The sequence below is a fragment of the Arcicella aurantiaca genome (assembly GCF_003148625.1).
GTDB classification, from domain to species: domain Bacteria; phylum Bacteroidota; class Bacteroidia; order Cytophagales; family Spirosomataceae; genus Arcicella; species Arcicella aurantiaca.
This window is the reverse complement of the sequence record NZ_QGGO01000023.1, coordinates 1-57,671: the sequence shown is the minus strand read 5'-3', so window position 1 is coordinate 57,671 and position 57,671 is coordinate 1. Positions and strand designations below refer to the sequence as shown.

41 protein-coding genes and 1 pseudogene (1 of these 42 running past the window's edge) are annotated in these 57,671 nt (G+C 34.6%); 24 read left to right on the top strand and 18 right to left on the bottom strand.

The window, feature by feature from the left end:
- Positions 1–213: the start of a carbohydrate-binding domain-containing protein gene (locus LV89_RS18195; RefSeq protein ID WP_109744349.1), read on the bottom strand. Its footprint begins 4,437 nt before the window's first position; 213 of the gene's 4,650 nt are visible here — the first part of the coding sequence; its start codon is at positions 211–213; its stop codon lies beyond the left edge, outside the window.
- 486 nt (positions 214–699) lie between these two features.
- Here LV89_RS18195 and LV89_RS18190 point away from each other — a divergent pair, with 486 nt between their 5' ends.
- Both LV89_RS18190 and LV89_RS18185 read left to right on the top strand, forming a co-directional pair.
- Positions 700–1,644, top strand: coding sequence for a ParA family protein (locus tag LV89_RS18190; RefSeq protein WP_109744348.1), 945 nt, complete (start codon positions 700–702; stop codon positions 1,642–1,644).
- A gap of 12 nt (positions 1,645–1,656) precedes the next feature.
- A complete protein-coding gene (locus LV89_RS18185) occupies positions 1,657–2,700 on the top strand; it encodes a ParB N-terminal domain-containing protein (RefSeq protein ID WP_109744347.1) in 1,044 nt (347 codons plus the stop codon).
- A gap of 129 nt (positions 2,701–2,829) precedes the next feature.
- Here the strand turns inward: LV89_RS18185 and LV89_RS18180 are convergent, their stop codons facing one another.
- The gene (locus LV89_RS18180) at positions 2,830–3,846 is read right to left on the bottom strand and encodes a replication initiation protein (protein ID WP_109744346.1); all 1,017 of its coding nucleotides are present in this window, start codon (positions 3,844–3,846) and stop codon (positions 2,830–2,832) included.
- Between the two features lie 1,102 nt (positions 3,847–4,948).
- Here LV89_RS18180 and LV89_RS18175 point away from each other — a divergent pair.
- From LV89_RS18175 to LV89_RS18165, 3 genes are all read left to right on the top strand, one after another.
- Entirely contained in the window at positions 4,949–5,623 is a 675-nt protein-coding gene (locus LV89_RS18175) for a response regulator transcription factor (protein WP_109744345.1), read from the top strand.
- The gene (locus LV89_RS18170) at positions 5,611–6,900 is read left to right on the top strand and encodes a sensor histidine kinase (RefSeq protein ID WP_109744344.1); all 1,290 of its coding nucleotides are present in this window, start codon (positions 5,611–5,613) and stop codon (positions 6,898–6,900) included. The genes LV89_RS18175 and LV89_RS18170 overlap by 13 nt, the downstream gene beginning before the upstream one ends.
- Before the next feature lie 62 nt (positions 6,901–6,962).
- Positions 6,963–9,353 carry a TonB-dependent receptor gene (locus LV89_RS18165; protein ID WP_109744343.1) on the top strand — a complete coding sequence of 797 codons (2,391 nt, stop codon included), beginning with the start codon at positions 6,963–6,965 and terminating at the stop codon, positions 9,351–9,353.
- 530 nt (positions 9,354–9,883) lie between these two features.
- On the opposite strand, the gene LV89_RS25850 is transcribed toward LV89_RS18165, so the two are convergent.
- Positions 9,884–10,006 (bottom strand): hypothetical protein, encoded by a 123-nt coding sequence (locus tag LV89_RS25850; protein ID WP_262509869.1) that lies wholly within the window; start codon positions 10,004–10,006, stop codon positions 9,884–9,886.
- A 554-nt stretch (positions 10,007–10,560) separates the two neighbouring features.
- Between LV89_RS25850 and LV89_RS25845 the strand changes: the two genes are divergently transcribed.
- From LV89_RS25845 to LV89_RS18125, 8 genes are all read left to right on the top strand, one after another.
- The gene (locus LV89_RS25845) at positions 10,561–13,011 is read left to right on the top strand and encodes a TonB-dependent receptor (RefSeq protein ID WP_109744342.1); all 2,451 of its coding nucleotides are present in this window, start codon (positions 10,561–10,563) and stop codon (positions 13,009–13,011) included.
- Positions 13,012–13,062: 51 nt separating this feature from the next.
- On the top strand, positions 13,063–14,232 hold the full coding sequence (locus tag LV89_RS18155) for an MFS transporter (protein ID WP_109744341.1): 1,170 nt from the start codon (positions 13,063–13,065) through the stop codon (positions 14,230–14,232).
- A 42-nt stretch (positions 14,233–14,274) separates the two neighbouring features.
- A complete protein-coding gene (locus LV89_RS18150) occupies positions 14,275–15,252 on the top strand; it encodes a sugar phosphate isomerase/epimerase family protein (protein WP_109744340.1) in 978 nt (325 codons plus the stop codon).
- A gap of 115 nt (positions 15,253–15,367) precedes the next feature.
- Positions 15,368–15,742 carry a C-glycoside deglycosidase beta subunit domain-containing protein gene (locus LV89_RS18145; RefSeq protein ID WP_109744339.1) on the top strand — a complete coding sequence of 125 codons (375 nt, stop codon included), beginning with the start codon at positions 15,368–15,370 and terminating at the stop codon, positions 15,740–15,742.
- A 229-nt stretch (positions 15,743–15,971) separates the two neighbouring features.
- The gene (locus LV89_RS18140) at positions 15,972–16,925 is read left to right on the top strand and encodes a sugar phosphate isomerase/epimerase family protein (RefSeq protein WP_109744338.1); all 954 of its coding nucleotides are present in this window, start codon (positions 15,972–15,974) and stop codon (positions 16,923–16,925) included.
- A gap of 588 nt (positions 16,926–17,513) precedes the next feature.
- The gene (locus LV89_RS18135) at positions 17,514–18,437 is read left to right on the top strand and encodes a sugar phosphate isomerase/epimerase family protein (RefSeq protein WP_109744337.1); all 924 of its coding nucleotides are present in this window, start codon (positions 17,514–17,516) and stop codon (positions 18,435–18,437) included.
- A gap of 110 nt (positions 18,438–18,547) precedes the next feature.
- Complete coding sequence (locus tag LV89_RS18130; protein ID WP_109744336.1) at positions 18,548–18,943, top strand: C-glycoside deglycosidase beta subunit domain-containing protein; 396 nt, start codon at positions 18,548–18,550, stop codon at positions 18,941–18,943.
- Between the two features lie 423 nt (positions 18,944–19,366).
- The gene (locus LV89_RS18125; protein WP_109744335.1) at positions 19,367–20,353 is read left to right on the top strand and encodes a sugar phosphate isomerase/epimerase family protein; all 987 of its coding nucleotides are present in this window, start codon (positions 19,367–19,369) and stop codon (positions 20,351–20,353) included.
- Positions 20,354–20,919: 566 nt separating this feature from the next.
- On the opposite strand, the gene LV89_RS18120 is transcribed toward LV89_RS18125, so the two are convergent.
- The gene (locus LV89_RS18120; protein ID WP_109744334.1) at positions 20,920–21,282 is read right to left on the bottom strand and encodes a four helix bundle protein; all 363 of its coding nucleotides are present in this window, start codon (positions 21,280–21,282) and stop codon (positions 20,920–20,922) included.
- A 169-nt stretch (positions 21,283–21,451) separates the two neighbouring features.
- Here LV89_RS18120 and LV89_RS18115 point away from each other — a divergent pair, with 169 nt between their 5' ends.
- From LV89_RS18115 to LV89_RS18090, 6 genes are all read left to right on the top strand, one after another.
- Positions 21,452–22,321 carry a hydroxypyruvate isomerase family protein gene (locus LV89_RS18115; protein WP_109744333.1) on the top strand — a complete coding sequence of 290 codons (870 nt, stop codon included), beginning with the start codon at positions 21,452–21,454 and terminating at the stop codon, positions 22,319–22,321.
- Positions 22,322–22,324: 3 nt separating this feature from the next.
- Complete coding sequence (locus LV89_RS18110; RefSeq protein WP_109744332.1) at positions 22,325–23,191, top strand: TIM barrel protein; 867 nt, start codon at positions 22,325–22,327, stop codon at positions 23,189–23,191.
- A gap of 3 nt (positions 23,192–23,194) precedes the next feature.
- Positions 23,195–23,698 (top strand): nuclear transport factor 2 family protein, encoded by a 504-nt coding sequence (locus tag LV89_RS18105; RefSeq protein WP_211321229.1) that lies wholly within the window; start codon positions 23,195–23,197, stop codon positions 23,696–23,698.
- Positions 23,699–23,741: 43 nt separating this feature from the next.
- Positions 23,742–25,334 (top strand): GMC oxidoreductase, encoded by a 1,593-nt coding sequence (locus LV89_RS18100; RefSeq protein ID WP_109744331.1) that lies wholly within the window; start codon positions 23,742–23,744, stop codon positions 25,332–25,334.
- A gap of 9 nt (positions 25,335–25,343) precedes the next feature.
- Positions 25,344–26,276 carry a helix-turn-helix domain-containing protein gene (locus LV89_RS18095; protein WP_109744330.1) on the top strand — a complete coding sequence of 311 codons (933 nt, stop codon included), beginning with the start codon at positions 25,344–25,346 and terminating at the stop codon, positions 26,274–26,276.
- Positions 26,277–26,563: 287 nt separating this feature from the next.
- On the top strand, positions 26,564–27,433 hold the full coding sequence (locus tag LV89_RS18090; RefSeq protein WP_109744329.1) for a sugar phosphate isomerase/epimerase family protein: 870 nt from the start codon (positions 26,564–26,566) through the stop codon (positions 27,431–27,433).
- 244 nt (positions 27,434–27,677) lie between these two features.
- On the opposite strand, the gene LV89_RS18085 is transcribed toward LV89_RS18090, so the two are convergent.
- Both LV89_RS18085 and LV89_RS18080 read right to left on the bottom strand, forming a co-directional pair.
- Positions 27,678–28,022: a TfoX/Sxy family protein gene (locus LV89_RS18085; RefSeq protein ID WP_109744328.1), complete on the bottom strand. Its 345-nt coding sequence runs from the start codon at positions 28,020–28,022 to the stop codon at positions 27,678–27,680.
- Positions 28,023–28,467: 445 nt separating this feature from the next.
- Entirely contained in the window at positions 28,468–29,199 is a 732-nt protein-coding gene (locus tag LV89_RS18080; protein ID WP_109744327.1) for an NUDIX hydrolase, read from the bottom strand.
- Between the two features lie 221 nt (positions 29,200–29,420).
- Between LV89_RS18080 and LV89_RS18075 the strand changes: the two genes are divergently transcribed.
- Both LV89_RS18075 and LV89_RS18070 read left to right on the top strand, forming a co-directional pair.
- Positions 29,421–29,798, top strand: a complete 378-nt coding sequence (locus tag LV89_RS18075; protein ID WP_109744326.1) for a hypothetical protein — start codon at positions 29,421–29,423, stop codon at positions 29,796–29,798.
- A gap of 184 nt (positions 29,799–29,982) precedes the next feature.
- Entirely contained in the window at positions 29,983–32,439 is a 2,457-nt protein-coding gene (locus LV89_RS18070; RefSeq protein ID WP_109744325.1) for a glycoside hydrolase family 2 TIM barrel-domain containing protein, read from the top strand.
- Positions 32,440–32,519: 80 nt separating this feature from the next.
- Here LV89_RS18070 and LV89_RS18065 read toward each other — a convergent pair whose 3' ends face one another.
- Positions 32,520–35,390: a triple tyrosine motif-containing protein gene (locus LV89_RS18065; protein WP_109744364.1), complete on the bottom strand. Its 2,871-nt coding sequence runs from the start codon at positions 35,388–35,390 to the stop codon at positions 32,520–32,522.
- Positions 35,391–35,700: 310 nt separating this feature from the next.
- Between LV89_RS18065 and LV89_RS18060 the strand changes: the two genes are divergently transcribed.
- The 3 genes from LV89_RS18060 (at position 35,701) to LV89_RS18050 (ending at position 42,877) form a co-directional block, all read left to right on the top strand.
- Positions 35,701–38,727 (top strand): SusC/RagA family TonB-linked outer membrane protein, encoded by a 3,027-nt coding sequence (locus LV89_RS18060; RefSeq protein WP_109744324.1) that lies wholly within the window; start codon positions 35,701–35,703, stop codon positions 38,725–38,727.
- Between the two features lie 11 nt (positions 38,728–38,738).
- Positions 38,739–40,214, top strand: coding sequence for a RagB/SusD family nutrient uptake outer membrane protein (locus LV89_RS18055; RefSeq protein WP_109744323.1), 1,476 nt, complete (start codon positions 38,739–38,741; stop codon positions 40,212–40,214).
- A 260-nt stretch (positions 40,215–40,474) separates the two neighbouring features.
- Positions 40,475–42,877, top strand: coding sequence for an alpha-L-rhamnosidase-related protein (locus LV89_RS18050; RefSeq protein ID WP_229201549.1), 2,403 nt, complete (start codon positions 40,475–40,477; stop codon positions 42,875–42,877).
- A gap of 388 nt (positions 42,878–43,265) precedes the next feature.
- On the opposite strand, the gene LV89_RS25840 is transcribed toward LV89_RS18050, so the two are convergent.
- The 11 genes and pseudogenes from LV89_RS25840 to LV89_RS17995 form a co-directional block, all read right to left on the bottom strand.
- On the bottom strand, positions 43,266–43,754 hold the full coding sequence (locus LV89_RS25840; protein WP_109744322.1) for an outer membrane beta-barrel protein: 489 nt from the start codon (positions 43,752–43,754) through the stop codon (positions 43,266–43,268).
- The gene (locus LV89_RS18040) at positions 43,688–44,629 is read right to left on the bottom strand and encodes a TonB-dependent receptor domain-containing protein (RefSeq protein WP_109744321.1); all 942 of its coding nucleotides are present in this window, start codon (positions 44,627–44,629) and stop codon (positions 43,688–43,690) included. The genes LV89_RS25840 and LV89_RS18040 overlap by 67 nt, the downstream gene beginning before the upstream one ends.
- A gap of 206 nt (positions 44,630–44,835) precedes the next feature.
- On the bottom strand, positions 44,836–45,726 hold the full coding sequence (locus LV89_RS18035) for a carboxypeptidase-like regulatory domain-containing protein (protein ID WP_109744320.1): 891 nt from the start codon (positions 45,724–45,726) through the stop codon (positions 44,836–44,838).
- 303 nt (positions 45,727–46,029) lie between these two features.
- Positions 46,030–47,133 carry a formylglycine-generating enzyme family protein gene (locus tag LV89_RS18030; protein ID WP_109744319.1) on the bottom strand — a complete coding sequence of 368 codons (1,104 nt, stop codon included), beginning with the start codon at positions 47,131–47,133 and terminating at the stop codon, positions 46,030–46,032.
- On the bottom strand, positions 47,124–48,773 hold the full coding sequence (locus LV89_RS18025) for a sulfatase family protein (protein ID WP_229201548.1): 1,650 nt from the start codon (positions 48,771–48,773) through the stop codon (positions 47,124–47,126). The genes LV89_RS18030 and LV89_RS18025 overlap by 10 nt, the downstream gene beginning before the upstream one ends.
- Positions 48,774–48,778: 5 nt before the next feature.
- Positions 48,779–48,973, bottom strand: a complete 195-nt coding sequence (locus LV89_RS18020; protein WP_109744318.1) for a hypothetical protein — start codon at positions 48,971–48,973, stop codon at positions 48,779–48,781.
- Between the two features lie 42 nt (positions 48,974–49,015).
- Complete coding sequence (locus tag LV89_RS18015; RefSeq protein WP_109744317.1) at positions 49,016–49,267, bottom strand: sulfatase-like hydrolase/transferase; 252 nt, start codon at positions 49,265–49,267, stop codon at positions 49,016–49,018.
- 50 nt (positions 49,268–49,317) lie between these two features.
- On the bottom strand, positions 49,318–50,220 hold the full coding sequence (locus tag LV89_RS18010; RefSeq protein WP_109744316.1) for a sulfatase-like hydrolase/transferase: 903 nt from the start codon (positions 50,218–50,220) through the stop codon (positions 49,318–49,320).
- Positions 50,210–51,607, bottom strand: a complete 1,398-nt coding sequence (locus LV89_RS18005; RefSeq protein WP_109744315.1) for a ligand-binding sensor domain-containing protein — start codon at positions 51,605–51,607, stop codon at positions 50,210–50,212. Before LV89_RS18005 ends, LV89_RS18010 begins: the two co-directional genes overlap by 11 nt.
- 500 nt (positions 51,608–52,107) lie before the next feature.
- Positions 52,108–53,070, bottom strand: coding sequence for a DUF6089 family protein (locus LV89_RS18000; protein ID WP_146199201.1), 963 nt, complete (start codon positions 53,068–53,070; stop codon positions 52,108–52,110).
- Between the two features lie 71 nt (positions 53,071–53,141).
- Positions 53,142–57,671, bottom strand: a pseudogene (locus tag LV89_RS17995) (DUF11 domain-containing protein); the annotation flags it as partial.

Genomic DNA, 57,671 nt, shown 5'->3' with positions numbered 1-57,671 from the left:
ATTATAACTTGCATATTGACTTGATGCCAAAGACAGATAAGAGGATTTCCAAGGTTCAATACCAGCAGCGACCATAGATTTCATTCGGTCGAGGTCAGATTTCTTATGAGAAATACCGGGGTGAATAAAGGTACTTTGTCCGTTTGACTGCCAACCTGTAAGAAAAAAAGCCGATAGCAATAACACACGTAAGAAAAGGAATATTTTTTTCATGGTTTATTTTTTAAGAGTATGGAGATGCTGAATGCGATTAATGTATTCGTAGCGAAAAATATTCTTCAGTCGAATTTTAAGGCATTTCGAGTTTAAGGATGTCAGAAAGGTTAGATTATACCCTTTTATTTTTGTATTTTATCTTGAATGAGTTGGAGAGAGTTCAAACAACATGGTAATCAATAAGCAGTGAGTCCAAAGAGTTTTATGATTAAATCGCTTGATAATTAAGGATTTACACAACCTGTACTTGACGAATTGGGTGCTTGTAACCTATCTAAGATTTGTTCTAAGCGAGAATAGATGTACAGACTAATTCACCTGATAATTAAACCTTGTGTATGAATTTGGGAGTTTTAGAAGAGAAAATAGAAGATAGAAATATTTATAATTCGATTTCAATCTTTTAGAACAAATTATGCAAAAAATGTACTTTATTTTAATTTTTAGATAAAATATTGCATATTTGTAAAAAAAGATATTGATATGATTACTCCAGAAAAAGTCTTAAAATTTTTAAAACACAAACCCGCTTTAAACTTAACGCAAGTGGAAAAAGAAGCAGGTTTACCTTCTCGAACGTTGCATAAAGTTGTGAGTGGCACGCTTCGTTTAAATGAAAAACATTGTCAATTTTTAGAGCCTGTTTTAAGAGAATATGGCTACGCTGATGAATTGTTTTCAAAGGCGAAAATCATTTCAATAGTCAATCACAAAGGAGGTGTCGGTAAAACTACAACGACTATAAATTTGGGGAAGGCTCTGGCTATTTCAGGTTTTAAAGTTTTGTTAGTTGATTTTGATTCGCAAGGAAATACGTCTCAATGTTGCGGGGTTCACGAAACAGAAAGTCAAGTTATAGACGCTTTATTGAGCAAAGAGGACTTGCCAATTATTCCTTTAGCTGAGAATTTGTCTTTATCGCCTTCTAATATCAAAATGGCTTATCGAGAATTGGAACTGATAAACTCAATTGGCAACGAAAAACGTTTAAAAAATAGACTTCAAAAAGTAAGTGAAGATTTTGATTTTATCTTGATTGACTGCCCTCCTGCTTTGAATATTTTTACAACAAATGCCTTGGTTGCGTCTGATTTGTGTATAATTCCGCTACAACCTGAAGCCTCAGCTTTGTATGGTGTTGATAGTTTGTTTAATCGTATTTATGAAGTTCGTGAGGAATCAAACCCTACGCTTATTGTCAAAGGAATTTTGTTTACAATGGTCACCGAAAATACTTTGGTGCATAAACAAATGATGGATTATGTGAAAACAGAGTATAAACACATTCCAATTTTTAATATTTTTATTGAACGAGCAACCATTATCCAACAGTCGCAAGTGGCACAACAAGATATATTTTCATATTCTCCAAAATCTCCCGTTGCACAACAATATGCGGAGTTAGCAAAGGAATTTTTCATTATCTAAATACTTATTTCAATGGCAAAAAACTTTATGTCTGCAATGGTTAATACAAAAGCATCTACGCCAGCAGCGATGTATTCTCAGACTGAAAAAATAAAAAAAGATATAATCATTTTAGAAGAGATAAAAAGATTTATTCCGCCTCTTTTACCCGACGAAAAAAAGCAGCTCGAACAAAATATTTTGGAGTTTGGCTGTAAAGATGCTTTAACCGTTTGGGAAACTACACTTAATATTGCTCAGCCTAATGCAGGTTTATCTGACGAGCCTTGTTTTGTTTTAATTGATGGACATAACCGTTATGAAATTTGTCAGAAATTTAATATCGATTTTAAAATTGTAGTGGTAGAATTTGCCAATTTCGATAAGGTTTTTGACTACATGATTGACCATCAATTAGGACGAAGAAACTTATCGGTAGAACAAATTTCTTATTTTCGTGGATTAAAATATAACTCTCTGAAAAATAGCCAAATACAAAGAGGAGATGGAGGAAAATTTACATCAAATCCACCGAGTGGACAAAATGTCCAGACGGTGGATAATACGGAAGAAACACCTCAAAACGATGACCAAAACCAACCGAGTGGACAAAATGTCCAGACGGTGAAAAATACAGAAGAAACATCTCCGTTTAATGAGCAAAATCAACCGAGTGGACAAAATGTCCAGACGGTGAAAAAAGCGAGTCTTTCAGAACAATTAGCGGAACAATTTAATGTAAATGAAAAGACGATTCGCCGTGATGCAGATTTTGCAAAAGGATTAGACCGACTTCCTGCTGAAATTAAAAATGATATATTACAAGGGAAATCGCCTGTCAATAAAAGTACAATTATTGAAATCGGGAAATTAAAAGAATCGGATACTCTTCTGACCCAAATTGATGATTTATTGACCTCTCCGAATGTTAGCGTTGAAGTAGCAAAATTGGAAGTTCAAACCAATAAAAATCAAGACAAACTTATTCAAATGGTCAAGACGATAAATCGGGCTGAAGACTGTGATAAATTGATTGAGGAAATCTTAAAGTATAAGAAAAAGTTAATGAAGAATTAACAAGAATAGGAGAGGGGTATTAATGTATTGTACATTGATGCCCCTCTTTTTTGTGTAAAGTTATCTTGAAATAGATTTTAATAAAAACTCGTCATTCATAATTCCATAAATCCTTTTTCCCGAAGCTGTTTAATCCTTGCTTACAGCATTTATTTTTGTATTAATTAAACCTAAGCAAGCCAACATCCATTTCGTTTTATTTCTGATTTGTGGGTGTATTCCTGAAATAATTTCAAGATGTAAATTGATAAAAATATTTAATAACTCCTGTGTATCAATGATTTGTTGTTGTTGTGCCTTTGAGAAAGTATATTCAGAACGAATAATATGCTCAATTTGAGCAAAAACAGCTTCTGGATTTTGTGCCACTGCGAACTTGAAATCTTCTTTCTCTTTTCGACTAATATCTAAAGTCGTTGTTATTTTAAAATCAAAATGGGTAACATTTCTAATTTTTCCGCCTGTATTGGTAATTTCTATTTCGATAGGAATTGGCATTTCTGCTAATTCTTTAATGGCAGGAGCTAATACATTTCTTTTTAAGTCCTTTAAATCATCATACTTTTTATCTACTTGTAAGAAGGCTTTCAGACCAATAACGGAATAAGTGAAATTTGTTTTGCGTTGCCCTAATTGCATTCTTACTAATTTGTACAATAAAGACGAATAGATTGATTTAAAACCCATAATTGTCTTATAGTCATACTTTGTGTATTCCGACCCTAAACTGGCAAGATATGGCGTAAAAAGGGAGTTTGTTCTAAACTCCAAGAAGCCAGAATTATCTTGATTATAAGCGACTAATGTAAAAATGGGAATGTGGGCGAATCGATGTTGTGGATTATTCATGTCGAATAATGTCATCACTTTACTTGCCATAGAGTGCGTGACTTCCAAAATTTGACTTGCTCTAACAAACTTTTTAACCTCGACAATCGGTATTCTCACAATTAGAGAATGATTTGCCTTAATCATGGCGTAATTTATTTGATTCACAAACATTTCAAATAGTTTCTGTTCCACTCTCGTGAACTTTGTACTACTGATAATTATTTGATTTGGCAAATAATTTAATTTTCGATTAGGTATGAATGGGTGCTCTTGATAAGTTTCTTCGGTACTTTCAATATGTATTAATTCTTCCATTTAGGTATTAACTTTTAGGTTAAACAAATATAAGCAATTTTACAAAAAACTCCGCTTAACGCTACAAAAAACTCCGCTTATTTTTGAAATTTTTACAAAAAACTCCGCTTCGCTTACAAAAAACTCCGCTTAATGCCAGTAATATATTGAAAATCAACAAGTTAGAACGCCCTAAATCAAACAAATTATTTTGATAAATTAAATAAAAATCAAGAGCCAATTACTAAAAATAATAGGTTTTAGCTTTTGTTTGGTAAAATATCCACAGTAGAACTTAATAAGAAAGATAATTGACTATTCAAATGCTTACAAAAATCTCCGTTTTATCGCTAAGTGATTGATTTTTAAATAAATAGAAATAATATTTTTTACAAAAAACTCCGCTTATGACATTTATGAGATAGAATAATTTGTTGTTTATTGAAAAAAAAGTATTGAATATTATCGACATGTATTTGTAAGTAGTTCATTTACAGTAGATTACGAATGATTGTTTTTGCAAAAATCTCCGCTTATTATAATTTAGAGCCTATGGGAAAAACTTAATTATAAATAGAAGAATTTTGTGTTTTTCCACAATTGATGTAAGTGGTTGATTTTTAGGTTGTTAAAGATATGTTTTGTGACAAAAAACTCCGCTTGAAGAAATGTATTTGCATACTTTAAATAGATTTTGCCTTGTTTTAATTAATTGTGATAAAATAAATAAAACGCAAGTGTTTGATTATTAGTTAATTAAGTATTATTTTCTTTTGCAAAAATCTCCGCTTAATGTATTTTTTAGGGAGGTTTTGCTCATTTGAAAAATTACAAAAACCTCCGTTTAAAGCTATCGGTGAGTATTGCAAATAGAAAAGGAATAGTAACTTCGTCGGGCAATAGAGCTTTAATAGACTTCCTGCGAAAGTGTTTTATGACTTAAAACACTTTCGCAGGAAGTCTATTAAGTACATTGTAATAGTATTGACCTCTTATTGAACAAAGACTTTTAAAGAAGTTCTTAGTTCTACTTTAGCAAAGTAAATAAATAGCCAAATTACCCTCTTTTAGAGACTAAAACCCTCTTTTTTACGTATTCATTTATAAAAACGGTTTCTTTCAAATGAAAATATTACTAATAGAAGACGAAAAAACTTTGGCATTGGATATTATCAATTACTTGAGTAATCAGGAAACTATCTGTGAATGGGTGGCAACTTTTAAAGATGCCAGCGATAAAATTCAGAGTTATGATTATGACTGTATTTTGCTTGACCTCAGTTTACCCGACGGAAATGGAATGGCTCTTCTCGAACAATTGAAAGAGGCTCAAAAACTGGATGGCATTATCATTATTTCTGCAAAAGATACTTTAGAAATCAGAATTGAAGGGCTAAATTTAGGAGCAGATGATTTTTTAATGAAACCGTTTCATTTAGCAGAATTGATGGCGAGAATACAAGCCGTTATTCGTCGGAAAAAGTTTGAAGGAAATAATACCCTTATTTTTAACGAAATTCGGGTTGAGATTTTGGCAAAAACCATTCATGTCAATGGACAATTAATTGATGTAACCAAAAAAGAATTTGACCTAATGGTTTATCTGATTGGCAATAAAAACCGTGTGCTTTCAAAAGCTGTTTTAGCAGAATACCTTTCTGGAGATATGGCTGATATGCTTGAAAACCACGATTTTATCTATGCACATATTAAAAATCTGAAGAAAAAAATATCAGCCGCAGGGGCAAACGACTATATAAAAACAGTTTACGGATTAGGATATAAATGGCAAAGCTAACTACCAAAAAAGAATCAAAATTGTTAAATCAAACGCTCAAAGGCTATTTGATTTTTGCATTTTTATTGTTGTTACTTTTTATCCCTATTATTTTCGTTTGGTTTCAAAAACTGTATCTCGATGATGTTGATGAAGGGCTGAAATTAGAGAAAAACGAATTTCAGAAATACATTTTACCAAAATTAAAGACAACAGATATTTATCAATGGAATCGTTTTAATCGTGATTTCAAAATAACTGATACTGCTCAAATTATCACCAAAGATTATATTCAACAGCAATTTTTTTACGATACCCTTGTAGATGAACATGAGCCTTATCGAGTTTTATATTCTTCGGTTTTAATAGAAAACAAGCCCTTTACCGTTCAAATTAAACAAAACCTCATCGAAGAAAGAGATTGGTTTGTGAAAATTATTCAATTTATCATCGTGTTATTGATTTTCATTTTATTGGGGACAATCTTGATAACTCGTTGGCTCAATAAAAGGATTTGGCAATCATTTTACCAAAATTTAGCAGTTTTAGAAACCTTTGAAATTGAGAAATCGGAAACATCTCCCCAATTTTTTACGTCAAATATTAATGAATTCAATCGTTTGATGTCGGTTTTAACTGATTTGGTAAATCGTGTCAGTAAATCGTATAAAATTCAACGTGAATTTGCCGAAAATGCTGCCCACGAACTCCAAACCCCCGTAGCCATATTAAAGTCGAAGATTGATACATTTTTACAAGTTCCAGAACTTACAAACCAACAAATGCAACTTTTGGAGCAGCTAAATGAAGCTACTTCTCGGCTTAGTCGGTTGAATAAAAATCTATTATTGCTCAGTCGGCTCGACCAACAAATATTCGATAAAAATGAAGTTAATTTGAATAGCCTATTAATCTCAAACTTAGATTTTTGGCAAGAACAATGTGATACTAAACAAATAAAATTAAACATAAAATCTGCCGAAAAATCTGTTCATTTTGCTAATTTTTCCCTTGCCGAAATATTGATAAATAATCTACTATTCAATGCAATCAGGCATAATGACGTTGGTGGTAGTATTGAAATATGTTTAAATCAAACGAGTTTGGAAGTAAAAAATACAGGCAAAAATGAGGCTATTCCACAAACTCAACTTTTTCATCGTTTTGCCAAAACCAATGTTTCTACGCAAGGAAATGGCTTAGGTTTAGCCATTGTGAAGAAAATAACCGACCTGCATACTTGGCAAATCAGCTATTCTTACGAAAATGATTTTCATATTTTTAGGATAATTTTCTAAAATTCAAAATTTCTTCAAAATTCAGTAAGTGATTTGTGCCATAATAATTTAAAATTCTAAAAATGAAGAAATTTCTGATAATCATTATTCTGTTCGTAACGAGCATAACCTCTTTTGCCCAAAAAAATATAAGCCTTTCTGGAAGAATCCTTGATAAACAACAACCTGTCGAATTTGCGAATGTTACCTTGTCTAAAATGATTGATACAACCAAAGTTCTGTATTTTGCTGTAACCGATTCGCTTGGAAAATACCATTTTCAATTGCCAGAACAGGGTGATTTTTTAATGAAAATATCGCTGATTGGTTATTTGTCACAAAGTAAGAAAATCAATAGTTCTGTGGTTAATTTAACTGATATTCAGCTTTTTACAGATACAAAATTGTTGAATGAAGTTGTGGTTACTACTCAAAAAAAGCTTATTGAAAAAACTAATGAAGGTTTTGTGGTAAATGCTGCTGCCAATATCGCACAAATAGGAGGGACAGCAACCGACCTATTAAAAAGTACACCAACCATTGCCGTCGATGCCGATGGAGCTATCACCTTGCGAGGAAAAACACCCTTGATTTTGATTAACGGGCGAAATTCTAAACTGGCAAATGCCGACCAAATACCCGCCAGTAGCATCGAAAGTATTGAAGTTATCAACAACGCATCTGCCAAATATGATGCCAACGCACAGAGTGGAATTATCAATATTAAACTCAAAAAAAATAATCAAAGTGGCACAAACGGAGCTATTGTGGTAGGAGCAGGCTTTGGTGCGAGGGGTAGAGCGAGTAGTTCTCTGATTTTAAATCATAAAACGGAGAAATGGAATATAGGTTTGGGATATGATAATCGTTTTGCGGGAAGAATAAAAAACATTACTTCACAACGTACTAACTTTAATTTGCCTGATACTTACCTGATTAATCAAAATAGAAAGGATGAAAGAATGGAGCGATTACAAAATCTAAAATTGAACCTTGATTTTTCGCCAAATGAAAAAAATAGTTTTGCTTTTGAAGCGATTGGGAATTTTAAAGCACAAGATAATGATGAAGATTTAGTAAGTATTATTCAGAAGTCGAATAATGGTTTTGTCTCTGGAAATGACCGTCATTCATGGGAATATCAAAAAGCTAAAGTGGGTGAATTTGCTTTAAATTATACCCGAAAATTCGATAATCCACAAAAAACTTTCTCGGCAAATATTACAACTTCCCTTGAAAAAAGTAACGAAAATACAGATATTGTCACCCAAAATTTAGCGGAAAGTTTAGCTTTGGCAGGAAGCCCTTTTTTACAAAGAACGCATAATAATGAAGATTCTAATATTTCAAATATCATCATTGATTATGGCGTGCCACTTACCACCAACGGTATTTTAGAAACAGGTTATAAAGCTACTTTTCGTAACATTACCACTGATTATGAGGCTGCCGACAAGAAAGATAATGTTTATGTAATTAATACAGCGACTACTAATATCTTTAAGTTCAACGAGCAAATTCATGCTTTTTATGCACTTTTTCATTCGTATATAGGTAATTCTGAGGCTGGAAAATTGAAATATGAGTTGGGTTTAAGAATGGAAAATGTAAACAATAATGGAGAGACAACGAATAAAAGCACTCAGTTTTCTAATCAATATTTAAAGTTTTTCCCAACGGCTAATATTAGTTATGCCATAAATGCGTCTGAATTTTGGAAATTGAGTTATGCCAAAAGAATCAACCGTCCAGAATTAGATGAATTGAACCCATTTGTTGATATTACTGACGTGCTAAATCCGCACAGTGGAAACCCTTTTTTAAAGCCTGAAATTATTCAAGCTCTTGAAATGGGCTATAATAAAGAATGGGATAATACAACGCTTTCTACAAACTTGTTTTATCGTCATTCTGAAAACACCATTAGAGCTTATTTACAATCAATGGGAAATGGAGTGGTTTTGCGTTTGCCTGTGAATATTGGTACTGCCAATAGTTATGGTTTAGAAAACATTTTTACCACAAAAATTGGGCAGTTTTACGACTTAAATGCCAGTTTAACCTTGTTTCAACAAGAACTAAACGGTAGTAATATTGCAACAGATGTTGTGCAAAGTTCTTTTAACTGGTTCGGAAAACTTATTAATAATTTTAATGTTTCTAAAAGGGGAAAATTACAGATTATCGGCAATTATAATTCTGCTCAAACAACGCCTCAGGGGCGTTTAATTCCACTTTATAATGTTGATTTGGGTTTTCAGCAAAAACTTGGAAAAGGAAATGCAAGATTGGGTTTAGTGCTTGTTGATGTTTTTAATACGCTTCAAAGTGGTACAAATGTTTATAGCACAGATTTTAATAGTGTTAGAAATCAAAAAGCCGATACCAGAGCAATTATGATTACTTATGCGTATTCCTTCAAATCTTTGTTGAAAGACAAATTGATGGAGAATAAGTTTTCTAAAGAATTTTAAACAACTAAAATTATGCTAATGGTAAAAGTAAGTAGCGTACAGTTTAAAATATAGTTCAAATTGCATAGTCCATAGAGTTGATAAAACACTTTCGCAAGAAGTCTAATATTAAAATGACACTTTAATTTGTCTCATTACTTATCGCCTAATTTCTATTGAAGGGGCTTTCTGAGTAAATTTCCCATAATTCATAACGTAATAAACCAATCATTTTGTGACTTCTATGTTCACAAAAATGATTGGTTTATTTTCGTTCAGACCAATCCCGTTTATACATATTATTGATGAGCGTTGCCATTCGCTTTTGCTCAATCATCTGCTTCGATAGCCTATTTTTATATTCTTCTTATTTTGAAAGGCTTGATTAAACTCTCATACTCATTATTACTTGAAACTAAACTTTTCATAAGTAATTTTTGCCGCATTCTATTTGATAAGGGTTGGTACTTATTTTCTAACAATTCAATAATAATACAATTTAAAAAAGGTATTGCGTAGCTGAGCCTCAACGGAAGTCGTCGTTTTGAAAGCTACGGTTTATACACAAATTTATAGAATAAAAAAGCCGTAGGCTTGACCGATTTTGTAGCGGTGGGTTTTAACCCACCGAAAATGAAAATGCCCATTTTTTGAGTTCCGTAGGAACGAGGCATTTAAAATGGGTCGAGCATCTGGCTCTAAAATGGCTTTTCGCATCATTTTCGGTAATTTAAAACCCACCGCTACAAAATTTAACCGAGCCTATGGCTCTAAATAGATATTCAAATACTTGTGTATAAACCGTAGCCTTTTGAAAGACGACTTCCATAAAGTACGCATCAACTCTTTAAAATGGGTATAAGATTGGTAATAACTGAGGGTAAATTTTTCTGAAAAGCAAAGGCAATTTAAAAGATAACGTCTCTTAATATAAATCACTAATCTTATAATTCCGTGATATTTTAGGAAGTGCGTCGATGCGAGTAATCAAAAAAAATCCATTTATGCCGAACATATTGTCTATTATGAGGGCTTGTTTTGTGAAATTGATTGATATTGTAGTGTATTGGAATAATATAGATAAATAATTATACTATTCTAATATTACTTTTGTCTAAGAAAATATTTCTATAATTCAATAAAAAAAGCCACCTCTGCTACGAACAGAAATGGCTTCAAATTGTAAAGTGGAATTTAAAATCTTAGAAAAATAAACCCCCACAAAAGTATGAAAAAAACTCTTTCAATTTACAGAAATCGGCATAGTATCATGCTGAATTTATTGTTTTTATTGCTTACCAGCAAATTACTTTATGCCCAAAACATTACGGGTACAGTTTCAGCCAATAGTGGCGAAAAATTATCAGGAGTTAGTGTCATTATTAAAGGCACAAACAAAGGGACAACCACGAATAGAGAAGGAGTTTTTACAATTGATGTTCGAAAAAATCAAATCTTGATTTTTTCATTTGTAGGATATGAATTACAAGAAAGTATAATTGGCGACCAAAAAACGATTAACATTTCGTTGAATGAAGCCTTAGCAAGTTTAGAAGAAGTAGTTGTAACGGCTGAAAATCGTTCGGTTTCTGCACAACGAGTACCTATTACGATGGATTTGGTACGTGGCAAAGACATTCAGAAACAAGGTATTACGGATTTACTTCAATTACAAAATATTGCTCCGAGTCTTAATATTATCACTAATACCGTTTTTAATCAAATAAATGTACGGGGTGTAGGTAGTAATCAAGGTGCGGCTGAACTTTCTGACCAAGCCGTAACAGTGGGAATTGATGGAGAATATTTAAACAGACCCATAGCATTGAATGCTTCGATGTTTGACCTTGACCGTGTGGAAGTTTTGAAAGGCCCTCAAGGAACATTGTATGGTAGAAATGCCACGGCTGGTGCAGTAAATATTGTTGCGAAAAAACCAACACAAACGCTCGAAGCTGATTTAGGAATGAGTTATGGAAACTACAACTCATTGAAATTAAATGGAATGGTCAATTTACCATTGGGTAAAATTGCCGCAATTCGTGCCGCAGGTATTTTATCAAAACATGATGGTTATCGTGATGGTGGTGCATTAGTTGGAAAAATAGATAACGGAAATATGTATGCAGCACGTTTGGGTTTGTCGCTCAATCCTGCCAAAGCATTATCAGTTTATATCGCTGGAGAAATAAATAAAACAGACCAACAGGCACCGTCTCAATATGGCGTAAATATGGGTACTGTTACAGATTTAAAGGGCAAAGAACCTACCAATTGGACTATCAGTTTGCCTAATGATTATCCAGTCGCTACAACAGGTTTTATGAAAATAGACCAGTCGGCACTAAGAGGTAAAATGGCTTATGATTTTGGGAAAGCAACGCTAACTTACTCAGGCGGAACTCGCAAAGTATCCATGACGGGTTATCAACCCCTAAACGGTTTTGTGCCAGAAACATTCAGTTTTTATAATGATATTGGTGTAAATACGCAAAGTCATGAACTTCGTTTGAATGGTGAGTCTTCTAAATTAATCTGGCAATTAGGTGGTTTTTATGGCAACGAAGACCAATTGACCAAACGTGGTTTGTTTTTACCATCTGCGGCAGGAGCTTTTGGCGGGCAAATTCCTTTTCTGAACTTTTTTATCAGAGATGTTAGCTCTAAAACATCGGCAGTTTTTGCACAGGCTACTTATAACGTTAGTGAAAAATTGGGTTTAACACTTGGTTTAAGAAATACAACTGATACAAAAAAATTGGGTGGGGGTAATCTTGCTTCGGCACCGTTTGGTCCTCCGTCAATTATCAGATTCTTTTATCCAAATGCACCTACTTCCGCTACCCAAGCTGGCATGAAGCCTTTTGAAGGAATCCCGACTGAAGGAAGCTGGAATAGAACTACTTGGCTTTTGGGACTTGAATATAAAATGGATGCTAATAAAATGTTATTTGCCAAAGTTAGCACAGGTTACAAAGCAGGTGGATTTGACAATTTAGGGCAGTACAATCCAGAAGACCTTACGGCTTATGAAATTGGTACTAAAAACAAATTTGCCAATAACAAACTTCGCTTGAATGCTTCGGCTTTCCATTATGACTACAAAAATCAACAAGTAAGTATTTTTATCTCAACGGCTATTGGTGGGGCAATTCAAAATGCGGGAGTTAGTAGCGTTAATGGTTTAGAAATTGACGGAGAATATGTGGCTTCAAAAGCAGATAGATTCAAGTTTTCAGTAAATTTATTAGATGCCACTTATTCAGAATTAAAAACAGTTGCCAATGTGGTAAATGGAGATGTCAGAAACGTAGATTTAACAGGAAAGGTAGCTCCAATGGCTCCAAAAGTAACTATTACGGCAGGCTATAACCATGATTTTAAAATAGGTAGTGGCGTGTTGAATGCAGGTATTCAGACCTTATTCAAATCTAATTATTATACCACAGCCTTTAATTATGAGATGGATAAACAACCGTCTTATACCAAAACAGACCTTAACATTACTTATACCGCCAAAGGAGGAAAATTTGATGTAGGCTTGTTTGCTCAAAATCTTGAAGATAATCGCATTATTACTTATTCATCATTTAATGGAGGTACTATTAATATCTATAACTGGATTTTTGGTACACCACGATTGATGGGTGCTCAATTGAATTACCATTTTCTCAAATAATTGTGTGGGGAACTAACAATTCCCCTACGGTTTTAACATTTTTCCAATAATATGACAAATACACAAACACGAACAGCCGGGATACCACAAGGAATTATCATTGTTTTGGTCAGTATATTGCCCATGATGGCGGTTATTACGCTAATGCCTGTTGTACCCACTTTGAGAAATCATTTTAAAGATGTGCCTTACATCGAAACATTAGCCCCTTTTGTGATTTCGGCACCGGGTTTGTGCGTAGCATTATTTGGCCCGTATGCGGGTTTTTTAGCGGATAAAATTGGTCGTAGAAAATTGTTAATCATTTTCTCAATTCTTTACGGAATTGGCGGTGTTATCCCATTTTTTGTAGAAAGTTTTAGTGCTTTAATCGTTGGGCGACTTATTTTAGGCATCGGCGAAGCCTTCATTCTTACCATTTCAAATATTCTTTTGGGTGATTATTTCGAGCAAAGCAAAAGAAATACTTGGTTGATGATTCAGAGTATTATCGGGCCTGTGTTTGGTTTTTTCGTAATAACAGGTAGCGGACAACTCGCTTCAATAGGTTGGCAATATCCATTTTTGCTTTATGCTGTCACGCTTGTTATTCCTATCGGTGCATATTTCTTTATTTTTGAACCAACGCAAAAAGCTCCATCGGTTGCCAACGTACAAAGTGGAAACTTCCAATTTTCCCAAAAAGCATTGGTAAAAGTATTCTTTACCACTTTTATAGCTTCTGTGCTTTATTACGTTTACACGCTTCATTTTTCGCTTGCCTTAGATAAAATTGGTATTTCCGACCCAAAAGAAGTAGGTAAAATCACGGCAGTTGCCAGTTTGATGCTTCCATTAGGAGCTGTGTTATTCAAATTATTAGGTACAAAAAGCAACCGAATTCAGTTTGGTTTAATGTTTTCAATGATTGGTATTGGACTTATTGGCGTAGGAATTTCCACCAATTTAAGTTCAGTAATGACAAGTGCTATTATTCAGCAAATAGGTTGCGGAATGGCAATTCCTGTACTCATAGCTTTCGGGTTGAGGTCAGTTCCTACCGAATATAGAGGACGTGGTATGGGTATCTGGAGTAGCGGTTTTTTTCTTGGTCTTTCGGTGTCGCCTTTTGTAGTGGGTTTTGTTAGAAATGTAACGGGCGATATTCTCAATGCCTTCGTAGTATTTGGCGTAATCTGTCTGGTGATGGTGGTTGTAAACTATATTTTTGACAAAGAATAAAAAACATTCTTTCAACTTCAAAACAACATTTAATAAAAATAAATGAGCAATTTAATAAAACGTGCTGTAAGTCTTTACAGCTATCAAGATGAATATTTTCAAAGAAAAATGACTCTTGAAGATTGTATTGCTGCTGCTGCTGCCACAGGAGCAACAGGAATTGAATTAATAGGCGAGCAGAGTGTTGCAAACTGTCCTAAATTACCTTCTGATGCTTTCGTTGACCAATGGTTTGGTTGGATGGATAAATACAAGGTTACGCCAGTGGCTCATGATATGTTCTTAGATTATACCAAGAAAAAAGGACATTATTGGTCTGATGATGAAGCGGTTGAGTCTTTCAAACAAGATATTCGTTTTGCTCATAAATTGGGTTTTAAGATAATTCGAGTTATCGTAAACACCACGCCCCAAATCATGGAAAAGGTAATTCCTTTTGCCGAAGACCACGATGTTAAATTGGGCATTGAAGTACACGCTCCTTGGAATATTAACTCTGCTTGGATGGCAAAACATTGGGAGGTAATGGAAAAAACGGGTACAAAGCATTTTGGTTTTATTCCAGATATGGGAGGTTTCACTCAGCGTTTGCCACGTGTACAAGTTGACCGATTGATTCGGCAAGGTGCTGACCCCGAAATTGCCAAATTTGTGTGCGAGCAACACGAAAAAGGAGTGATGGCAGAATACACCATTTACGAAGTTTCCCGCATGAGTAACAAACGTATAGATATGGCAGTTGCCGAACTTTCACGCCACAATACCTACGTGAATCCTATCAGTTTAGTGCCTCATATTGATAGAATCATTCACATTCACGGTAAATTCCTTGAAATGTTGGAAGACTATACCGAGTACAGTATTCCGTACAAAGAGGTGGTTGATGTGTTGAAAAAAGGTGGCTTCAATGGTTACATCGCCTCAGAATACGAAGGGAATCGTCATATTCAAGATATTTACGAAGTTGATAGTGTAGAGCAAGTGAGAAGACATCAGGAAATGCTTAAAAGACTTATTTAGTGATTGGTTGCTGGTTATTAGAGACTGGTTGACTCCTAAAAAAGGTCTAATACTAAACCAAATCTATTAATAATCAATAACCATTTTTCTAATAACCAATAACCAAATTAAAACGATGTACGAAAAATATATGATTGTGCCTGAAAAGGCTAAAAAAACTGAAGAAGGCTTTGAAATTGCAGCCAGACTTCCCTATTACAGAGGTGTTTCGCTTTCTATGATAGAAGAAATTGAAGTAAAAGTTGATGGCGAAACTTTGCCACACAACGATGTAATGATTATCGTAAACGGCAAAACCTATAACACAGAACAGCGAGAAAACGAACTCGAAGAACGTTGGGAAATGGTTGACGATGCTATACTTTCCGTAAAAAAAGAAGGCGGTTTTGCCTCAGGTGAGCATACCGTAGATTTGAAAATGGTACTTAGAATTGGCTATTTACCTTTTCCCGCTACACGCTTTGCCGTACCCAAAACTATATCGCTTTAAAAATAAACGGAACTATCAACTCTTTGTCGCAGACAAAATTAGACCACAGATTGAACAGATTTTACAGATTTACATTGGGACACACAGTCTGGGACACACAGTCTGGGTCAGTCAGATAAAATAAAGAAAAATCAGCGAAAATCAGTATAATCTGTTTTATCTGTGGTCTATCGTTTGTCTTGTGACAAACCATTTATACTTCCTAAAATAAATCAGCTCTCTAATAACAATGAAAATAGGAATAAGTCTTGACATGGTGAATATTCATCACCAAGAACCCAACCGTAACCGCTACGAAAGCAAATATTATTGGGACGAACTTTATCCAATGATTTCAGCGGCAGGTTTTAAAGCGGTTGAGATACCTTTCGACCCATTCTGGATATTCAGAGGTGGTTCTGGAGTGCCTTTTACCAAATATTGTGTGGATTTTAAATTTGAAACTGTTGCCAATTTCGTGAAGCATTTACAAGCAAACGGGATTGAAAAAGTGGCGGGAATTCATTTCAATCCAAGCATTTTTATGCGAAACGAAAACCTTGATTTTTATTTTGGAGCTTCGGGGTATTTTGGCGGTGAATCTATCCGATATGCGGCTGATTTGGGTTGTGACTATATTACCATTACCCCTACGCCACCTTATGGTTTAGTTCAACATTATCATCAAAAGAATCCAAATTGGGAAACTGAATTTACCAGAGGAACTATCGAACTATTGAATGGTTTTGCCAAAGTTGCTCAAGAAAAAGGCATTAAAATTTCGCTAAGAAATGAATATTGGTCTGTACTCAGAAATCAAGATTATCAAGGGTTTTTATCACAAATTGATGATTCTATTTTATTGAATTTTGATGCCGCCAATATTGATATTGCCAAGCAAAATACTGCTGAAATACTAAGAAAAAATGCCAATAAAATTGGGAGTGTATATTTGACAGATACCTCATTTTCAGATGATAACGAAACTTGGAAAACGCCTCTGCCCGAATATCCTCAACATTGTGCCACGCAAGTTTTCAAAGATTTAGGTTTTGGAAATACCAATTTGGAAGAATTCCACCAAACACTACAATCAGTTAATTACAATGGTTGGGCAATAGTAAGTTGTCGCCAAACCCGTGAACCGATGAGGGCTTTGTTGAGAAGCAGACATTTTTTAAATAAGGTGATAAAAGAACAGTAATGAGGAAGTGAAGATTTGAGTAGATGAAGATTTGGTTAGATGAAGATTTGGTTAGTTGAAGATTTGGTTAGATGAAGATTTGAGTAGATGAAGATTTGAGTAGATGAAGATTTGGTTAGATGAAGATTTGAGTAGATGAAGATTTGAGTAGATGAAGATTTGGTTAGATGAAGATTTGAGTAGATGAAGATTTGAGTAGATGAAGATTTGGTTAGATGAAGATTTGAGTAGATGAAGATTTGAGTAGATGAAGATTTGAGGATATTAGTAAAACCCTCAAATTCTCAAATTCTCCAATCCTCAAATCTTCCAATCCTCAAATCTTCCAATCCTCCAATCCTCAAATCCTCAAATTCTCCAATCCTCAAATCTTCCAATCCTCAAATCTTCCAATCCTCCAATCCTCAAATCCTCAAATCCTCAAATTCTCAAATCCTCAAATCTTCCAATCCTCAAATCTTCCAATCCTCAAATCCTCCAATCCTCAACTACTCAAATCCTCAAATTCTCCAATCCTCAAATTCTCCAATCCTCAAATTCTCAAATTCTCAAATCCTCAAATCCTCAAAACTTCAAACCCTCAACAGAATGAACAATATCAAATATTCACACATGAATCACTGGAAAAACATTCCTTACCAAAGGATTGATAATTTCAGAGAGTTCTATTATGAAGACAAAACCAATTCGGCATATTATACGGATTGGGACAGAATTTTACGCTATCAAAAAGCATTAGGTTTCAATGGTATTGAACTTGCTCCTTGGGATTTTCCAGAAATGTTACCCCTTTTTGGTTCGGCAAAAGCCTTCAAAGACTTTGCCAATGAGCGTGGTGTAGAAGTAAGCGGAGTTTTTCATTTGATAGATAAAGCTCACGACCGTACTCATCACAAGCAAACCTTTGAAGACGGCAAACAAGCCATAGATTTATTGGTAGAATTTGGCGGAACACAACTCAATGCAGCTCCTATCAATAACTATCATGGACTTGGTCCTTTGAGTCGTGACCAAATAAAAGCCGCTGCCGAAATCATAACAGAAGTAGGAAAATATGCTACTGATAAAGGCGTACAAATTGGTATTCACAATGAGTTTTTCTTAGCTATCAACAAAGAAAATCACAGAGAATATCTTGAATTGACAGACCCGAGATATGTACATTATTGCCTTGATACTGCCCAAGTGGCATTATTGGGCGAAGATATGGTTAAGTTTTATGACGATTATCACGACCGAATCTGTACTTTCCACCTGAAAGATACCGCAACGCCAAACTTACCCGATGAAATCAGATACAGTAAGGATATTGAAATTGTGGACGATGGCACACGTTGGTTTTGGGAACCCGGTGAAGGTGTTTTAGACTTCAAAGGCTTATATGAGTTAATGAAAAAACATCAGTTTAAAGGTTGGGTAACAGTAGAAACCGACGGCACGCCAGACCTACTTGCTTCAATGGCTCTGACAAGGTATTATATTGATAGTGAATTAAGTACAATTTATAGTTAAGAATATTAGGATGCGAGAATATGAAGATGTGATTTTATCTTCACATTCTCGAATCCTCATATCTCATATCCTCGAATCCTCAAATCCTCAAATACTCAAATACTCAAAAAATGGGTCCATTAGACAAATATATTTTAAAAGAAGATGCACTGGAAGCTACCGAAAATGGCTTTCAACTCAAATTTCAATCGCATTGGTATCGTGCATTACCGCTTTCTTGCATGGATTTTAGCTTAAAACTAAACGGGCAAGAAATTGAAAAAAGCCAATTCAAAATCAAAGCAAATGGCAATGAATATAGCTACGATGAATTACCAGAATTGGACAAAGAATGGCTATTTATTCTCGACAGAGGAATATTAGAAATACCACAACCATTGGAAAAAGGCAAAGCGTATGATATAGAATTTAAGTACGATTTACATATTCCCTACATTTTGGTTGGTCCACAAGCAATGCCTTTATTGGCGAGTAGTGTGGTACATAAAAATTTGATTTGTAAATAAATAATGAAGAAATGAGGATGTGAAGATATGAGGATGTGAGGATGTGAAGATATGATGATGTGAAGATATGATGATGCGAGGATATGAAGATGTGAAGATATGATGATGTGAAGATATGATGATGTGAAGATATGATGATGTGAAGATATGATGATGCGAGGATATGAAGATGCGAGGATATGAGGATGTGAAGAAATGAGGATTATTCAAATTTTCATCTACTCAAATCTTCAAATCTTCAAATCTTCAAATCTTCAAATCTTCAAATCTTCAAATCCTCAAATCCTCAAATCTTCAAATCTTCAAATCTTCAAATCCTCAAATCCTCAAATCCTCAAATCTTCAAATACCCAAATCTTCAAATCCTCAAATCCTCAAATCCTCAAATCCTCAAATCTTCAAATCCTCAAAAAATATTAAAATATGAAACTTGCAACTTCCCTGTTTTCTTACGCTTATGAATGGAACTCAGGAAAATATACATTAGAAGACGTAATTGCCGAAACTCGAAAAAGAGGTTTAGGTACAGGTTTGGAAATTATTGGTTTTCAAAGCCTTAGAGGCTTTCCGCATATTTCAAACGAAACAGAAAAAGAGGTAAAAAACCTACTTCAAAAATACGAATTTGAACCCGTTGCATTAGATGCCAATATTGATGTGGGTATCAAACGCCACGCAAAAATGAGTATTGATGAAACCGTAGAATACATCAAGCCGCAAATTTTAGCAGCTCAAAAGTTAGGTTTTCCAATTCTTCGTTGTCAGACAACTGCCCCTGCCGAAGTCTATCAAAAACTTGTTCCTTTTGCCGAAAAAGCCAATGTCGTCATGGGTATCGAATTGCATACACCATACAGTACAGACCACCCTTCGGTCATTAATATGGTGGAAATGTTCGGACAAATGCAAACAAACGTTTTGGGTTTTGTACCTGATATGGGTACTTGTATGCGTGCTATTCCAGAGGCACTATTGACCAGTTTTAAAGCTTCGGGCGTAACGGATGAAATGATTGCCGTAACCAAAGAAATTTGGCACAAAGATATTCCGACACCTGCCAAATTTGGAGAATTAGCTCAAACATTAATGCCTTTGGGAGCTACTCCACCACAAATTGGGCGTTTGAATATGGCATTTAGCATGAACGGTCGCCAACCTGTGGAAAATTGGAAAGAAATCATGCCTTATGTAGTTCACGTTCACGGCAAATTTTATGGTTTTGACGAAAACGGAGACGAACCTTCAATTGATTATCCTGCTATTTTCAAAGTTTTTACCGAAGGCGGATACAAAGGATATATTTCGTCAGAATATGAAGGTTCGGCATTTACGGATGAGTTTGATGCTTTCGACCAAGTGGAAAAACAGCATAAATTATGGAAGAGAATTATTGAGGATTTGATTTTTTGAGGATGTGAGGATTTGATTTCTTTTGAGGATGTGAGGATTTGATTTTTTTTGAGGATGTGAGGAGATGATTTCTTTTGAGGATGTGAGGATTTGATTTTTTGAAGATGTGAGGAGATGATTTTTTGAGGATGTGAGGAGATGATTTTTTGAGGATGTGAGGAGATGATTTTTTGAGGATGTGAGGAGATGAGGATTTGATTTTTTGAGGATGTGAAGAGATGAGGATTTGACTTTTTGAGGATTTTGGTAGATGACTTTTTGAGGATTTGGTAGGTTTGAACATTTAGTGAAATATTCAAATATTAAGTTTATTCATCTCCTCACATCTTCAAATCCTCACATCTTCAAATCCTCACATCTTCATCTCCTCAAATCCTCACATCTTCAAATCCTCACATCTTCATCTCCTCAAATCCTCACATCTTCAAATCCTCACATCTTCAAATCCTCATCTCCTCATCTCCTCACATTCTCAAATCCTCATCTCCTCACATCCTCAAAAAATCATCTCCTCAAATCCTCATCTCCTCACATCCTCAAAAAAATCAAATCCTCAATAAACACCCTTATCGCTTTAATTGCGTTTCACGAAGTGAATTGAGTTTATTGCTTATTTCTTCAATATTGAGTCTAAGATAAGCTAAATCTTCGTCAGAAATAAAAATTAGGTCGTTGGCTAAGATGAGTAAATTAAGCACTTCCATCAAACTGCCATAAGCTATTTCAGTGAAGCGGGCTTGTTCCTTTCCTGTTTGTCGGGAGACACCTTCCGCAACATTACAGTTAATGGAAATCACGGCACGTCTAATTTGTGAAGTTATGCCAAACTTTTCATCAGCAGGGAATTTGTGTGAGATTTGGTAGATAAGTTTTGTTAATGCACGTCCTTTTTGCCATACATCAAGTTTTTCAAAGTAGTAGATTCTCATAGTTAAAAGTAGTAGATTCTCATAGTTAATTAAATATTCCAAATAAAATAATTCAAATTATCTCAAATATCCAAATACTCAAAAAATCAAACAGTCAAATTCTCAAAATTAAACAGTCAAATACCCAAATTCTCAAAAAATCAAATACTCAAATTCTCAAAAAACCAAAATGTTCAATCTCAAATACGCCCCACATATAGGTTCATTTACGCATTCGGCAGGAAAAGACCCCATCGACCAAATTAATTATATGGCTGATTTGGGTTTTAAAGCACTCGAAGACAGTGGTTTTGTATCTCCTTTGGTAAGTTTTAATTCCACTCGCATGGGTATCGGAATGTGTAGCCAAACGCCCGAAATGTTGAATAAAATTGGCGAAACCTTAGCAAAAAGAGGCATGGAAATGGGAACTTTCGTAATTACCCCAACCAAATGGCCACCCATTGAATTAGTAACATCGGGTAAACCTGAATACCAAGAAGAATTTTTAAACAAATGCAGAAGTGCGGTAGAGGTTGCCAAAAGGCTGAATGCCAAGTTTGTTACCATTACTTTGGACTGTTTCGACCGTTCGTTACCCATCGAAATGCAAACGGCAAATGCGATTGATGCCCTTCGCAAAGCTTGTGATATTTTTGAACCGATTGGCGTAACCATGGCAATTGAAACCCTTGCCGACCACCACGAATTATTTTTGAGAACGTCTGCCCAAGCCTATATGATTTGTAAAGCTGTAAACAGGAATTCTTGTAAAATATTATTTGATATGTATCATCTTCAAAAAAATGAAGGGAGATTAATTTATCATATTGATATGGTTTGGGACGAAATAGGTTACTTTCAAATTGGTGATGAACCGGGAAGATGTGAACCTGGAACAGGTGAAATTAATTACAAAAATATCTTCAAACATATTCATCAAAAATCAAAAGCAACCAACAAAAACTTTATTTTGGGAATGGAACATTTCAACTCAATTGATGGAATAGAAGGTGAAAAAGCTTTATTAGAAGCATACAAACAAGCTGATAATTTTTAAAAAATGAATAATTTTAAACTCAATTACGCCCCACATTTTGGCTCATTTGCTTCGGCAGGAAGTGATATTGTTGACCAAATTAAATATTCTGCCGATTTAGGATTTAAGTCGTTTGAAGACAACGCTTTTTCTGGTGTACCCATGCCCAATTTGATGGGAATTGGAATGCTCGGACAAACGCCAGAATATTTGGATAAAATCGGCAAAACCCTTTCTGACCTAAATATGGAAATGGGAACGTTTGTGATGGGACCTGTAAATTGGCCTCCAAATGCTTCTTTTACCTCAGGAAATGTAGAATGGAGGAATCTATTTTTAGATAAATGCCGACAAGCCGTTGAAGTAGGAAAAAGGCTCAATGGCAAATTTGTAACTGTAGTACCCGATGCGGCTGACATAACTTTACCTTATGAAATTCAAACGGCAAATGTGCTGGAATGTCTTAAAAGAGCTGCCGAAATTTTTGAGCCACATGGTATGGTGATGGTACTCGAACCGCTGAGTTTTCCGCCACAAGTATATCTTAAAACGTCGGCACAATGCTATTTATTGGCAAAAGCCGTAGATAGCCCATCATGTAAAATTCTGTTTGATTTATTTCATTTACAACAAAATGAAGGGCATTTACAACGGAATATAGATTTAGTTTGGGACGAAATCGGTTATTTCCAAATTGGCGATGTCCCTCAACGTTTTGAACCTAATACGGGCGAAATCAATCATCATATTGTTTTCAAACATATTTATCAGAAAATGAAGGCAACGGGAAAAAACTTCATTTTCGGAATGGAACATTACAATTCTATCAATGGAATTGAAGGAGAAAAGGCTCTGTTAAACGCTTATCTTGGCATTGATAAAAATTTGTAAACGATGAATAATTACCTAAAAATAGGGTCTATTTTTCTCTTGCTCATAAGTTCCGCTTTTCAAGTTGTAGAATCGGATAAAGCAACGAAAAAAGCTAAATATTTATCAGAAAAGCCAAACAAAAACAAAAAAATGACTGAGCATAATCGAAAAATAATGGAGGATTTTGCAGATATTTTTTATCGTCAAAAAGATGTTGAAAAAGCTTTTAAGGAATATGTTGCAGAAAATTATATTCAGCATAATCCGAATATTTTAGATGGGAGGGAAGCGGCTATTTCTGCTCTAAAACCAAAATTTTCGAGTCCTGATGCCATTTTTGATATAAAACGAATCATAGTAGATGGCGATATGGCGGTTATTCATTTGCACGGTCGCATGAATAAAAATCAACTTGGCGGTGCGGTGGCTGATATTTATAGATTAAGTGACGGAAAAATTGTAGAGCATTGGGATGTGCTACAACCCATTCCCGAAAAAGCCGTTAATCCGCACCCGATGTTTTAGAAGGATAAACAAATAACATTTAGTTTTAAAAAATTGATTTAAAATGAAAACTGATATTCTAATTATAGGTTCTGGACCAGTTGGGGCAACATTTGCTCGTACATTATCCAAGCAAAAACCTCATGCAAAAATCGTGATGATTGATGCTGGGCCCAAGGTTTCAGATAAAATTGGGCAACACGTTAAAAATATTGCTGACCCAAAAGCGATGGAAAATGCTCAGATTCTTTCGCAAGGGCCTAAAAAAACGCCTTACCCGATGATTTCAGTGGCGGAACGGGCAATAGCGGTGCAACGTGGCGAACTTAGTGCTGATATTTTGGCAAGAGCAGGCACGCATTTAGTTTTAGACCAAATTGAAGACATTAAAACTAACGAAATGCCTTCAATTTCGATGTCAACCAATCTCGGAGGTATGGGAATTCATTGGACTTGTGCTTGCCCAACTCCCGGAATAGGCGAACAAATTACCATTATTCCACAAAATGAAATGGACGAAGCTCTTGCCAAAGCAAGAGAGATTTTGAATGTAACGCAATCAGCTTTTCCGAATTCGCCAGAAAGTGAGGCTATATTGAATATTCTCAATCAAACATTGGGGACAAATCACGCTGAAAATCGTCAAGCACAACCCATGCCGTTAGCTTGTAAAACTGATGAATCGGGAAATCGTTATTGGACGGCTTCTGATGTGATTTTAGGTAATACGCTTGAAAATCCAAACTTTGAGCTTCGTTCTGAAACCATTTGTAGGCGATTGGTGATTGGTAAACTGGAAAACGGGGAAAAAACAGAAAACCCCAATTATCCGATAACCAATAATCAATTCTCAATCACAGGAGCAGAAATTGAGCATATCCAATCAGGAAAAAAGGAAACCATTGAGGCTGAAATCGTTATTGTAGCCGCTGACCCACTTCGTACTCCACAATTACTGTGGGCTTCGGGCATCAGACCGAAGGCACTGGGGCATTACCTCAACGAACACCCTTTTGTGTTCACTTTTGTAGAATTGGACAAAGATTTAGTGCGTAAATTCGCCCCAAATCGTCAATCGTCAGTTGTGGGTCGTCAATCGCCCGACCCAACCGTTGGTGTATTTTGGGTGCCTTTTGATGCTCCAAATCATCCTTTTCATGGTCAAATTATGCACATGGATTTATCACCCATGAAAACCACAGTTAGCGATGAATCTAAACACATTGTTGGTTTGGGTTGGGGATGTTTGAAAGAATCTAATTTTGAAGACCAAATTGTTTTTTCAGAAACAGAAAAAGATTTTTACGGAATGCCGAAAATGAACTTCAAATTTCAATTTTCAGACACAGACTTAGCCAATATTGAGGCGGCAAAAGCTTTTCAGAAAAAAGTAGTAAATTCGTTTGGAAAAGAAATAAAAGACGGCGGACAAACCCTAATGCCCCCAGGTACATCATTACACTACGAAGGCACAACCCGAATGGGAACAGAAAATGACGGGGAGTCAGTATGTGATACCTACTCACAAGTCTGGAATTTTGAAAATCTATTTGTAGGTGGCAATGGCGTAATTCCAATTGCAACAAGCTCAAATCCAACTCTTGTGAGCGTAGCTTTGGCAGTGCGTTCATCAGAAAAAATTTCGCAATTAATATAAAATAAGCAAATGTTAGAAGGTGGTAATATCCCGATTTTAGACGCAATTCAACTTGAGACTAATTTTTTCAAAGAGTCTAATAATTTTACGGCTTTTACCACCAAAATACATTCTAATTTTCATATCAATCGTGTTGAAGATTATATGAAAATTGTATCCTTTCCAACCCAAGCCGATATTGTACCCCGTAGGTTATCGGTGTACAGTTTCTTTTTCTTGACAAAAGGACGGAGCATAAAAAGCAAAGGTTTGAATAGTTACGATTTCGGAGAAAACACCTTCTTTTTTTTGCCTGCTTATCAAATTACAACACATCAAGAAATTTGTGCTGGTAGTGAAGGGTACTATTGCCACTTTGATATGCAATTGTTGAATGTGGACTATAAAACTAAAGACTTAATCAACGAATTTACTTTTTTAGAGTTTAACGCTAATCCAACGATTACGGTTGATGAAGAGGCAAAAAGTAATATTTTACACTTGCTCGATAGGCTTATTTTAGAATACAAAACAGGTGAAAAATGCCGAATGAACGTCCTGAGGATGTATTTGATGACACTTTTTACTGAAATTCTGCCTTTTGCCAATAATGATAACCCTAACACTTCCAATTCGGCATTTCTGATAACTGAGCAGTACAAAAAGTATTTAGCTGAATATATTTACGACAAACAAAAAGTCTCTGATTATGCTGAATTATTAGCCATTTCCCCCAATCATTTGAATAAATGTGTAAAAAACACCCTTGGAAAATCGGCACATGATGTACTGAATGAAATGTTACTTTTGGAAGCTAAATTTCTGTTAAAACAATCAAATTTAAACATTTCAGAAATTGCCTGTAAAATCGGGCGAAATGAAATCAGTAGTTTTGGGCGTTTTTTCAAAGCTCAAACGGGTGTGTCGCCAAGCGAATATCGGATGATAGGATTTAATGCTTAAAAGTATCATCATACAATTTCTGCTACCTCTATCAACTTAATTAGCTCTAATGAGGCAAATTTTTTCTCTATTGCTTCGGTGTTTTCCTCAAATATTTCTGTATCTCCTAAGTTTTCAAATTTATAAAATCCATCGGAATAGAAGCAAGATGCTTGAAATGATATTATTTTCAGAAATAATGCTAATAATTTTATTATCTTTTTTTAAGACAATAAAATTATATTCCTACATTTGTCCTTGAAGTAAGAACATAATCATATTTGAGTACCATTTAAAACCCTTATCAAATGAGAAATACACGTTTTTTTAGACTTCTAAGTCTATCTATTTTGATGTCATTGAGCTTGTCTGTTTTTGCACAAAAAAAATGGGGAGGAATGACCCTTTACACCGTTCGTGCTGAAATGGGTAAAGATGCTAAAGCTACCCTTAAAGAAGTTGCAGACTTGGGCTACAAATACATAGAGGCTGTTGATTATAAAGATGGCAAGTTTTATGGAATGGCTCCTGAAGAATTTAATTCATATTTAAAAAGTTTAGGACTTCAACCAATTTCGGTTCACATGGGGTCTATGACTACCGACAATGCGGATAAATTAATAGCTGATGTAAAAGCGGCTGGTTTTAAGTATTTTATTGCTCCAGTTCCACCAATGGGAATGTTTAAATTCGACCCAAAAACAAGAAAGTTGGGCATGGAAGGTACAATGGAGAAATTGGCTGAAATTCTGAATACTGTGGCTGTAAAGGCACACGCTGCTGGTTTAGAGTTTTTGTACCATAACCATGATTTTGAATTTCAAGCAAACCAAGATGGCGTAGTGCCAATCGACTATTTGCTTGAGCATCTTGACCCAAAATATGTGAATTTTCAGATGGATTTGTATTGGGTAACAAAAGCAGGAGCTGACCCAGTTGCTTATTTCAAAAGATACCCAGGACGTTTCAAGATTTGGCACGTAAAAGATATGGATTCTCAACAACGTTTTGCTCCAGTTGGACAAGGAACAATTGATTTCAAAAGAATTTTGGCGAATAAAAAACTTTCTGGAATGAAATATTATATCGTAGAACAAGACCAAACTTTTGATGGACTTCAACCAATGGATGCCCTTAAAATTAGTAAGCAAGGTTTAACTAAATATGGTTTTCATTAATTAGGGGTTAGGATTTAGTTGTTGGGTATTAGTGTTGGAACTTCTTGTTAATCAGTATGTTGCAAGATAGTCAGGCAAAATATCAGCAGCGAACCGCCTAATTCTTACTCTTGATAAAAATCAAGAGTAAATAAAAACAAAAAAAAGAATCTACATTATCCGTAGATTCTTTTTTTCGGAACGATGTACTTATTACACTGTTTAATAAGCCTTCTGTTTAATCTAACTGAGGGGTTTTTGAATTTTACTTTTTCTTCGAAGCTTTTGCGAATTGATTAAACTCAATGGCAAGATTTATCCAATAGTTGAAATCGTTTTGAGAACTCATGCCACTTTCATCAATTAAAATATAGCCTTTCATCGGTCGCTTTGTAAAATCCATCGTTCTACAACCAATCTTTTCCACTTCATTATCTTGCAAAGTAGGGTCAATTCTACACATTAATTCATCCTTTATTATCCCAACACACATTTTATCATTCACCATAAAAGTAAGTCCTCCCATCATTTCTTTTTCAATGATGTTTTGTATAGGAAGGTCAGCGAGTCGTTCTCGTATTCTATTTGCTAAATCTTCGTTATAAGCCATATAATACTAATAGACTTCCTGCGAAAGTGTTTTAAGTCGTAAAACACTTTCGCAGGAAGTCTAATTTAAAAAAGGTAAGTAATGCACTTCATAATCAACGAATTTTGAAATTTATACCAGTTTTAAATATTCGGTGCGTATTTTACGGAAGTCTTCGTTTTGAAAGCTACGGTTTATACACAAGTATTTGAATATGTATTTAGAGCCGTAGGCTTGACCGATTTTGTAGCGGTGGGTTTTAACCCACCGCTACAAAATCGGTCAAGCCTACGGCTTTTTTTATTCTATCAATTTGTGTATAAACCATAGCCTTCAAAAGGACGACTTCCGTAGAAACTCATACACGCAATATCTTTTTAAAATTAGTATTATTTTATATTTGATGTTGTATAAATAATTGATTATTAATGATTTGTGTTTTTTTGTTGAGATGCTAAATTGGTGTTTATCTTTTAAATCGATATAAATAAGGGGCTTTATTTTGAGCACCAGTAAATTTTTTCTCAAGACGCTCCAAAACTTTCAAATCAAGGATTTTCTTTTGAAAATTATTTCGAGAATAAGTTTCTTCATAAATTGTTTCATACAAATCTTGTACTTCTTTCATGATAAATGTTTCAGGAAGTAGGTTAAAAACAATGATGTTTGTATCAAGATGCAAACGAAGATATTTTAAAGCTTTTTTTACCATTTCTTCATGGTCCATCATCAAATTAGGCAGTTCGTGAATATTATACCATTCCATTGACTCATCCATCTCTGTTTTGGTTAGTGTCACTTTATTGATGTCAACCAAAGCATAATAGCCTAAAGAAACAAATCGGCTTGTAAGCCACTCCAAATCTGCTTGTGTGAAAATTATCTTTTCACTTTCAAAAAATTCTCTATTCTTTTCTATAATTTTTTGAAAAATCGCCTTATTAGTCCTATTTGCCTGACCAAAATTTTGGTAATGTTCCAGAAAGATATTAGCAATTCCTGTTCGCTCTTTGAGTATGCGGTGAGCGGCTTCATCAACTCCTTCGTGCTGAAAAATAAAACCACTTGGCAAAGAGTAAATATCACCCTTGAAATGAATTTTTGAAACCAATACTTTCAACTCTTTTTCTTTATATCCAAATATTACGCAATCAATCGCCAGTTGAGGAATATAGGTTTGACTATTAAAATGATTCATTTGTGGGACTGCTTAAATGTTTGTGCAAAGGTAGCTTTCATCTGGTATAAAAACCATTCATACTATATAACTATTCTAATATAAAATATTTGCAAATTTTATTGTCTATTATTTTAGACAATAAAAAAATAGCTATACCTTTACCCCAAGATTTTCAAAATCTTTATTTCTTAATTGTTAAAAATTAAATCTTAACCGTGGTAAAAAACCACTTTCAAAAAATGAAAAAAGCATGTATTCTTCTAATTGCATTATTCTTCGGAGTAGCAATCAATGGTTTTTCTCAAACATCAGCCAAAACAGACTTCTTTGTAGGAAAATGGGAAATTACCATTTTTGGTACACCCAATGGCGACAGTAAAATGATAACCGAACTTATACGTAAAGAGGGAAAATTGATGGGTGAACTTAAAGATGCAACAGACTCAACAAAACCTGCAATTCCCATTACTTCTATTGAAGAAAAAGAGGGCGAAATTGAAATAGCATTTTCAACTTCAGGTTATGATGTAACATTACCCTTGAAAAAAGAAGACAATGACAACCTAAAAGGGCAATTAATGGGAATGTTTGATGCGAAAGCAAAGAGAATAAAATAGCTTAAAAATTAAAGGGGTAAATATAGATTATGATTTAGTTGTTGGGTCGGCTATGGTTGGTGAAGTTGGGTTAAACTTCTTGTTAGTCGGAGAGTTGTGGTGGATTCTTGATAAATACTTGAAATGTATATTTTACCCCTAAAAACACAATATTGATGTTACGTGGATTGCAAACAGTAAAGAAATGAAAAAAAACTTAGTCGTAATCATCTTTTTATTCACATTCAAAACCGCTTTTTCACAAATAAAAGCAGGTAGAAATCAATCTTTTGACTACGATTGGAAATTTCAAAAAGGTAATAAAATAGATGCTAAAGAAAATAGTTTCAATGATGCAACTTGGCGAAAATTAAACATTCCGCATGATTGGAGTATTGAAGATTTAGCCCAAAATCCGACTGATACAACAATTGGACTATCCAGTCGGGGACCTTTTTATAAAAACGCCATTGGTAAAAATGCTACTGCTTTCACCGTTGGTGGAACGGCTTGGTACAGAAAACATTTTGTTTTGGATAAAAGTACCGTTGGCAAAAAAGTATTAATTCAATTTGATGGCGTTTATATGAATTCAGATGTTTGGATAAACGGACATCATCTCGGAAATCAACCCAATGGTTATACGGCTTTTGTCTATGACCTGACGGATTTTTTGAACCCAGCAGGAAAAGAAAATGTGATTGCGGTCGAAGTTAAAAACGAAGGAGATAATTCTCGTTGGTACTCAGGTTCGGGGATTTATCGTCATGTTTGGCTTTCGGTGTTGAATCTAAGTCATATTGAAAATTGGGGTGTTCAAATTGTTTCAAATAAGGTTTCAGAACAATCGGCAGAAATTTCTATTGCTACAAAAATCAAAAATATTTCTCCTAATCTTTCAATTGTTACCACATTGTATTCTGCTGATAATAAGTTGGTTGTAACAAATATCAAGCAAATTTCTAATGGAAACATAGTTGAGCAAATCATTCCTTTGAAAAATCCTCAATTGTGGAATATTGAAAATCCTCATTTATACAAAGCCAAAATAAGCCTCAAACAAAATGGTAAAACGATTGATGAATACACGCAAAATTTTGGCGTAAGAAGTATTCATTTTGAGGCTGAAACTGGTTTTACCTTGAATGGAAAAAATGTAAAACTCAAAGGTGCTTGCATTCATCACGATAACGGAGCATTGGGAGCAATGGCGATTGATAGAGCAGAAGAACGCAAGATAGAATTGCTGAAAAAGAATGGTTATAATGCCGTTCGTTTTGCTCATAATCCCTATTCTGCGGAGATTTTAGATGCTTGCGATAGACTTGGAATGGTGGTAATAAATGAAGCCTTTGATATGTGGAATATCAATAAAACGCCCGATGATTATGCTGATTATTTCAAAGATTGGTGGCAAAAAGATTTGACTACATTGATTCAAAAAGACTTTAATCACCCTTCGGTTATTATGTGGAGTATTGGCAACGAATTACCCGAAGTAGTAGATAGTTTGGGTTATGAAACATCACGAAAATTAGCAGATTTCGCCCGTAATTTAGATGCAACCAGACCAATTACGGCAGCCATTCCGTTTCATGTGCCAATGTTAAAAAGAAAAAAATGGGACACCACAGCACCTTCATTTGCTCCACTCGATGTTGGTGGGTACAATTATGCTACGCAATATTATGAAAGCGACCACAAGAAATTTCCCAAAAGAATTATGATGGCTACGGAGTATTTTCCACCCAAAGCCCTTGAAAACTGGAATTTTGTAGAAAATAACCCTTACATAATTGGCACTTTTAGTTGGGCAGGTATAGATTATTTGGGCGAAGCAGGTATTGGCTTGGCACGCACGAAGGGGGCAAATGAAAAATGGAAAGGGTTTGTAGAAGATTTTATGTCGCCACAATTTCCCATTTTTAACTCTTATACAGGTGAATTAGATTTGATTGGCAACAAAAAATCGGCTTCCTATTATTTAGATATTGTTTGGCGAAGAAGTAAAATTGAAATGATGGTACACCGCCCAATTCCAGCAGGATACAAAGAACAAACGGGTTTTTATGGTTTTCCAGATGAAATGAAATCTTGGACATGGACAGGACACGAAAACGATTCTTTGCAAGTCAGGGTTTTTACGAGAAGTTCAAGCGTAAAATTGGAATTAAATGGAAAAATCATGGCTGAAAAAACGCTTGAAAAAGGCTCAATAACAGCCACTTTTTCAGTGCCTTATACCGCAGGAAAATTAGTAGCACGATGTTTTGAAGGAGATAAAGAAGTGGCTTCTGAAACACTCACAACAACAGGAAAACCCGTTGCTATTCGCTTAAAAGCTGACAGAGCCACCATTAAAGCCAATAAAAATGACTTAGCCTTTATCAGCGTTGAAATGGTAGATGAAGCAGGAAATGTTGTGCCAAATGTAGATGATGTTTTAGTAAAATTCAAGATTGAAGGAAATGGCAAAATCATTGGGGTAGGCAATGGAAACCCAAGAGATATGAGTAGTTTTCAGCAACCTGAGAAAAAAGTCTTTCAAGGTAAAGGATTGGTAATTGTTCAGCCCAATGAACAAGCAGGTGAAATGACCATTAAAGCAGTAGCAGATGGGTTAAAAAGTACAAGACTAAAAATCAAAACACATTTACCCTAAACTTAGGGTAAATGTGTTTGGCTGAATTGAGGAAATTTTCAAAACATGAAGCAATTTTTCGTGTATTTTGCTGTGTTTGCCTATATATCCATCAAAAAGCTAATCAAATTATCTTTTCTATTGAGTCCTAATTTTTTCCGTAAACGGTAACGAGCCAGTTCAACGCCTTCGGGTGTGATATTCATTAACTCGGCAATTTCTTTAGTGGACATATTGATTAATAAATAGGTTGACAAATCCAGTTCTCTGGGAGAAATCGTTGGATATTTTTCTTTCAACCGTTTCAAAAAATCGTAATGAACATTTTTGATATGGTTCTCTAAATTTTTCCAACTTTTATCCGAATTTACTTCTTTTACAATAGATTTATTTAGCTTAATAAATTGAACTTTAACTGATTCTTCCAAAGATTCTGTTTCAATATTTTTCATTTTTGTGATGATGTCATTGAGGATTTTATTTTTCTTGACAACCTGCAATGAATTATTGACCAATTCCTTGTCTTTGAATAGAATTTTTGCCTTTAATTTTTCATTGTTTAGTCTTACAATTTCTTGTTCTAACTCAAACTGTTCTTGTCTAATTTTGGCTTCTTTCTCTAAGTATATTTTTCTTTGCTCTACTAATTCAAAATACTTATTTCTACGAATTTTTGTTTCAATTCTTATACGTATAATATAAAGAGTTATCAACGAAAGGAGGATATAAGCAAAATAAGCTACTGTGTGTCTGTACCAAGGAGGTGAAACTCTAAAGGAAACAGATGTTTCTTTTGACTGAATTCCGTAACTGTTACGAACTTTCACTACCATTTTATAAGTTCCTTCTCGGAGATTTGTATATTCTTTTGTATAAGTATTTGACCACTTACTCCATTGATTATCAAAGCCTTCTAATTTATACGAGTATTCAACGTTTTCGAGGTTATCGTAGGTGGGTGATGAAAAAGTAAAAACCACGTTATTTGATTTATATGGAATATTGTAAACGGCTAATTCTTTTTGTCCATTACCCAAAATTGAAGAAGATTCGGGGTATGCAAAACTTCTTATCATAGCAATAGGTTTACTGTCATAGTTATTCATTTGTTTCATATCAAAATACGCTAATCCATCTGTTAATCCAACAATCACATTGTCTTTACTGAATATATTTATAGAAAAGTGGTTGATAATCAAGTTGTTAGTTAAATTAGAAAACGGAGCAATGAAGTTTTTATAGTAACTATTGCGAGATTTTTTTAATAGTCCCAACGACTCCTTGAAAACATACCAAATATTGCCATCAACATCTTCTCTGATGATATGTACACTCGGAATTGTCGCAAAAATAGCTGTGTATTTTTTGTCTTCAATAAAGGTATTTGTGCTTTGTGAATAACGATAAAAGTGATTATTGGTTTGAAAAGAAACGCTATTATCCAACAGTTGAACACTTCCTATGCCTTTATCTTTTGAGGATAAATTAGAATAGTTTTTTACACTTTTAAAAGTCTTTAAATCATCGCTAAATTCCATCTGAAATAAAGAGCCATCTTTCTTGTACCACAGATATTTATTATCCACTTCAAACGAGAACGGATAGACATAAATGCCATCAATTTTATGTTTAACTGTCCAATTTCCACCTACTTTTTCAAGAATATTAAAACCACTATAAACTGAGCCAATAAGGGTATTTGGGCGATTTGGAAGTTTTTTGAACCCTAAATATCCTTTTGAATCAATGGTTTGAACGATTTTGCCATCATCAATTAATAATGCACCATTACTACTTCCACAGAACAGTTGATTGTCAATCACTTGTACATTCCAGTTTTGTCCTGATGTACCTTCTACAAATTGAAAAGGACTATCTTTTATATTTCCTTTTAAAGAGTGATAAAACAGTCCTTCGTCTGTTGCTGCGTAAAGATTGCCTTTGTAAATGGTAGAAGAATAAACGCTACTGAGGTTATAATAGCCACCTAAACGGGTAAAGGCAGAATTTTCATTCAAAAAAGCGATTCCATTTCCCAAGCCTAACCAAAGATTTTGTTTACTATCAATAAAAGAGAAAAGTACAACATTGTTTTGGAGTCCATTTTTTAGGTTAATATGTTGAATAATTTTCCCTGCGGTATCACATTTAATAATTCCATTGGTGGGTGTATTGATAATGAATTTATTTTTCAAAAAAACACCTCCCAAAGAACCATATTTTTTGATAAAACCGTTTGCTTCGGTATTCCAAGCACTTACTTTTTTGAAATCATAAACAAAAAGTCCGTCATTTAGGGTAGAGATTAATAGCTTATTTGTATGTGGAAATGCGATAATTCCCCAGATTTCGCCATTATTAAAAATCTTAGTTTCTGGTAGAACAGCCATTTTACCATTTCTATACTCCAAAAGTCCCATTTTATGGTCTTGAAAATACAAACGATTATTTACTTGATATGAAAATTGGAAGCGACTCGGCGGACTGACAATTCTTAATTTGTTGTTTTTAAGAATATATACTTTTGCAAAAGATTGAAAAAAAACTTCTCCTTGAAAGATATGGACTTTCCATACAATGTCAATCTGTTTGAGCATAGTAGGAGGGAGGTATTTTGCGAGAGAAAAATAGGTCATTATTCCTTTTGGGTTTGGTTTGAAATAACCAAATTCGTTAATGCCACCCACGAAAATCTTTCCAGAAGTATCAATTTTAAATGCTCTAATTAGGCTTCCATTAGGTAAATTATATCGTCTCCAAGTTGAGCCATCAAATTGTACTAAACCTTTATTATTGGCGAAATAGATATTTCCATTTTTATCCTGATTGATGTCCCAATTTTGTGGGTCTGCTTTATAGTTGAGTCGATTGTAATTTCTAATTTCAGGCAGACCGATTTGCTGACTATAACCTGATAAAATCACCAAAAATAAGACCACAAATAATACTAAACTTACTTGTGTAAATTTCATTTTGGAGGAATAAGAAGAAAAATTAGTAATCATCGCTTAAAATTTTATCTAAAAAAGGAACTTATCTCCTTTCCTATTGTGAAGTTAAGTCGAGATTGGCTATTTAACATCTTTTATTGAATTGAAATTAATAATGTTTTGAATGTTAATTGTTGATAATCAATTAGTTGTATTTGTGTTGATGTGTTTTTGTAATATAAAATTTTATACAATGATGTGTTTTTGTAGAGTAGTAAAAATACCTACAAGTGAAATGTTTACTATAATATTGGACTTTCATATTTAATTTATTTAAAAAAATCTAAGAAAAATGAAAGTCAAAAATTTACTTATTTTATGTTTACTTTCAATATTTCTTCCTCTTTGTGGGCAAGCACAAAATCTAACCATTAAGGGAAAAATATTTGATGAAAAAGGATTACCAAAACAAGGTGCAACGGTTGCTATTAGCGGAACGAGCAAAGGAACAACATCGGGTGTAGATGGGAAGTATGAAATTTCAGCCCCAACTAACGGAACTTTGGTAATTAGTTTTGTAGGTTATACAACCTTATCTATCCCAATTAACGGTAAAGCTGAAATAAATGCCACGCTTGAATTATCAACCCAAGATTTAAAAGAAATTGTCGTAATTGGCTATGGTAGTCAGAAAAAGCAAGACATTACTTCTGCCATTGCTGCGGTAAAAGTAGGAGATATTGCCAGCCGACCAATTGTGAATGCGGCTGATGCCATTACAGGGAAATCTCCGGGAATTCAAGTATTGAGTGGCTCAGGTTCTCCGGGGGCAGAATTATCCGTTAGAGTTCGTGGTATCGGCTCGCCAAATGGTGGTGAACCCTTGTACGTAGTTGATGGTGTAATTACTCCCAATTTAAAAGCAATTAACCCTAATACCATTGAGTCAATCAACGTGTTAAAAGATGCTTCTGCGGCAGGTATTTATGGAGCAGCAGGTTCTACCAATGGGGTCGTAATTGTAACAACAAAACAAGGCTCAAAAGGAAAACCTTTAACCGAAATCAGTTTTTATACCGCAATACAACAAGTAGTAAAAAAACTCCCTGTACTTAATAATACTGAATTTTTAGCTTTACAAGCTGAAATTGGCGGTGCTCCATTGGCTATCGCTCCGTACTATGATGTTCAGAATACCAATAACAACTGGCAAGATTTAATTTATAGAGATGCCCCTCAAACGGGAATTAACGTTGGTACATCTGGCGGTTCAGAAAAAGGTAAATACTATTTTGGTGCAGGCTACTTAACGCAAGCAGGTATTGTAAAAAACTCAGATTTTGACCGCTATTCTGCAAAATTAAGTATCGAACAAAATGCTACTGATTATTTAAAAATTGGTGGTGGTTTAAATTATAATAGAACAAATCAGACAAGTATTACTGATAACTTATCTGCCAATTTTGGCGGAGTAATTACCAGTGCATTAGTAACACCTCAATATGTTCCTATTTTTTACGGAGCGGGTTCTCCATACCCAGGACTTTATGGTACAAGTAATTTGTATTCGGGCGAAAACCCTATTTCAAACCTTTACAATAGCCAAAATTTAACGGTATCAAATAACTTATTAGGAAATGCTTTCGTAGAAATTGCTCTTCCTTTCAATATTAAGTTTAAAAGTCAATTTAATACCGTAATGAATAATACAAAGAGAGATTATTTTCAAGACCCTTTTGCAAGTTTAACAGGTATTCCAACTCGTGGAGCTGCTAACAGTTTGTATAATGAAGTGTTCAGATGGGGCTTAGATAATACTCTAAATTGGAAAAAAGTAGTTGGCTCACATTCTTTTGATGTAATTCTTGGTACGGCTGCTCTAAAAGAAACAATCTTCAACTCTTATCAATCAGCTCAGGGATTTGGCTCTAATGTGGTGAAGACTTTAAATGCGGCAAGTGCTAACTATACAGTAAGTACAGGAAACTACGAGTGGACTACTAATTCGTATTTTGGACGTTTAAATTATGCGTTTGATAATCGCTATTTAGCAACGGTAACTTTCAGACAAGATGGTTCTTCGAGAGTTGGGCAAAATCAGCGTTGGGGTAGCTTTCCTGCTTTCTCTTTAGGTTGGAAAGTATCCAATGAGAAATTCATGGAAAATATTACGTGGGCTCAAAACGTGAAAATTCGTGCAGGTTGGGGTAAAACAGGAAATTTACCACCTTATACCTTGTTATATCCGTCATATAGTTTATTAAATGCTGGAGCTCCTTATGCTTACAATGGTGGGGCTGCATCTTCGGGTGTAAGTCCTTCTAATCAATTAGGAAATAGTGATTTGAAATGGGAATCTGCTATTCAAACAAATTTAGGATTTGATGTAAGTTTCCTTAAAAATAATCTGACTTTAACGGTTGATTATTATCACAAAAAAGTAGAAGACTTAATCTTTACACAGCAATTACCTTTGACTACTGGTGGAGCATTAACGGCCTTGAATTTACCGGGTTTTAATATCAATAAAGGTATTGAAATGTCATTAGATGCGAATATTATCAACAAAACTGATTTTGAATGGAATTCAAATTTCAATATTTCATTCAATAAAAATAACGTAGAAGGGATTGATGAGAATATTTCTTTCCAAACAGGTGCAGTACAGGTGGCTGGTAGCCGTGTACCACTTTACACACAAATTATCAAAAACAACTATCCTTTAGGTACTTTTTGGGGCTATAAAACAAATGGTGTAAATCCTCAAACAGGTAATTTAATTTATGGAGATAAATTAGAGCAAATCGGTAGTGCTTTACCAAAATATACGTTTGGTTTTTCTAATAATTTCAAATATAAAAATCTGAGCCTTTCATTATTGATTGATGGTACGCAAGGAAATGATATTTATAACTCATTGCGTATGGAAACAGAAGCCATGTCAGGCTTTACCAACCAAAGCACGGCTGTTTTACGCAGATGGCAAAAAGTAGGTGATATTACTGATATTCCAAGAGCTTTGGGAAACAGAGGAGCAAATGCTGCCGAAGCTGCTAAACAACAAAACCTTATTTCTTCTCATTTTGTAGAAGATGGTTCATTTGTTCGTTTACGTAATTTAACCTTAGGCTATGATTTAGATAATCAGTTAGTTAGCAAATTAGGGCTAAGTGGCGTGAAGGTATATTTTACAGCTCAGAATTTATTAACACTTACCAATTATTCGGGCTACTATCCTGAAGTAAATGCGTATGGACAAGGAACAAACAACCAAGCCTCTAATACTGGTAGTGCCGTTTCCCTTTTATCGCTGGGTATCGACAGAGGAACATATCCTGCTGCTAAAACATTTACTTTAGGTCTTAACATTCAACTTTAATAAGCATTAATATGAAAATATTATTTAACATAAAATCAATAGCTTTTGTAATGATTTTTGCATTACTGGCTTCATGTAAATCTGATTTTTTAGATTTAAAACCCGTATCAAGTTTAGTTTCTGGAACATTAACGACCGCACAAGATGCTGAAAATGAACTTACTGGAGCTTATAGCAGATTGGCAACCAATGGCTATTATCAGTATAGCCGTTACTATCTTACCGAAGGCATCAATGACAATCATTATGTAAATGGTGATAATCCTCAAGAATGGCTACTTGAAAACTTTAAATTCGACGCTTCAAATGGCGTTATTCAAGGCTCGTACACCGATTTGTTTTCTCATATCTCAGCAGCTAATGCAGTTTTGTCGGATGTACCTGCCATTGTAGATTCAAAATGGAATGGAACAACTCGTAAAGAACAAATATTGGCAGAGGCATCTTTTCTGAGAGCTTTAAACTATTATGAATTAGTGACTCAATTTGGTGGAGTTCCTGTTATTTTATCGGTTTCTCAGGGTGGAAATTATTATCCTGCACGCAATACAGAACAAGAAGTATATGCTCAAATTATTAAAGATTTAGTGTATGCAGAAAGTAACTTAGGCGTAAAACCTTACAATAATCAATACGGAAGAGCAACCAAAGGAGCAGCACAGGCACTTTTAGCAAAAACGTATGCTCAAATGGGTGATTATGCTAATTGCTTGGTTTATGCTAATAAAGTTATTAATAGCAATACGTATTCGTTAGTGGCTGATTTTGGAAAACTATGGAGTAATAAAAATAAAAATACCACAGAATCTATTTTTGAAATTCAAGTTCCCGGGGGTGGAACGCCGTATAATTTTTGGGGTTTTGATATTTTTGTAGATTCTGAATTCAAATTTCCAAAAAGAAATATTGCCTCAAAAGCCTTGATTGATGCTTTTGCAACTGCTGGAGATAACGGTGCGAGATATAAAGCAACTATCAATTTTTCGGTTACTACGGCAAGTTTTAATATGCCTGCTAATGCTTGGGATGCTTCAAAAGCAATACCTTTTATGTTTAAATATCCAGACCCAAATGGTTTTGCCAGTGATGATAACATTGTAATTATGAGATTGGCAGACATTATGTTGTTAGCTGCTGAAGCCAATGTACAATTAGGAAATCTTGATGCTGCGATAAACTTATTAAACCAAATCAAAAAAAGAGCAGGTTTACCCAATACAACGGCTAAATCAAAAAGTGACTTAGCTTTGGCAGTATTGAACGAAAGAAGATTGGAGTTGGTGTTTGAATGTACTCGTTGGAATGATTTAAAACGTGCGGATAAAAATGGTGTAGTAAATGTGGTTGATATTATGAACAGTCAAAAAGACTCTTTTGGAAAATCGTTGGGTTATACAATGGCTGCTGATAAACATCAATTTATCTTTCCTATTCCAGAACAAGACCGCCAACTTAATAAGAATTTAACTCAAAATACGGGTTATTAATTGGGACAATACTTTAAGATTGAAAAATGGTAAATTCATAAAAAGCGAATCGTTTGATTCGCTTTTTATTTGTAATAAGTACCAAAAATAAATTATTTAATAATATTAATGTCATTGATTTGTAGTGGCGTATAGCATACGCCAAAATTGTCAAAACATTGGCGTATGCTATACGCTACTACATAATGTCAAATAAATTATTCCTAATACTTATTTGGAATAATTAAAATCATATAATAATGAAATTAAATATCAGTCCCATGTCAAATAAATACCTGAAAAAAATTATGTTCTTTGCGGTATTATTTCTTGTAAATCAGTCGATTGCACAAGAAATTTCGTTACCATATATTCAAAAAATGTGGTCAGCAAAATGGATTGCTGTTCCTAATACCGATGGTTCAAAATATGGTATTTACCTCTTTAGAAAGACGATTGACTTGGACTCAAAAGTATCGTCTTTTCCTGTTTATATTTCGGCAGACAATAGATATAAACTCTATGTAAATGGGGAATTAGTGGGTACTGGTCCAGCCAAAAGTGATTTATTTAATTGGAATTTTGATAGTATCGACCTCGCAACTTATCTAAAAACGGGTAAGAATACGATTGCCGTAAAAGTATGGAATGAGGCGGAATTTAGACCAGAATTTCAAATTACCTACCAAACAGGCTTGATTATTCAAGGAGGAAATAATAGTAGCCAAGTTATCAATACCGATAAATCATGGAAATGTATGCAGGATAAAAGCTATGAACCTGTATTGGTAAATAGTTACACGCCCAATTTACCTTTTGAAAAAACAACCGCCAAAGGATATTATGTAGCGGGAGCAGGTGAAAAAGTAACGATGTCGAATCACATCAAACACTGGGAAAAACCTACTTTTGAAGACAAAGAATGGGTGAATGCTCAGCAAATTAACTCTGGTATTCCTAAAAATACTGTTGGTTTAGATGGTGGAAATGCTTGGCGATTAGTGCCGTCTTTTCTTCCGCAAATGGAGTTAACAAAACAACGATTTCATAAAATAGCTAAAGTTGAAGGAATAAGCATTACGAATGATTTTTTGAAGAATGGTAATTTACAAATTCCTGCTAATACCAAAGTTAGCGTACTTTTAGACCAAGCAGTATTAACCAATGCTTACCCAACGATTTGGTTTAGTGGCGGAAAAAATGCGACCATTCGCTTGACTTACGCAGAAGCATTATTCGGACAAAAAGAGAAAGGAAACCGAAACGAAATTGAAGGAAAATCAATCATTGGACGAAAAGATATTATCATTTCTGACGGCTCTGACGAACAAGAATTTAGCAGTTTATCCTATCGTACTTTTAGATTTGTTTCTCTGGAAATAGAAACCAAAGATAGTCCACTTCAAATAAATGATTTGTATAGCACCTTTACAGGCTATCCTTTTGAAAGAAAAGCAAGCTTAATTTCTGAAAATTCAGAAATGCAACAAATCTTGGATATTGGCTGGCGTACTGCCCGACTTTGTGCCAATGAAACCTACATGGATTGCCCTTATTATGAACAATTACAATACATTGGCGATACTCGTATTCAAGCAATGGTAACTTTATATAATTCAGGAGACTACCGTTTAGTGAAGAATGCCTTGAATTTAATGAATAATTCACGAAAACCAGAAGGTTTAACTTCGAGTCGTTATCCAACTGTTAATCAACAAATTATCCCAACATTTTCGCTCTGGTATATCGGGATGTTACATGACTATATGAGGTATGGAAAAGACACTGATTTTGTGAAAAATAAATTGAGTGGTACTCGCCAAATTTTAGATTATTTTGAGGGTTTTCGTGATACAGACGGTTCTATCAAAAATCTGCCTAATTGGTTTTTTGTCGATTGGGTTGCTAAATGGAATAGAGGAATGCCACCAATCGGGAAAAATGGAAACTCAGCTCTGCTCGACCTTCAGTTACTCTTGGCTTATCAATATGCCTCAGACCTTGAAAAGTCTCTTGGATTAAAAGAATTAAGTGATACTTATCTTGCAAAATCGGAAGCATTAAAAACGATGATTCGTAATCGTTATTGGGATGCCGATAAGGGACTTTTTGCAGATACTCCCGAGAAAAACGTATTTTCACAACACGCCAATGCCATGGCTATTTTGGCAGGAATTGTTACTAAACAAAAAGCAAAAGAACTGGGTGGAAAGTTAATGAACGACCATAATTTACAAGAAGCCTCCATTTATTTCAAATATTATGTGCATACAGCTTTAACGAAAGCTGGCTATGGCGATGACTATTTATCGTGGTTAACTATCTGGCGAAATCATATTGCAATGGGCTTAACGACTTGGGCAGAAGATACCGATGCCGCCACTACTCGCTCAGATTGTCACGCATGGGGAGCAAGTCCGAACATTGAATTTTATAGAACAATACTCGGTATAGATAGCGATGGTATCGGTTTTTCAAAAGTAAAAATAACTCCTCATTTAGGGCAACTAACGGATGTTGGAGGAAGTATTCCTCACCCAAAAGGAACAATATCAACAAGTTACAAATTAGAAAAAGGTAAATGGAAAATCGTTGTATTTCTACCTAAAACCATAACAGGTAGCTTAATTTGGAAAGGGAAAACCATTGAATTGAAGGAAGGAGAAAATATAATTGTGCAGTAATAGTTGAAGATTATTTATTCGTGTAAGTCATCCAAATTTCGGGTCACAGAAAATTGGATGACTATTAAGGTTTAACATTTAGCTGTTGAAAAGAGGAATTCCTTGATAATCAGAAGAAAACCTATGGTATTCCGTTGGTTTTCCGATGGAATACCTCAAATTGTTCAGTCCAATCAAACGCCCGTTTAAATAGACAATTCTCCCAAATCAAATATTGAAATTTAGTGTTAATAAATTAGTATATATTTCTTGTATATTATTCTAAGTATAATTAGAGTTGTTTTTAATGCCTAAATATATACAGTTATGGGAATTATGTACGCAAGAGTTAGTGTAAATCAGATTCTAAAAGAAATTGGGATTTCATTGAAAATGCAATGCTAATTAATCAAAACTCTTTTTCTCCAAATTCACTGGAAGGTAGTTTCGTTTTCTTTTCGACCTTATTGAAGAAATATGAAATGTTTATTAAAAAAATATTTCGCTCTTGAACATAATTTGTTGATGTATAAAAACTTGAACCATAAGTGGTAATTGATTGCTCATTGACTTTCATATTTCCAAATGCTACATTTTGCCACTGCATTGTTAGCGAAATTTTATTATCTAATAACGTTTTCTTCACAGAAATATTTGGCTGATAAAACCTTGAATCTATACCCTGTGCTGTATTTTTGGCAGACAAATACGATATATTAAATTGCGAATTCAATGTTGGCGTGATTTGATAATTTATATTTGAATTGATAGAATAAACCCAATTATTGCTATTCACAAGAACAGATTTATCAAATAATGTTCCTGCAATCTTTAGATTATAAACATTACCACCAATAAAAATTTTGAGTTTCTTACTTGGAGAAATCGTAAAGCCCATGTCTGTTCCAACCAAACGAGCATTTCCTGCATTGGTATAAATTCGGTTAAGAATGGTTCGTTATAAACCGAATTTACACGATTTACAATGTCTGTAATTTGTTGAACATAGACGTTCCAATAAAGTGATGCTTTTTTAAAATCCTTCGTAATACCCGTTTCATACACGTTGATAAACTCGGGTTTAATATTGGGGTCGCCTTGTTCAAGTGTTTCACTATGTTCTCTTTCTGGATATGGATTTAATTCATTATTTGTAGAACGCTGAACTCTTCTGCTAAAAGCAATTTTGGCTCGAAGATTATTGCTTAAATTATAAAGAATATTAGCGGAAGGGAAAAAATTAGAAAGCGTTAAAACTGATGAGGAATTACTGCCTGCCACTTTAAATTCTCGAAAAGCATTTTCAAATCTTAAACCTGTTGAAAATTCTAAGTTTTTGAAAGAGCCTGCATATTGGGTATAAATTCCGTGAATTCTATTTAAAACGCTTATTTCGGCTGAAAATGCGGGGTTAAAAGCTAAGTTTGTAAAATTGCCTTGTTTTTCATAATAAGTAAAAACGCCATTTTGTTGCTGAGTTCGATATTGGTAGCCTAAAGAAAATTTACCAATCCACATTTTTTTCTCATAATCAAACTTTATCCGACTGGCATTTAATGGATTTGCTCCTGTATTCAAAGTGTATTGAAGTGTATCTTGATAATTCAGAGCATTGAGATTTTGGTTTTTAGTGTAGCCATCAATCAAAGCATTTTCGTGAAGAAAAGAAAAAGTAATGCTCGACGAATTTTTAAAACGATGGGTATAGTCAAGATTATACACCTTGAATGAACCTGATTTTAAAACCAAATTTGCGTTAAAATAAGATGTCATTCCAATAATTTTATTCGTCCGTAATTCTGTTTTGGTGTTATGGTAGAGAATATCTGCTGTTCGATATTGGTTGCGTTCTCCTAAATATACACCTGCTGAAATCTCATCTGATTTTGATACATTATAAATCAGAGAAGTTCTGAATCCATAATTTTCTCGCTTTAAACTTCGCTCTCCTTCACTCGGGAAACTCGTGAAAATATTGTTTATAGTGGTGTTTGCATTGCCAATTCGTTGCCCAGCAATATCATTTTAAGATAATTCAAGGAAGACGTAATATCCCAATCTCCTTTTTTATAGTTTACCGAAATGTCGGCTCCGTATCGTTTGGGCGTTGTTGCGTTATCATATTCCTTAATTTGTGGTAAGCCATATTGTAAATTGGAAGTAAGCGACCAACCTTCATTCATTCCTTTTTTAGTAACAATATTAATAATTCCAGCTTTTCCATCAGCATCATATTTGGCTGAAGGAGCAGTAATCATTTCTATTTTTTCTATTGAATTAGCAGAAATTTGTGACAATATTGTACTTGCCTCTATCTGTGTGGGCTTTCCATTTATTAAAATTAAAAATCCTTTTGAACCTCTCATCGTAATTTCGCCATCTGCATTTACCATGATTGAAGGAATATTTTTTAAGACGTCTGTGGCTGTTCCGCCTTTGGCTACTTCAAATTGTTCTGCTTTAAATATTTGTTTTTCAAGGGTGGTAACAACATTGGGACGAATACCTGTTACTGTAATGGATTCTAATAATTGTGTTTGTGGGACAATTTGAATAGCTCTAAGGTCAAGTGGTGAATTAATGTCGTCATAACTAATTTCAATATACTTAGTTTTGTAGCCCACATATTCAATTTTAATTACATACTTATCGTCCTTTAAACCCACAAATTGAAACGACCCTTTGTCATCTGCCAATTGTCCTTTTATAAAATTTCCTTGTTTTTTAGACTCTAATCTTAAAGTCGCAAAAGCAAGTGGTTCGGTCGTCAATGAGTCAACTAATTTACCTTTTATGAAACTATTGGTTTGAGAAAAAGCCGATGTAACTATGTACAATAGAGTTACGGTAAGAAGTATCTTTTTGAACATAAGTGGGTAATTTAAAATGGTATTGCATATCTGATGCTCCGTAAAGTACGCATTAAATCTTTAAAATTGGTATAATTTATTTGTTAGGTGAATTGATTAGTTACGATTGATGAATAGCTCGATTTAAGATTAAAGACCTATTGGGGAATCACTTAACAAACCAGTTCAGTTAGGATTTATAATAACATTGACAATCAATGGACTATAAAGTTTAAACTACATTTAAAATTTTATCTGATTGCCATATCATTAGCTCTTTTACTTTCATAGCAAGTTAGAGAAATAAATCTACTGTGTGAAAAATCAATTTATATCCTTCACACAGCGAAAACCTAAATGAAATAAACTGGTTTCGGAAGATGAACTTGACCGACCAGAAACTCGATAGCCATGACACCAAGTTGGTTCGCAAAGAAATGAACCGCCTCTTTCTGCATATTCTTCCGTTAGTGCTATTTCCGAAATATCCTTTTTGAATAAAGATTCATAATTAAACTTCTTGTTAGAAGTCCATTGCCAAACATTACCACTCATATCAGTTAAACCTAAGGCTGTTTTTCCGAAAATTCCCACAGGCGAGGTATAAGCATATTTATCTTCAACGAAGTTATTGAGAGGAAATTTACCTTGCCAAATATTAGCATTCCACTTTCCTTTGGCTTGAATTTCGTTTCCCCAAGGATATTTTGTACGATTATTTTTCGCATTTCTGGCGGCGTGTTCCCATTCTATTTCACATGGAAGTCTTTTGCCCGCCCATTTTGCATAAGCATTTGCATCGTTCCAACTTACTTGAGTAACGGGATGATTATCTTCTGCTTTTGGGTGATTTTTTCCTAATGGATATTCCCAATTTGCTCCATCTAATAAGGTCCAACTTTTTCCTGTTTCGTCATTAATTACCCCTGCATTTCCGAATTTATCGGCTTCGGTTTGATAATTGGTTGCTTTGATAAATGCTCTGAATTGCCCAATCGTTACAGGACTTTTATCCATTAAAAAAGATTCTACGCTTGCCCAAAATTGGGGTAATTCATGAGCAAATCCATCTTTGTCACCAATCCGAACATTCCCTGCTGGAATCAATACCATTTCGGCAGGAATATTTTTTGCTCCTTTATTTTTAGGAAAAAACTGAGGTTCAGTCAAACTAATATGTGAAACCGTTTTAGGAAAATTCAGCATTTGTAAAACTGCTGGATTGGCATTGTTTTGCAAAGATTTATAGTCAATATTTGCCTTTGGAGTGCTACAAACATTGATATTTTCTTTCGCTTTTGAAGACTGTTCTGTGGAAGATGCCGACGAAGAAGTACATTCGTGAAAGAATAATCCTACCAAAAAATAAAGGAGTGTTGTTCTGCCAAAATCTAAGGTTTTAGCAGAACAGAATTTTGTTATTTCCATATTTTTCCTTGCTTTTCAAGTTCTAAATACTTGGTTAAATACTTTTTGTCAATCGCTTCTGAATCTTTATATTTTAGGCGTAAAGCCACTAATTTTTTATGAAGCATTTCTTTGATTTTGGCGTATTTTGGGTCGTTATAAACGTTTTTCATTTCGTTTTTATCGTTCATACGGTCATATAATTCCCATTCATCAACGTCGTAGTAAAAATGCACCAATTTATATTTTTCGGTAACAATTCCATAATGACGCTTTACGGTGTGTTGCCCTGGATATTCGTAGTAATGATAATAGGCGGCATCTCTAAATTTTTGACCTTGTCCTTTAAAAATCGGCACAAGACTTTCGCCCTGCATATCGCTTGGTGCTTTAATACCTGCTGCATCCAGAAAAGTTTGGGCAAAATCCAGATTTTGAACCATTTGAGTATTCTTTGTTCCTGCTTTAATCACGGCAGGCCACTTGATTAGTAACGGCGTTTTGAAGGATTCGTCATAAATAAAACGCTTATCAAACCAACCATGTTCACCCAAATAAAACCCTTGGTCTGAGGTATAAACCACAATCGTATTTTCTTCTAAATTATTGGCTTTTAAAAAGTCTAAAACCTTCCCAACTCCTTCGTCAACAGAAGCAATGCAACCCAAATAATCTTGCATATAACGCTGATAACGCCAACGCATAAGTTCTTCTTTTGACATTTTTGGATATTGTTTCATAAAGTCCTCATTGATAGGATTATAGACTTTATCCCATTCACTTCTTTGTTCGGCATTCATTCTACCAACGGTCATATTGTAGAATCTTTTATCATAAGGATGAGCTTCTTTCAAGCCCATTTTATCCATATTTTCAGGCGTAATTTTAGAATCTCCCGCCCAATTCATGTGGGTTAAAATATTCATTTCGGCGGTTTTTGCAGCCGTTCCTCTATTTTCATAATTGTCAAAAAGATTCGATGGCTCTGGAAAATTTTTCTTCACAAATTCTTTGTAATGACGTTCAGCAGGAAGCCACTCACGATGGGGAGCTTTGTGTAAATACGCCAAGAAAAACGGCTTTTCTGTATCTCTTTCTTTACCAAGCCAATTGAGCGTCATTTCGGTAATGATGTCAGTTACATAACCTGTAATCTTTTTGTTTCCTTCTTTTTTTGTGATAAAATCAGGATTGTAATAACTTCCTTGGTCGGGCAAAATTTTAAATTCATCAAAGCCTTTTGGGTTGTTTCCAAAATGTAATTTTCCGAACATAGCCGTCTGATAACCATTGGCTTGTAAAATTTGGGGGAAGGTTACATTGTTGGTATCAAAAGGAAAAACATTATCCACTTTACCATTAATGTGGCTATGTTTTCCTGTGAGAATAACCGCTCTCGATGGGGCACAAATAGAATTGGTTACACAAGCATTGGAAAATAACATTCCATCATTGGCAATGCGGTCAATATTGGGCGTTGTGGTGAGTTTATTACTGTATGCCGAAATTGCTTGGTAAGCATGGTCGTCAGACATGATAAAAACGATGTTGGGGCGGCCCATCGCATGGCTTTTATTTTTCTTTGGTTTAAAAGAAAACGCCACCAAAGAAATGATGCCAACCAATGTCATCATTCCCCAAATAAGTTTACTACGATTCATTGAGATTAATTTTTTATTTTGACAATATCACTTTTTTCAAATCCAATTCTAAAAGCCTGTACAATAAGAGAATCTCCTTGAGAAATTCCGAATGGATTAACATAAACATTCCACGATTTATCAAATGAATGTTTTTTATAACCGATAGAAACGCCACTGGTCGCACAAGTAATATTTACTTTATTGCCTTTAATTTCCACTATTGGCTTTTGTGTTTTGGGAGCTTGTTCTTGATTATTCCATCATTTTGCTCTTAAATATTTTTCCGAAAGCTCACCATTGGTATAACGAACACCTTGTTTGGCTAATAGGTCGATATTAGGGGTTTTAGCTACTTTTCCGCCATAACAACCTAAATGCTGGGGCGACATATCTTCGTTGGTAATCCAAAGAATGTTTAATTTTTGAGGCTCTTGTTCTATTTTCTTGAAACTAACAAAACATAAGGCAAAAAGGCACAAACTAACAGCGGAAAGTAAAAGTCTTTTTTTCATAGTAGCGTTTTTAATGAGAGAAAGCTGCCCCGAAAGGCAGCTCAATTTTATTAATTATTACCCAGTTTTATATCGTCAAAAATATAATGCTTTTTCTCAACCGTTTTCTGATGTTGTGTGGCTATGTCTCGTAATTGTTTAACAATTTCGGGATTATCTTTCCCAACATTGAATTTCTCGCTTGGGTCAGTTTCTAAATTAAAAAGCATTGGTTGTGAATATTGAATTATATCTCCCGAACCTGTTTCAACAGATTTTAAGTGTAATTTCCAAGCCCCTTTTCTTACGGCAAATAATTGATTGGCGTCATAATAGAAAAGTTCATCGCCTACTTTATCTGTTTGGTTTGTGAGTAATGGCATAATATCTTTTCCGTCAATAATTCTATCTGTTGGCACAGTTCCTTTTGCAAGATTTATAATTGTGGTGTATAAATCCATCGTAGAAGCCATTGAAGGAATAACTTGGCTCGGTTTTATTACGCCATTCCATTGTGCAATAAAAGGTACACGCATACCGCCTTCCCAACAAGTTCCTTTTCCATTACGGAGTAAACCCGCCGAACCGCCTTCAATTCCTTCTGTTAACCAAGGGCCATTGTCACTTGTGAAAATCACCAAAGTATTTTTGTCTAAATTATTGGCTTTCAGATAATCAAGAATTTTTCCAACGCTCCAATCCAATTCTTCTACAACATCTCCATAAAGTCCACGTTTGCTTTTTCCCTTAAAATCATTGCTTGCATACAAAGGAACGTGAGGGAAATTTGGTGCATAATATAAGAAAAACGGCTTATTCTTATTTTTGTCGATAAAATCAATTGCTTTGTTTGTGTAGTCTTTGGTCATGACGGCTTGGTCAACATTGGTAGAAGCAATTTTATCGTTTTCCATCATTGGTAAAGGTGGAAACATTTTTTTGTAAGGATGTCCTTTTTTGTCTTCATAGCCCATCACTGACCATCGAATTGATGTAACCACCTTGTAAATGCCCAGAAACAAAGCGGTTATTTTGGTAGAAATACCATTTATTTGAGACAATATCGTAATCAAATAAACCTGTGAGTGTCCCTACAAAAAGGTGTTTTTCATCTTTAGAAAGATGTAAACTCAAAATGTAAAAGTTTTCTTTGAGTTCGGCAACGGTCTTAAATTTCTTGACATTTGGATTTACTTTTTTGAAACTTCTTTTTTGTCTATCAAAATATAAAAGTCCTTCCTCTCCTACTCCAATCCAGACATTATTTCGTTTGTCATTGGCAAAAGAAGTGATATAATTACTGCTAATTCCGCTAATTTGCCCTTTTGAATAATAGAGATTGAATTTCAATTGATGCTGATAATAATACAAAAGCCCACTATTGAAAGTCCCTAACCAAATACCGCCTTTTGAGTCTCCATAAATACACGAAATTGAGTTTGACATAAGATTACTTTCGGGCATTTCTGCATATTTGATAATTTCAACTTTATGCGTTTTAGGATTGTAAATGTTTAGCCCATTTCTACCCGTACAAATCCAGATATTTTTGTCGCCATCTTCATAAATTCCGTTGATATATTTTGAGCTTATTCCATCAATAAAAGTCCATTTCTTTTCGATAAAAGAGTAATATTTTACGCCGTTGCCACGTAATCCAACCCATAAATTTCCGATGCTATCAAAATAAATATTGGAATAAAAATCTACCGTTGTGATGGTAATATTAATTTGGTCATTCAGCGGATTTGTGAGTTTTTTTGCTTTTGGGTCAAACAAACGGACTCCTTTATTTGTACTAAGCCATAGATTTCCCTTTTTGTCAAATTTGGCTGCACTCCAAGCTGTTAGCCCTGTTTCGGTAGATAAAGAATTGAGTTTTAGTTGTTGTTCAATGTTGAATTTTTGATTAATACAAACAAGTTCTTCATGCGTTAATGCCCATACTTTTGAGCCAATATTTCCTGCAATGGCTACAATTTTCTTAGTGTTGAGTGCCTTTTCTTGAAACTTTCTAAAACTTGAATTTTTATGGTTGTAAATGTTCAAACCTGTTAGTGTACCGACCCAAATATTTTGTCTGGAATCCTGAAAAAGAGAACTAATATTATCATTAGAAATACTTGTGCTATCGGCTGGATTATTGTAGAAAGTGTTGAATCTTTGGCTGTTATATTTATTGAGTCCAACTTCCGTTCCGACCCACATAAAACCATTTTTATCTTGCAAAATACAATTGATTGCGGGAAAAGATAAGCCTTCTTTTACGGAGATATTTTTGAAATGTATCTTATTGCTATTCTGTGAAAAACTCACGGAATAAACCAGTAACAGAAATAATATTTTGAGAATTAGATTCATATTTTGCTCAACGTTCCATCTAAATTATAAAAAATGCGACTCAAAAACATGAATCGCATTTTTGTTTCAACCTAACTTTTTTCAACTCAAATTTAACTTGCGACATTAAGTATATACTTCCATTTTCTTTTTCGGTGGGTTAAAACCCACCCTTACAAAATTGGTCAAGCCTACGGCTTTTTTATTAGACTTCCTGCGAAAGTGTTTTAAGTCGTAAAACAACATCTTTTCGGCTACAAATAGCGAAAATATACCATTTTTCAATCATAAAACACTTTCGCAGGAAGTCTATTCTATAAATTTGTGTATAAACCGTAGCGTTCAAAACGACGACTTCCGTTGAGACTCAGATATGCGTACTTTTTTAATTTAGTATTAGGAAAGAAGGCAGAGATAGATTGCAGCAATGAAGTAACGTGTGATGTTCTGTAACAGTTTGGTGGCAACGCAATAGTTTACATGGAAATATTTAGCGAAATTATGACAAGATAATCCAAGCATCATTTTGGACAAAAAATCCTTTTGTTAAAATAGTATCTTATCTTAAAATTAGTTGTCCAATAAGCATCGTTTCCTGCCTCTCCACGTTGAGGCGTTGGATTCGGATAACCAATGGTTGGAGGCAAATTTTGGGCAGTACCATTATAAGTTGAAAAACCTTGTCTATTACTGATAATGTTAAAATTTGTAGCTCTGCTTTCTCCTGTACGAGCATTAAATACTTCTGTACTGCGGTTTTCAAAAGGAATTAATGTTGGTTGATATGGTACGTTCACAATGTCATCTAAAGCATCGCTAACCGTGATTCTGTAAGCAAGTTCTGCGGCAATGTCGAAATTATTGCTAATCTTTTTTCTAACGCCAAAACCTAAGGGAATACACAATTTAAGGCTTTGTTTTATGTTGGCAATGTTAACATCAGTCCAATCTCCAAGTTGTTTGGTACTTGCATTATATTTATCCCTTGTTTGCGGAGAACTACTAAAAAGAGCAATTCCTGCTAATAAATAAGGCATCGTTTCTGGACGATTACGTACACGGTTACTAAATCCATTTTTCAAATTCATTGTTCCAACCAGAGACGCTTCCTTTAGGTCGTTTCTAAAATGCAGATTTCGTAAAAACTGTAAATCGTAGGCGTCTGAAGCTGGATTAGCTGCCATATTTTTACTTGCAAAAGTAAAATCATCAGCAGAAATACGAATCCAAGATAGTCCAAGTCTTGCAGAAAAAAGAGGTGAAAATTGATAGGTTACGCCAGAAGTTATATTCCATCTAACGGTTGAAATATAAGAATAAAAATTATTTGCTGGATGAATATCTCCTAAATAGTGAGCTGTTCCGAAGCCTAAATCAACGGAAAGGTTTTTTTCAAAACGATTGTAAGCAGGTATTAAATTCTGACGTTGAGCGAATGTACTTAGTTGTATAAAAAATAAAAATAAGAGAATATTTTTTTTCATAAATGATAGCTTGGCAATTACCCAAATCAGCATTTCTAAGAAACAACGATTTGGGTAATTCCAATTTGTTTTTAATATTTTGACGCCACTTTTACAACACAACGATTTCCTTTATCATCATAAATAACTACAATTCCAGTGTGATGCAAAGGTGTCATGGTACTGATTTTATACAATCCTGTTTCTTTTATGCTATAATCAAAACTGATATTTTGTCCGAGTACATTGTAAATTTTGATTTCTTTGGCTTCAATATTTTTAAAGTATAAATCAAAATCTGGAAAACTCACAAGTGGGTTTGGAAAGACTGAACATTGAATCAGATTGTCAAATTCAACTTGTTTCGGGTCAAAAACCTTACGAGTACCATCTTTATCGACGTATATAATTCTGTAACAATTTATACCACCCATCGGGAAATGGTCAACAAACTCATAAGCATTTCCTGTACCAACTGCCGTTACTCTGCCTATTTCTTCAAAATGTACGCAGTCGTTACTTCTTTCTACGATATAATAATTGCTACGTATTTCAACATCCGTTTTCCAATTAACAATGGCAGATTTTTCGTCTCTTTTATTTACATCATACACAAGGGTTGTTGCATATTTATTTGCCGTTGCTCCGAGTTCAGAGAAATGTGTTAGATTAAATTGTAAATAAAAACTTTCATTCGTGAAGGTTTGTCCAATGATATTTTTGTAAAGAACTTCGCTTCGTCCGCTTGTAAAATTATCATTATCTTCAAATCCACAGTTTTCTCTAACTCCTTCATAATGAACAATATTAAAGTCATTAATGGTGAGTAATGGTAAATTTGTTGCTTTTTTATAATCGTTCAGTTCGGTATTTAAGTAATATGTTCTTACTGAAACGGCAACATCAAAAGAGTCTTTCAATGAGCTTTTGATGTCATAATAACGGCTCATTAATTGAGTCCCAAATGAGGTAACAGGAATTTTTGAAGCACCATTGCCATAATGTCTAATTTGTAAGGTTACTTTTCCTAAATTTTGACCATTCGGATTAACAGAAGCATAAAGCCTGCCATATTTATCATACAAATTAAACCATTTATTTCCTTGCACAGAATCTACTGAGGCAACCAAACAATCAATACTGCCAATTACGAACATGGCAGGGTCTTCGTCGTCTTCATCATGTTTAGGGTCAATGCCACCTACAACATCGTATTTTCCATCGCCATCGCCCAAAATTACGTCATCACTTGGCGAGTTTTCTTTTCCACCAATATCATTATTTGGATTTTTATCGAAACGACTATCTCTATCGTTTGTTACGATATACTTTCCTGCTTTATCAAGCGACGTTTTGAAAATCTCAGCTTTATTGACATAAGCACCTGGTAAAGTATTTGGTTTTACTTTAAGCGTAATTTCAAATTTGGTACTATCGCCACCTGCTAAACTATCAATCCGAGTTACGGCGTTGGTATCAATTGAAATAATCGTTTTATTGATTGAAAATAACGTATCAATCGAAGAAATCCATCGCTGATTGATGGTTGTAGTTTTTACTAATGTAGTTTCTTTCGGAAGATAATCGACTACATCAATATTATAAGCCTTTTGAGTTTTACATTGATTAAAGACCGTTATTTCAAAACGCAATGAATCATTTGGTAAATACATCGCCGTTACTGGGCTTGAAATAAGCTGTTTACGCAATGCTAAGTCAAAGCAACCACTATCAAAAACAGTAATTTGAGCAGGGTCTTCATCGTCTTCATCATGTTTCGGGTCAATGCCTCGAACAACGTCATATCTTCCATCGCCATCACCCCAGATAACATTATCAGTTGGCGAGTTTTCTTTCCCTCCAATATCATTATTCGGATTTTTATCAAAGCGACTATCAATATCCGAAGTGACGTGAATTTTACCCGATTTGTCTAAATCAGCTCCAAATATTTCAGCTTTATTTAATAAATTTCCATTCTGAGCATCAGCATTTACCCGTAATGAAATTTTCAAATTTAGGCTATCTTTTGCTGATAAACTGTCAATTCTATTGATGGCATTTCCATCACTTTGAGTCCATTTACTATTATTACTAATGAACGATAATCCTTGTGGAATATAATCAATGACATCAATATTGTACGCTTTTACATCACCCTGATTGAAGATGGTAACATTGAAAGTTATAATATCATTAGGCTTGTAAGTTCTGTTTGTGTCAGCAATAGTTTTACGCAAAGCAAGGTCAAAAACGGCTGGTGTACAATCACTAACGATAATATTTACAGAAGTCTTTGCACTTTCACAACCTTCTGGCGAAAGTTGACTAACAGTATAAGTCATTTTACCAATAACATTTGCCAATGGTGCCGAAATAAGGACATTATTGGCATACCAAAGTAATTTATTGGTATTATCAAAAGTAATATTTGATAATGAAAGCGAACTGCCCAAACAAACAGAAATATCTCCCGAAACACTTGGAGCTAAAACATTTTTCCCATCAGCAATAATAGCCGTCGTAGTTGCTAAACACGCATTGGCATCTTTCACTGTCAAGGTATAAGCCCCTGCTGAAAGTCCTGTAAAAGTATTCCCACTTTGGAAATTCGTTCCATCAATTGAGTATGTATAAGCAGTTGTTCCTCCTGTTGCGGTTAAAGCAATTTGTCCCGAATTATTTGCTTTACAAGTTAAGTTAGTATGAGTTTCGCTTAGACCTAAAACAGCAGGTTCAGTTAAAGTTACTGTTGTAGTAGCTAAACAAACATTAGCATCTTTCACCGTTAATGTATAATTACCTGCTGAAAGTCCTGTGAATGTATTACTACTCTGGAAATTCGTTCCATCAATTGAGTATGTATAAGCAGTTGTTCCTCCTGTTGCCGTTAAAGCAATTTGTCCCGAATTATTTGCTTTACAAGTTAAGTTAGTATGAGTTTCGCTTAGACCTAAAACAGCAGGTTCAGTTAAAATTACTGTTGTGGTAGCTAAACAAGCATTGGCATCTTTAACTGTCAAGGTATAAGCCCCTGCCGAAAGTCCTGTGAATGTATTGCTACTTTGGAAATTCGTTCCATCAATTGAGTATGAATAGGCAGTTGTTCCTCCTGTTGCGGTTAAAGCTATTTGTCCCGAATTATTCCCCTTGCACGTTAAATTAACCTGATTGGCTGATAAAGTCAGGGTATTTGGTTCGGTTAAAGTTACAGTTGTGGTGGCTAAACAAACATTAGCATCTTTTACGGTCAATGTATAATTACCTGCTGAAAGTCCTGTGAAGGAATTTGAAGTTTGGAAATTCGTTCCATCAATTGAATAGGTATAAGCAGTTGTTCCTCCTGTTGCGGTTAAAGCTATTTGTCCCGACGCATTTGTTTTACAAGTCAGATTTGTAGGTGTTGCTGAGAGTGTTAAAGTATTTGGTTCAGTTAAAGTTACGGTCGTAGTTGCTAAACACGCATTAGCATCTTTAACGGTCAATGTATAAGCCCCTGCTGAAAGACCTGTAAAGCTATTTGAACTTTGGAAGTTCGTTCCGTCAATAGAATAAGAATAAGCCGAAGTTCCACCCGAAGCGGTTAATGTTATTTTTCCCGAATTATTTGCTTTACAAGTTAAATTAACCTGACTCGCTGATAAAGTAAGCGTATTTGGTTCAGTTAAAGTTACGGTCGTAGTTGCTAAACACGCATTAGCATCTTTTACGGTTAATGTATAAGCCCCTGCTGAAAGCCCTGTGAAGGTATTTGAAGCTTGGAAGTTAGTACCATCAATAGAGTACGAATAAGCCGTTGTTCCTCCCGAAGCAGTTAAAGTTATTTGTCCCGACGCATTTGATTTACACGTTAAATTAACCTGATTAGCTGATAAAGTCAGGGTATTTGATTCCGTTAAAGTTACGGTAGTTGTTGCTAAACACGCATTAGCATCTTTAACAGTTAATGTATAAGCCCCTGCTGAAAGTCCTGTGAATGTATTACTACTTTGGAAATTCGTTCCATCTTTAGAATAGGTATAAGCTGATGTTCCCCCTGTTGCGGTTAAAGCTATTTGTCCCGACGCATTTGTTTTACAAGTCAGATTTGTAGGCGTTGCCGAGATTGTTAAAACAGCAGGTTCAGTTAAAGTTACGGTCGTAGTTGCTAAACACGCATTAGCATCTTTCACCGTTAATGTATAAGCCCCTGCTGAAAGTCCTGTGAATGTATTACTACTTTGGAAGTTCGTTCCATCAATCGAGTATGTATAAGCAGTTGTTCCTCCTGTTGCGGTTAAAGCAATTTGCCCCGAAGCATTTGTTTTACAAGTCAGATTTGTAGGTGTTGCTGAGAGTGTTAAAGTATTTGGTTCGGTTAAAGTTACTGTTGTGGTAGCTAAACACGCATTAGCATCTTTAACTGTCAAGGTATAAGCCCCTGCTGAAAGACTTGTGAAAGTATTGCTACTCTGGAAATTCGTTCCATCAGTCGAGTATGAATAAGCAGTTGTTCCACCTGATGCGGTTAAAGCAATTTGTCCCGAAGCATTTGTTTTACAAGTCAGATTTGTAGGCGTAGCCGAAAGTGTTAAAGTATTTGGTTCAGTTAAAGTTACTGTTGTGGTAGCTAAACACGCATT

Bases quoted from the DNA above. Each gene is read 5' to 3' on its own strand.
- LV89_RS25850 (WP_262509869.1), bottom strand. From the start codon at position 10,006: ATGCCTCGTTCCTACGGAACTCAAAAAATGGGCATTTTCATTTTCGGT.
- LV89_RS18040 (WP_109744321.1), bottom strand. From the start codon at position 44,629: ATGACATCTTATTTTAACGCAAATTTGGTTTTAAAATCAGGTTCATTC.
- LV89_RS18030 (WP_109744319.1), bottom strand. From the start codon at position 47,133: ATGGAAATAACAAAATTCTGTTCTGCTAAAACCTTAGATTTTGGCAGA.
- LV89_RS18060 (WP_109744324.1), top strand. From the start codon at position 35,701: ATGAAAGTCAAAAATTTACTTATTTTATGTTTACTTTCAATATTTCTT.
- LV89_RS18055 (WP_109744323.1), top strand. From the start codon at position 38,739: ATGAAAATATTATTTAACATAAAATCAATAGCTTTTGTAATGATTTTT.
- LV89_RS18025 (WP_229201548.1), bottom strand. From the start codon at position 48,773: ATGAATCGTAGTAAACTTATTTGGGGAATGATGACATTGGTTGGCATC.
- LV89_RS18015 (WP_109744317.1), bottom strand. From the start codon at position 49,267: ATGAAAAAAAGACTTTTACTTTCCGCTGTTAGTTTGTGCCTTTTTGCC.
- LV89_RS18065 (WP_109744364.1), bottom strand. From the start codon at position 35,390: ATGAAATTTACACAAGTAAGTTTAGTATTATTTGTGGTCTTATTTTTG.
- LV89_RS18090 (WP_109744329.1), top strand. From the start codon at position 26,564: ATGAGAAATACACGTTTTTTTAGACTTCTAAGTCTATCTATTTTGATG.
- LV89_RS18105 (WP_211321229.1), top strand. From the start codon at position 23,195: ATGAATAATTACCTAAAAATAGGGTCTATTTTTCTCTTGCTCATAAGT.
- LV89_RS18110 (WP_109744332.1), top strand. From the start codon at position 22,325: ATGAATAATTTTAAACTCAATTACGCCCCACATTTTGGCTCATTTGCT.
- LV89_RS25845 (WP_109744342.1), top strand. From the start codon at position 10,561: ATGAAAAAAACTCTTTCAATTTACAGAAATCGGCATAGTATCATGCTG.
- LV89_RS18190 (WP_109744348.1), top strand. From the start codon at position 700: ATGATTACTCCAGAAAAAGTCTTAAAATTTTTAAAACACAAACCCGCT.
- LV89_RS18120 (WP_109744334.1), bottom strand. From the start codon at position 21,282: ATGAGAATCTACTACTTTGAAAAACTTGATGTATGGCAAAAAGGACGT.
- LV89_RS18010 (WP_109744316.1), bottom strand. From the start codon at position 50,220: ATGGGCTATGAAGACAAAAAAGGACATCCTTACAAAAAAATGTTTCCA.
- LV89_RS18095 (WP_109744330.1), top strand. From the start codon at position 25,344: ATGTTAGAAGGTGGTAATATCCCGATTTTAGACGCAATTCAACTTGAG.
- LV89_RS18180 (WP_109744346.1), bottom strand. From the start codon at position 3,846: ATGGAAGAATTAATACATATTGAAAGTACCGAAGAAACTTATCAAGAG.
- LV89_RS18085 (WP_109744328.1), bottom strand. From the start codon at position 28,022: ATGGCTTATAACGAAGATTTAGCAAATAGAATACGAGAACGACTCGCT.
- LV89_RS18080 (WP_109744327.1), bottom strand. From the start codon at position 29,199: ATGAATCATTTTAATAGTCAAACCTATATTCCTCAACTGGCGATTGAT.
- LV89_RS18155 (WP_109744341.1), top strand. From the start codon at position 13,063: ATGACAAATACACAAACACGAACAGCCGGGATACCACAAGGAATTATC.
- LV89_RS18150 (WP_109744340.1), top strand. From the start codon at position 14,275: ATGAGCAATTTAATAAAACGTGCTGTAAGTCTTTACAGCTATCAAGAT.
- LV89_RS18070 (WP_109744325.1), top strand. From the start codon at position 29,983: ATGAAAAAAAACTTAGTCGTAATCATCTTTTTATTCACATTCAAAACC.
- LV89_RS18115 (WP_109744333.1), top strand. From the start codon at position 21,452: ATGTTCAATCTCAAATACGCCCCACATATAGGTTCATTTACGCATTCG.
- LV89_RS18050 (WP_229201549.1), top strand. From the start codon at position 40,475: ATGTCAAATAAATACCTGAAAAAAATTATGTTCTTTGCGGTATTATTT.
- LV89_RS25840 (WP_109744322.1), bottom strand. From the start codon at position 43,754: ATGGGCTTTACGATTTCTCCAAGTAAGAAACTCAAAATTTTTATTGGT.
- LV89_RS18145 (WP_109744339.1), top strand. From the start codon at position 15,368: ATGTACGAAAAATATATGATTGTGCCTGAAAAGGCTAAAAAAACTGAA.
- LV89_RS18035 (WP_109744320.1), bottom strand. From the start codon at position 45,726: ATGTTCAAAAAGATACTTCTTACCGTAACTCTATTGTACATAGTTACA.
- LV89_RS18165 (WP_109744343.1), top strand. From the start codon at position 6,963: ATGAAGAAATTTCTGATAATCATTATTCTGTTCGTAACGAGCATAACC.
- LV89_RS18170 (WP_109744344.1), top strand. From the start codon at position 5,611: ATGGCAAAGCTAACTACCAAAAAAGAATCAAAATTGTTAAATCAAACG.
- LV89_RS18125 (WP_109744335.1), top strand. From the start codon at position 19,367: ATGAAACTTGCAACTTCCCTGTTTTCTTACGCTTATGAATGGAACTCA.
- LV89_RS18005 (WP_109744315.1), bottom strand. From the start codon at position 51,607: ATGAATCTAATTCTCAAAATATTATTTCTGTTACTGGTTTATTCCGTG.
- LV89_RS18100 (WP_109744331.1), top strand. From the start codon at position 23,742: ATGAAAACTGATATTCTAATTATAGGTTCTGGACCAGTTGGGGCAACA.
- LV89_RS18140 (WP_109744338.1), top strand. From the start codon at position 15,972: ATGAAAATAGGAATAAGTCTTGACATGGTGAATATTCATCACCAAGAA.
- LV89_RS18135 (WP_109744337.1), top strand. From the start codon at position 17,514: ATGAACAATATCAAATATTCACACATGAATCACTGGAAAAACATTCCT.
- LV89_RS18175 (WP_109744345.1), top strand. From the start codon at position 4,949: ATGAAAATATTACTAATAGAAGACGAAAAAACTTTGGCATTGGATATT.
- LV89_RS18000 (WP_146199201.1), bottom strand. From the start codon at position 53,070: ATGAAAAAAAATATTCTCTTATTTTTATTTTTTATACAACTAAGTACA.
- LV89_RS18075 (WP_109744326.1), top strand. From the start codon at position 29,421: ATGAAAAAAGCATGTATTCTTCTAATTGCATTATTCTTCGGAGTAGCA.
- LV89_RS18185 (WP_109744347.1), top strand. From the start codon at position 1,657: ATGGCAAAAAACTTTATGTCTGCAATGGTTAATACAAAAGCATCTACG.
- LV89_RS18130 (WP_109744336.1), top strand. From the start codon at position 18,548: ATGGGTCCATTAGACAAATATATTTTAAAAGAAGATGCACTGGAAGCT.